The following is a 57,671-nucleotide window of genomic DNA, read 5'->3' on the forward strand; positions in this document are numbered from 1 at the left end:
TTGTGCCATCTTTTTTATTTTTCAGTCAGACAATCACCACTTCGGAGACGTTTAATTGTAGGTCGTGCCAATTAATCTGTCGGTGCGGCCGATTCCGCTTTCCGGCCCCGCTACAAACCAGTACAAGTCATGGGTCATGTGATGATTTTGGCATTGCACTGGCTGCCAAAGATAAAATATTTGAATTCCATCGGAACTGGCCGATAGTTCAATGGTATAATGATTATACTATTTCAAACATTGGGAGTTGGTTACATGTTGTTCCTAGCCATTATGGGCTTGATTGTTTTTCTATTAGCATTATTTTCCGTGATTTACGCACGTCAAACCGGTGGTGGTTGGAAGTTTCTGACAGTCGTAACGGTTCTGAGCGCGGTGGTCACCATCTATGCGGTGATCAAATTGCCATACTGGCCTTATAACCAGTCACATGCCGCAACCACCAGCCAAACTGCTTCGAGTTCGACAAGCAGTTCAAGCACAAGTAAGTCTAAAACGACGAGTTTAAGTTCCTCGCAAGTTGTCTTCAATGAAGGTAGCGCCAAGCGTGAGGCTGCCACGACTAAGTTGAATGAAGAAAACATTCTCAAACAGTTGCAGGAAAACTACAAGTCGATTGGCACCGTTGCCTTCACGAAAGCCACTAAGACATATACGATTACTCCAACTGGTAAAAAATACGTCAAATCGTTAAAAACGATTAAATCGTATCCTGATGAAAACCAGAAGGCCATCACGACGATCACTTCCAATTTCAAGTCCCTATCCAAGTCGCTTAAAAAGAATTTAGCTGCTGGCTATACGATTCAACTTTTGCAACCTGATACGACAGATAAGACCTTGTTGAGTGTCAAAGATGGTGCCATTACCGCCAATAATTTCAAATAACAAAAAGCACTTGTCCTAGTCATCTTGCTAGTAACAAGTGCTTTTTATTAGTCCTCACGATCTAGATACTGACGTTGCTCATCTTTTTGACCAATCAAGACAAACCGATGCGGGTCATTGGCCACATCAATGGTCTGGTCATCCGCGCGCCAAGCTAACTGTCCGTTGAAGAGCTTTTCGTACTCGGACACGTTGACCCGTTGCCGGCATGCTAACCGTTGTGGTAACCCAACATCTAAGCCGGCTTCATAATTTGGTTGCAACTCACCCGTGAAGAATTCGCCTTCAGCCCCGGAGCCATAACTGAACAAGCCTAGGCGGTCACCGGCCCTTAATTTGTCATCGGTCAACAATTGCGATAACAAACTCAAGTACAGTGAGCCGGTGTATAAGTTACCCACCTGTCGATTCAATTGCCGAGCGTGCTCGAAATGGGCGAGCCAACGCTTTTGTTGCGCATCATCCACTAACGGCAAGGCGCTCCGAAGTGCTTTAAGTCCCATCTTTGTATATGGCAAATGAAAGACGAGCGCCGTTAAATCTTCTGGCTGCATCCCCGTTTTCTGCAAGTACCCTTTGAAGACATCTTGAAAATAATCGATATAGATGTTTGATGAGTATTTACCGTCTACCAAGGCAGTTGTATGATACAATGGCCGCCAAAAATCCATGACATCTTCACTCAGCACACATGATTCGGTCCCCAGCGCTAAGACTTGCGGATCAGCACTGACTAACATGGCGACTGCACCGCCGCCCTGAGTGGGTTCACCAGGTGTGTTGAGTCCATAACGCGCAATGTCGCTACCAATAACGAGTGCTTTCTTATCAGGATGAACGCGGACGTGGTCTTGCGCCAATTGCAATCCTGCCGTAGCTGCATAACAAGCTTCCTTCATTTCAATCGTGCGTACCCGGCGATTCAATCCTAAGAGCCGGGCCACATAGATGGCACTGGCCTTTGAGTTATCAATACCCGATTCCGTTCCCACAATCAGCAAGTCAATTGCTTCAATGTCAGCGGCCGTTAACATCGGGGCTGCAGCGTTGGCGGCTAAGGTCACCGTATCCTGACTCGGTGGGATGACCGCCATCCGTGACTGGCCGATTCCAATCAAATATTTGTCAGGTTCTTCCTGACGCGCCGTCGCCAATTCTGCCATATCGACGTATAGATGTGAGGTTGCAAAATGCAACTTGTCAATTCCAACTTTCACGTTCGTTCCTCCAATTTATTCAGACTGAAGCTAGCCTTAATGTGCCCGGCCTAGTGGTCCCAAATAATGAAAATCTGGGTCTTTGCCCACGCGGTAACAACTGAATGCCTGACTAATCTCATTATGAAAGGTTACCACAATTGCCGGTGTTGCCCAAGTGGAGGCCGCCCAGAAGACCGTATCATCAAATTCACGGTTATCATTTGGATAACGATGGTAACCCGTTGTACTGTCCCAAATCGTGCCATGCGTATTGAGCCAATCTTCTGCGAGTCCGGCTTCCACTTGAGCCATCACATCCTGGGTATCGCGAATCAGCCGTGCGAGTTTGTCCCAATCTAGCTGCCACGCATGTACTTCTGGCAACTGATTGCGCGTGCCAAGCGGCGTATGTCCTAAGGCAATCGGTGTTAAGTCCACAAAATCCATGCAACCACCCTTTCAGACCATGTTCATTAACTATCCGAAGATTTCTCAACTATTATATCATGTTGCCATACATTTATGATTGCCCTAGCTTGACCTGAAACGGGTCCCATAAGTTATGCTTGGCATGAAAAGTTGAAGTAACCGTTAATCATTTAGTAAGGAGCGAGCAATCATGGGGTTATTCCGTCGTCAGTATCAAATTCGTCTGCACCAACCCGTTACCGGTTCTGCCAGCACCATCCAGTCATTGCCATCGGTAGCGCATCAAACGCCATTGATGCGCATTCAGCCAAATGACAGGATCATCAGTGCGCCCCTCAATGGCGAGATTGTCGCTCTTTCACCGCGGCATTTGACGATTACTGCATTGAATGGTCAACAGTTTGTCCTCCAAATCGAGACGATTGATTATCATGCCATGGTTGATTGGCAAGTGCGTATCGGGGATTCCGTCTCACCACTGACCATTTTAGGCCTTTTAGAGGGCTCGCTGACGGCGACCTCACTGGTGGTTTCACGCGTACATGCTGTGAGTCAGCTGACCAAAGCGGTGGTCGCAAATAGTTAAAATTTTTGTATGTTTAATTTTTATCATTAGGTGAGAAATCGGGTCATTTTTGTAAACTGTGAGAGGCGGATGAGACCGACATCCGCGGTACTAGATTCATATTCAAACAAAAAGGCCCCACATCGCAATCAAGCGTTGTGAGGCCTTATTTTAGTGTGTTAATGATCGCGCTAACGATCGTTCGATTTGTTACCCAGATCAATCGTCTGAATCAGCTAGTTCCATTATTATTCATTATTACAATTTTTGTCGTTTGAGAACTGATTGCTTTATGATTGAATTCAGGCTATGATATTCATACTGGTTGAAACTATCTGGCCCGTTTACCATTAGCGTGCAAACGTGGCCCACATTTTCAACTGACGACACGGCGTCGCACCTTTTACCCCGTGTGGTCATTGACTAAACTAATAATAATGCAAAGGTCGGATTTAATAATTATGAAAACCATGAGTCTAGTTGTTCCCTGCTACAACGAGGAACCTACGATTGAAATTTTCTACAACACCGTCGAGAAGGTGCTGGCCGACAATCCGGAAGCTTTTAATGACATCACCACGGAATACGTTTTCGTCAACGACGGTTCTTCCGATGATACACTAACCGTTCTTCGGAATTTAAACGCCGCCCATCCTGATACGGTTCATTACGTGTCATTCTCACGAAACTTCGGTAAAGAAGCCGGCTTGTTAGCTGGGTTGCAGCACACGATTGGCGATTACGTCGCAGTCATGGATGTCGACTTACAAGATCCACCGTCGCTCCTACCAAAGATGTTAGCAATGATTGAAACCGGCGATTATGATTGTATCGGTACAATGCGGGAAAACCGCGCGGGCGAACCATTCATCCGTTCCTTCTTGTCTCGGTCCTTCTACTCGGTCGTCAACAAGATCTCAAAAGTCCAAATTATTCCGAACGCCCGTGACTACCGGCTGATGACCCGGCAAATGGTCGATGCCATTTTGGAGCTTCCGGAATACAACCGGTTCTCAAAGGGAATCTTCAACTGGGTCGGCTTTCGAACAACTTATTTAAAGTTCGAAAATCAGCCCCGTTCCGCCGGCGAAACCCACTGGTCAATGTTGCAACTCTTTAGCTATTCAGTAGATGCAATCGTTGACTTCTCCGACGTGCCACTAAAAATTGCAACTCTGACGGGTGGTCTCTTATCCGCCGCTTCAATTATTAGTATCTTTGTCGTTATTATCCGCAAACTCTTGTTTAATAACAGTGTCGGTGGTTGGGCTTCATTAGTCACTATTTTCCTTTTCATCGGCGGAATTCAGTTGTTCTGCTTAGGAATCATCGGCAATTATATCGGTAAGATTTATATCGAGTCGAAGCATCGGCCACATTATATTGTGCAGGAAAAGAAGTAAAACCTGTTTTTGATATAAATTGAATTTAGAAGGAAAGCTGCTGTTCGGGTGATGGCGGCTTTTTTTAGTATTGATGTCAATTATTAGCAGCAGTAGGACACAATAACCAATAATCCTGATTTACAAATATTACTTTTGGAGGAGTTTATCATGATGTTTTGGGCACATTTGTCTGTTTTAACAGTCGTTATAATTGGGATCGGTATCGTATATCTGATAGTTCAAGCGATTAGACACGGCTCAAAAAGAATCCCCATGATTGTCGTCGGGACAGGCGTTTTACTATTCATTGGTTCGTTCGCTGGTTTCTTCTACGCAGCGCCCATGTATGGCGGTATTAATATCGAACGAAGCGATTACAACACAGTAATGCGTGCTGTGAAGGACGGAAAAGCATTATCTAAAATAACTAATGATACTACCGATAAACAGTTGTATGATGGTAGAAAGGCTGGAAACGATTTAAGAAAAATTGTTCAATCCGTTCCTGAAACATACAGTAATCATACTCAACGTCATCTTGCAATTGAAGACCTATCGACCTTTACCGAAAACGAATCGGGGGACTACATTGACCGCCAACAGATTGAAACTCTAGTAAGGCTGTCCTTTGTCGTAATCAGCAAATACGCAACACCAAAAGATGAAGGAACCAAAGGACAACTTAGAGTATTTAAACAGATGATCAAGGATTCGGGTTATTAGAACCTGTTTTGAAACAAAAACCGAGTATTATCTCCCCACCCTCGCGTCAAGAAGCTAGCGATTGCCGACCTGAATAAAACAAGCATTCAATTCAATCCTGCATGTATAAAACGTTGGCCTGTTCTCTCCATTCTCGGTTTAACGTTTTACAAAAAAAATAGAACTCCGACAAATATTGATTTGTCGGAGTTCTATTTTTGCTAGCCAGTCTCTATACTGCTTTAGTAAGGAGAGTACAGGATTTGAACCTGCGCGCCGGTATTAGCCGGTTCGCCGGATTTCGAGTCCGGTGCATTACCACTCTGCCAACTCTCCATGTGGTACTCAATTAGTATAGCATAATTTGAAGTCAGAACAAATATTTATTCAAAAATTATGACAATTATTCTGGAAGACAATCATATATCTGTACTAATTAGTTAGTGGTTGCAATGTGCTGATCAGAAGTTTAATTGCAGATCAAAAGTGAATTATTGATGAGTAGAAGTCTTAAATGTTGGTAGCACTGAATATGGAGACAACGGTCATTTTATTGCAACTAAGGACCCACACATTGCGCAAAATTACCCGTGGTATCATTATCTGAGTCACACATGCTACTTAGTTTGAGCATTTTAGTGGGGCGCTTGGATCAAATTGAATGTGCCCAATCACTTGGATTGGTACCAATATCCGTCAGAAAATGCGAACTATCTAACACTTCAACGTGTTCGTAAATCCAAATCACTAGGAATTTAATCGGTCGATTGCACTTGTCATTAATAATCATATCCTGCTGATATAAATTACCATGCCCCTTGTACCCCATATTTAGTGCCGGATATGTACTTGCATTGTTCTTAATAAGAGAATAACTTTTTTGAAAAGACTAGAAATGGCTAAAAATAATCAAACTGAGAACAAACTCAGAACAGGCTAACGCATTATATATGCATGATTGAAGTGAATACTTCACGCCAGTAAAAACTAACGAGGACAGAAAGTAAGAATCAATTTCGAGCTTTGAATACGAGATTATTAGATATATAATAATCAATATTATAACTACAAAGAAGGTCAGTTTATCATGGTGAAACAATCAGACATCGATAACTTAATATCAGAATTACAAAGTATCTCCTCAAAAGTCGCTGAGTTTAATAATAATGACCAAAACTTATTTCATATCATCTCAATGGACCATATGGAGATAAAGCATAGTAATCTACTAGGATGGTTACTAGATGTTAATGGATCGCATGAATTAAAAGACGCCTTTTTAAAAAATTTAATGCTGCAAATTATTCCTATATATAATAGGGATTGTAATAAAGTTGATACTAAGCCTTTGCCATCCAGCGTTTCCGAAAATAATTGGTTAGATTCTGCGGTATTACGAGAGTATAAAAATATAGATATACTGTTCCAGGACAATACGAATAATCTCAATTTAATCATAGAAAACAAAATTTACTCTTCCGAACACTCTAACCAATTGGAACGTTATGAAAAAATAGTCAATTTTGAATACCCTGATGAAACAAATACTAATATTTTTATTTATCTTACGCTATATGGTGAAGAGGCTCGCTCAAAGAAATGGATAACTCTTACCTACCAGAACGTCATTTCTGCGCTTTATAAAACGATTTATAGTGTTTCAAATTTGAATGCTAAAACCACAATTATTCTCTTTGATTACATTTATCTATTGAAGGAGTTAATCGGAATGGACGACGACGAAAAGCAAAAAATTGCCACTGCAATTTGGAATAAACACAAGGATGCGATTGAATTTATTGAGGACAACCGTTTCAAGCCAGAAAAGGAGATCATGTCAGAGTTTAAAGGGTTGTGCAATACCGAAACAGATGAAGACGGCTTCCTGTTCGATGAAAAATATAGTGACTCTGTTCATATTCGGTTCAAAACTAGTAAGATGAATCGCTTTTTCAGCGAAAATGAGATTGATAATGAAAATAGCCATTGGAATAGCAACCAGAAATATCACTATGAAATTACGGTTGATTTTAAAAAAAACCATATGGTATTTGGTCAATTATCCTTTAAACTAGACAATTGCTCTGAAACAGATCAGAAAAAGATTAACAGTTTAACTAAAGAAAAAGATGGGGATGCTTGGTCAATAAAAAAGTTCCACTTTGACTACATGCAACAGAGATTTGTTAACCACCTTGATGAATATACACCTGAAGAAGTCAAACAGGAATGCAAAAATGTGTTCAATAGCTATTTGTCACAAATAACTATTTTCGAAAGCTCCCTAAGAAATTAAAAACTCCCCGTACCAGTCGATTAAGGCCAGTGCGGGGATTTGTTTTTGTATATCACAATGATGCATTTTAAGGCAACTTTGAAAGACTTCAACATCTGAATTCCAAGTCCAGTGCGAACGCGTAAACATTCTCCTAACTAACAACATAGCCGACTCCCGTTAATCACTCCTTCTGCTCCAGCGCCGCCTTCCCAAACACAAAGAACGACAACACTAAGCCGGCACAGGATAACACGAACAAAATACCGTAGCATAACACATCCCCAACTGTGACTAGCGTCTTAGGAAATCCCGCCACCGATACCCACAGAAAAACTGCACTTAGCCAAAACCAAAATGAGCGATAGAACCGAACTGGTCGACGTAACTTCATGATGCTCTCCCCCTCGTCTCCGTATCAGTTATGATTCAAACTAAAGCTCGCTTGAATAACGCTAATTATAGGCAGGCCTCATGACAACACAAGTGAATTAACGCTATGTTGCTGTATATTGCAGGCGAAAAATACACTGTTGTGTTTGTTAAGTAGCGATAGTTTCTCTCGATGCTGAAAAGTCATGCCGGTGACGGGCGGAACCCGCGACTGAACCGTCTTAATCAATCGACTTACAAACTTCAGACCGAAAATTTCTCGCTTGGTTTCGATCACATCTAACCACTCACCCATCCAAAACACTCGCTTTTGGCAACCGCGCTATGCTATGATGAAAACTATTCAAAAAGGAGGTTCCGTCAATGACACAACTATTAGTGACGACAACGGAAAACATTCCGGGGCACCCCTACGAAGTTTTGGGGGAAGTATTTGGCTTAACCACTCAATCTAAAAACTTGGTGCGTAACATCGGGGCGGGCTTAAAGGGACTCGTTGGTGGCGAAATCAAGGATTACACCAAGATGCTCGAAGAATCACGCGACGTGGCAGTAAATCGGTTGCGCGATAATGCCAGTGCGATGGGCGCTGACGCCGTGGTGATGATGCGCTTTGATACTGGCTCCATTAGCCAGGACATGCAATCGGTCGCCGCGTATGGTACTGCGGTCCGTTTTATTAATACGGACTCAACCGACACAAATGCATAATCTCATTTAAAACGACAGAAACGGCTTGCAGGTTTATTCTTGCAAACCGTTTTTATTATCACATCAATCATTTGCATAATACAATTACTGCTACTTTCCAATTATTAACGTCGGATAAACAAGCACCCAGCACTAACCAGCAGCATGCCTATGCCAGTGACATACGCCGCTGTTGGGCTGACAACATTATCCAGCAGTACTAGGCCAACGCTACCAATTGGCATCGAAATGGTGACCAAAGAATTAATAATGCCGCTCAAACTACCCACGATACTTCCATCAGCAACTTTTAGCAAACTTGCCATCAATTTAGGATTTGCTTGTCCCATGCAAAATCCACCAATCGTCATAATTGCCACTACCAACCAATAATTCTGCCAACTGAGCAAATTGATAAACAAGCCCGCAAACATGATCATAGTTGTTAACATGACACTGCGAAACGACCATTTCTGAAACCAACCTGTATGTAACAAGTTCCCAACAATATTGCCTATCACAGTGGCGGTATTCATCACTAAGACCGCCACTCCAAACGAAAGCGGTAAATAGTCCGCGCGGTGGATCAAGTACAAATTCAACAAGGCGTCTACACTTGCGCCGACCGCATTCAATAACGAGAGGACTCCCCAATAACCCCAACACGTTCATGTGTGTCCCCGATTCCATTACCCGTCGTACTTGTTGGAGCAGTTGGCGAAATGACGGGGTTGCGGCTGCTGCAATTGTCGGCATTTTTAGCGTCCCATAGCCGGACAGTAGCACGATGCCCGCAATCAAGAACGTGAGCGCGTTCAAATATCCAGCGACCTGATAATTCCCCGTCGCAGCCAAGATGCTGACCCCCAGTGCCTGCCCCATCGTCTGCATTAGGACGCCGATACCTTGGTTGATTCCGATGGCTTCCTCTTGTTGCTCAGATGCGACTTTGGCTTGTAGTAACGGCATTCGTAAGCTGCCACTAAACATGCCAAACACGTCTGAACACAAATTAATCACAATAATAATCAGTAGGAGCCCAACCTGTTTACCGGTAATGAGTTGCGCCAATACGAGATATAGGCCTGCCTGAACAAATTTCAATCCCGCTAGCCAGCCTCGTTTATTGGGCTGCGAATCTGCCAAGCGGCCGGTCATGATACTAAAGATTCCGGGCAGGACGGTAGCCACCGAAACGATTGAAACCATCAAACTGGCTTGCGCAAAGGTGCGCGCGTACGTTAATAAAATAATGTTGAATAAACTAGTCCCAATAGTTTCAAACAAATCGGCTGCTGTAAGTGTGACGAACGCGCGGTTACGAGCTAGATTTTTCATAATGCCACTCCCCAATCTAATATTATTTATCGTTTAAATTATTTTAAATGATAAATAAACTTTAATCGTTTGATTTCTATTTGTCAAATGGTTAAGCTAGGATTGAGGTGAAAAACATGCCCAAAAACACACTGGCACAGTTTGCAAAGTTGATGGCAGATCCAAAAGTTTCCGCGATTTTAAAGGCCACGAAATCAGAGGATGGCTTAACAACCAAGCAAATTTCAGCCCAAACTAAAATTCCTAATAACCAGTTGTACTACACCATCAACAAGATGCAGGATGCCGACTTATTAACCATCGTTAATCAGGTTCAAGTCAAAAATCTGACCGAAAACTATTATTCTAGCGCCCACCTTTCCAATGAAACGCCGCGGTTTCAAACGGATCTGGATGCGCTCGACACAGATATGACTAACATTTCTGGCACTTGGACGCATACTCACATCCAGGAGGTTTTACAATGGATTATGCTACTCAACCATGACTTTAGTGAAACTTTCAGAGAAGAGATGGCTGATAAGCAACCTGACGAAGCATCCGTTTTCTTCAGCAACGCGACCTTAAACTTGTCCGCTGCTGGTGAACACCAATTACGGTTAGATATTATTAAATTGCTTGGTAATGCTGAAAAGAATGACCCGGATCCCAACTCCAAGGACAAGCATCAGGCGAAAATATTAATTGAAAAGTGGGAATAGCGTGTGCACTGTACGATTACGTTGTTTTGATCAGTTGGTAAAGTTCACGAAATATCAATAATTCAACTAAGTGCAAACAAAAAGCCCCGGATGACTAATAAATCGTCATCCGGAGCTTTTTACATCTTGGCTTTAAAATTGCATCAAGCTCAACATGTCATAATCTTTAATTTTATCGCGGCCATGCAAGTCTTTCAGTTCAACCAAAAAGGCCGTTCCAACCACATTGCCACCTAATTCTTCAACCATTTGAATCGTGGCAGAAATCGTACCACCCGTAGCCAACAAGTCATCCGTGACCAGCACGTTTTGACCAGGCTTGATTGCATCTTTATGCAGGTACAATGCGGATTGCCCATATTCCAAATCGTAGGTTGCCTTGACCGTTGCGCGTGGCAACTTACCCTTCTTACGGGCTGGCGCAAATCCGACCCCTAGCTCATAAGCGACTGGACAGCCAACAATAAAGCCCCGTGCTTCGGGACCGACGATCATATCAACGTGCTTGTCACGTGCAAACTGAACGATTTGGTCAGTCGCTTCTCGGTAAGCAGCGCCGTCAGCCATCAATGGTGAAATATCCCGAAAGATAATGCCAGGTTCTGGATAATCCGGAATACTAGCCACATACTTTGTTAAATCTAATGCCATTTGTTCTTAACAGCTCCTTCAATTCTTAACCGCAGCCTGGTTCTTCACCCATACTTGGAGCGCTGCGGATTTACTATATAAAAGCGTTTCTTCAGCAACGATTTGCTGCTCGCGTAACTGATAACTAGGGGCGTGATGTAAATCCGCTTTGGACGGATTCGAAACGCCATTCATGACACCATCATTTATTTTAACAAATCCGACCTCAAAAAACACCTGTATCATAAAAATAAGCAAATTTCGCTCAAGGTGTAAATGTTTGGCAACCTGCGTCAATTGATGATGAATGTCGACATCGTGGTGTGCCGCGGTGAACTGGAACAACTTCGCAAACTGCTCACGATTCGGCATCCCGCTCATGTAGACCGAGTCACGCCGATACAAGTACAGCGTCACTTGATCAAGGGCGATCGATGACAAGACCTGCGTCATATCAGGCAATGTATCGGGGCAATCAACGATGAAGACCGCTTGCCCGGCTGTTACTGTAGCGAGGTCAACATCTTCTTCGCCGACCCAGACGGCCTTGGCTTGCGCACCCATGTATTGTTCGACCTGTTTCATAATGCGCCGATGGAAGAATAAGTAAGTTCCCGGTGCCTGGAATAAATGCGCCGATAAATGTTGGGTACGTGCATCAATGACTTGCGTTCCCGTCACAGCAACGTCTTTAATCATAATCTGCGGCTTGGTCTGCCCATTCCACGTATTTTCGCTGAGTGCACCGACTAACGTGACATCCGTGGGACTCGCCTGAATTGCGGGTAAAGCGTCACCCATCGAAAAGCCAATCGCATCCACGGTCGTATCACCATCACCCAGTTGCAGCTTCAAGTGCTGCTGGTCACTCCCAATCGCCCGCGCTTGTGGAATCGTGGTCGGCACTAGTTTGAACAAGGGAGCCGGATTATCAGTGCCAAACGGGGCCAAGGATTGAATGTCCGTCAACGTGTCTAGTGTCGCATCCGCCACTGACAAGGTTCCGTCAATCGCTAACTTGACCTGCGCATTATCCGCTAATTGTTGCTGGATCGCGGCGTCTTCCATGGCAGTCTTCAGCGTTTCCAACTGGTCTGCCATGACCGTCAGCCCGACCGCCATGTGATGACCACCAAAGGCGACCAACGCATCACGAACTGGGTCGATCGCCGCAAACAAATTATAGGCTTCGACACTACGACCACTACCTTTCAAGCGGCCATCCGCGTCTTCATTCAAAACGAGGGTTGGTTTGCCAGTCGTTTCAACGACGTGACTAGCAACGATTCCTAACACACCCTCATGCCAGCCCTTACCGGTAATCACCAGTGTCTGCCGGGCCTGATTCTCAGCTGATTGTGCTTGTTCAATGGCGCTCGCACTGATCGTTTTGACCAACCCTTGCCGTTTTTCATTCAATTGATTGACCTGCTTAGCCAATGCGGTCGCCCGCTCTTCATCTAGCGTGGTCAATAATTCGACGCCGCTCTGTGCAGATTGCAATCGTCCGAGCGCATTCAACCGTGGTGCGATGCCAAATCCGATACTCGTTTCAGTTAACTTGTCAGGTTCTAAACCGGCTTCTTGAATCAAAGCGGCCAACCCGGGGCGCGTCGTCTGTTGTAGCACTTTGAGGCCCAACGTCACGATGGTCCGATTTTCGCCAGTCAGGCTAACCAAATCAGCGACGGTTCCAATCGCAGCGAGGTCCAATAGTTCTTCGGGCACCTCTTCAATCAAGGCCGTGGCCACTTTAAAAGCAACACCGGCACCGGAAAGTCCGCCAAACGGATAATGACCTTCTGGATGACGAGGATGCACGATCGCATAGGCATGCGGCAATTCAGCGGGCAGTTCATGATGATCAGTCACGACGACGTCCACGCCTTGCGCTTGAACCTGATCAATGACCGCGTTGCCAGCGACGCCGTTATCAACCGTCACAAACAGTTGGGTGCCCTTTGCAATCAAACGGTCAAACGCCGCCTGGTTCGGCCCGTAACCGTCTTTAAAGCGGTCCGGAATGTAGTAGTTCACATTGGCGCCAATTTGGTCCAACGTTTCATACATGATGGCCGTGCTGGTCAACCCATCGGCATCGTAATCACCATAGATTGTAATTTGATCACCGGCAATCACCGCTGCTTGAATCCGTTCGACCGCCTTTTCCATATCATGCATCGTCGTCGGGTCCAATAAGGGCTGCTGATCTGCATGTAAAAATGGTTCCGCCGCTTCGGGTGTGTCAATGCCGCGCGTGATCAACAAACGTGCAACTAATGGTGACACCTCCGCAGCCTGCGATAACGCATTGACGGCCGTTTCAGAAACGGCCGTCGTCTCGCGTGATACCCATTTTTTCTTTGCCGCTAACATGGCATCCTTCCTTTCAAAAGCTTACTTGTCGGTTGTCGTGGTTGGTTGTTCTGGCACCGACCGTTTTTGTTTTCCTTTATTATTGAGCCGTAACGTCAATTGTTTATTTTCTGCCGTCAACTTTTCAATCTTTGCTTGAGCTGCTGCAAGTTCTTCGGCATGTGCCGACCGTTCCTTTGATTCATTGACCGTCGCCATCAAAACTGCCGTAACGACGCCCAAAATCAGCGTAATCACAATGACCAGAATTAATGGCCAGTGAACGGCTGTCACCCCAAAATTGATCCGAACTGGTTCCACATTTAAAATGGCAAAGATAATCACGACTAACGCGATCACCAGCGCACTCACTAACCGCCATTGATTTTTCATTCCACTCATCCCCTATTTAAAATTAAATACCGTGCCAGTCAGCCAGTCCCCCAGCTTCGGCGCGACCTGATAACCTAAATTAGCGACCGACATGAGCCACGGCCGATTGAGCTCGCGCTGTCCGCGGCCAATGCGACTGACGATCAATGCCGCAAACTTGACCGGATTAAGCGCTAAACGGTCCATACGTTCGATATAATCCCCATCTGGATCGGCAATTTTGAAAAAGTCGGTTTTGATGGGACCCGGATTGACCGTCAACACGTTCACGTGGTCCGCTTTTAATTCCAATCGCAAAGCATTGTCATACGCGATAATTGCGGCCTTACTAGCAGCGTACACCGCGGACTTGGGCGTCGCAATCTTACCGGCCATCGAAGCCACGTTCACGATTTCTCCGGCGTGTTGCTGAACCATCCGCTTCGCAGCGAGTTGACTCACGTACATCGTCCCCAAGGTATTGACCCGCAACATCCGTTCCATCGTGGCCGCTTCCATATCGACCACATTGGTCATGTCCCCGAAACCAGCCGCATTAATGACCACATCAAGACGACCAAACAAATCATCGATGGTCGCAAAAACTTGGTCGACGGCTGTCACGCGACTGACATCACAGGTGATCGCAATTGCTTGTTGCTGTGACAAGATTCGACATTGGTCAGCCACTTGCGTCAACCGTTCACGACGACGCGCGGCGAGCACGACATTCGCGCCCTGAGCGGCAACCGCCAACGCTAATTGTTCACCGAGACCGCTGGAAGCACCCGTTACTAACACCATTTTACCTGCTAAATCTGCCATATCCGCACCTAACCTTTCTTAGGAAGTGGAATTTCGATCACGTCAAAGTCACGGACCACTTTCGACGCCTTAAAAACTTTCTGGGCTTGATTTTGTAGTTCTTTGCTCAATTTGCCAGTATACCGCGCTGAAATATGCGTCAATAACAATTGTTTGACGCCAGCTTGTTTGGCAACTTGGGCAGCTTGCGTGCTGGTCGAATGGTAGTAATTGTGAGCTAGCTTGCCTTCGTCCTTGCCAAACGTACTTTCATGCACCAATGCGTCCGCATCTTGTGCCAAACTCAGGGCATGTGGTGTTCGCCGCGTGTCGCCCAAAATGGTGACAATGCGTCCTTTTTGCGGCGCCGCGATATAGTCTTGCCCGTTGATCGTCCGTCCATCAGGCAAAGTTACCGTTTGACCGGCTTTCAATTGACCATAAACGGGGCCACTCGGAATATTAAGTGCTTTTAAGCGGTCCGCTTGCAACTCACCCGGATGGTCGGCTTCTTCCACCCGATAACCAAAACAAGCAATTCGGTGGTCTAGTGGTTCGCAGCTGACCTTAAACGTCACGTCTTCAAACACGGTCCCAGCCTTCGTGATTTCGTGAAACTTGAGTGGGTATGACAAATGGGTTCCGGAGACCCGGAGCGCCGTTTGAACAAAGTCCCGGACACCGACTGGGCCGTAAACCGTCAGTGGTTCATCGCCACCTTGAAACGACCGCGAGCTCAATAGTCCCGGCAAGCCAAAGATGTGGTCACCGTGTAAATGGGTAATAAAGATTTTGGCAATTTTACGGGGTTTTAGCGTCGTCCGTAAAATTTGATGTTGGGTGCCTTCACCAACATCGAATAACCAGACTTCATTACGCTCATCCAACAGCCGGAGCGCCGTACTGGTCACATTGCGGAATTTCCCCGGTGAGCCGGCACCGGTACCTAAAAATTCTAATTGCATATTTTTGTTCGTCCTATCTATACAGTCTGCTAACTATTTTACCGAATCTAACGGCAATTAACAATTGTTAGCACTGCAAAGTCTCGGCTGGTCACTGAAGTTAATCGTCACCAACCGCCATTAAAAATGGGTTCAGTTTATTTTAACATGACAGACCAAAATTATCGCACTCGGTTTCGACCTTTCACCTTAAACGGTCGTGATTATTTGGGGTTATCCGTTTACAACCACCTACCTTTTGAGTCGTATTTAGAGAAGCAAACACGCTGTAACGGTCGTTCTGTCATGAATTATGGCTGAAACGTGCCAATTCTTAGGTCAAAAGCTGCCAGCTGAGACCGCTGGAAACAGTGCGAGTTACCGTAAACTTGCCGTCGTGGCGTCGCCCTACGCCGTCTTCCAGGCATTCTGGGCAATAGCCTGAACGTGGTGGGCACAGATTTAAGCCGACAACCCACGGCTTAAATACTGGTCTTTCATGTGACTGCGATATGGATGAAACGTGCGCGAGTCAGACTGGGCCTTGCCCCGAATACCTTCCAGCCGGGATAGTAATCGAAAAGCGAACATGGGCGGACTCAACTTTTGATGGAATATTCGTTGGTTCGCAGTAAACCGTCATTTTGACATCTAACTGTCAGGCTTGTATCAATGCTAGCTAAACTTCCTCCAATGTTTTAAGTCTTCGAACCAGTGCTTCACTGAATTTATCAGAATTTTCTTCAGTCGGTTAAGACAGCAAAGCCCTGACTTCTAGATGAATTCAATGCGATCGTCGAGCTTGAAGACTAGTTACTATTAAAACTGTCCATAATATTTAGATTATTTTTTCAGTAACTCGATGTCACAAGTCATCATTGGTGTTGATTTGAAGTTCGTCTGAAGGACCTGTCTCCTAATACTCAGTAGTCAATTGTACCGAAATAGGCGGCCGTTCATCAGCCATTCGAGCGGCTTCCCAACTGGAGGGGCTGGCTGACAATGCTCAGTAGCCAAATTATTCTTAGCTGGAAGTGTCTTTCTTCCGGCTTAGAATAAGACTCGTATTTGAAATTGCGCAGTGATTTTCTGCGTGAGTTCAAATCGATGTCGGCTTACGTTCCAGCAATTGTCAGCCGGCCCCGGAAGTCGGAATTGGACGCGTACCGGCTGACGAACAGTAAACCAACGAATTGGCACGTTTTAATCCTACTTAGTGCTGAATTTTAATAAGCGCATTGCGTTAGCAGATATTGCGAATTCACCAATACCAATCTGGCAACCATGACCGTTTGCGGCCGAACATGACCAAATGTGACCGTTTTCAAGGTTTCCGTCATCCACAATCACACCGCATCTCAGTCGAGATTGATTAACCCTCGGTGCTATCGTATACTGCTATTGAATGCACAAAACGTGAGGTGATCACCATGCGACTGATCGATTTTAATCTGTCGACCGCCGACTTACAACAAACATTGCCCCTCTATTGGGAAGTCAATCGAAACGAACTCCAGCCAATTCAAAGCGTCAGTCTGGTGCACCAGCAATTAGTCCTAGTAGCGGCTAGTAGTGGTCATCCGCTGACGTTGGACCAGTTCAATATGCGGACTCGCCAAGTCAATGGTCAGGCCCAGCTTTATATTCAGACGGAACCACAGCCACTACGATTATTTGGTTACCGCTTGAGTGAACAACGATTATTATTTGGATGACCGAATTGAGACCAAAAAGACACGACTATAGCCGAATGCTATAATCGTGTCTTTTTTGATGTGAATTAACCAGCTAGAAGCATTGCTCTCCAACCCCTCACAGCTGGCGTATGCCTAGATTATGGCACTGCAGTAATTAGGCATACCACCGAATCCTGATCTCTGCTATGTTAATCCATAAACTGGAATGAGTAGTCGAGAATTTGAATCGTATCGTCGTTCTTAGCACCGGCAGCTCGGAGCGCATCGTCCACGCCCATCCCACGCAGTTGTCGTGCAAACCGCATCAAGCTTTCTTCGTGATCTAAGTTAGTCATCTTGAAGAGTCGTTCGAGCTTTTCACCTGAGAGCACGAACAGACCTGGTTCTGGATTATCAACCGTAAAGTCAGCATCCGTTTCTGTCGTGTAATCGCGGTGCTTAAGATCATCGACACCCTTGATTGGGAATTGTGGCGTCGTGTCTAATAAGTCCGCCGTTTTGGCAAGCAACGCCTTCAACCCCTGTTGTGTGATCGCGGATACCGGATAAATCGCGGGTATTGTTGGCAACGTGTCATCAGTCGCAAGCTTGGCCTTGAAGGTTTCCAAGTTTTCCGCGGCATCTGGCATATCCATCTTAGTGGCGACAACGATTTGTGGCCGTTTGAGTAAGTCCGGATCATAACTCGTCAGCTCATGATTGATTTTGTGATAATCTTCAAACGGGTCATTTTCCTCGACCCCACTCATATCAATCAAATGCAAAATAACGCGAGTCCGTTCGATATGGCGCAGGAACTGAATTCCTAAGCCGACCCCGTTAGCAGCGCCTTCGATCAGTCCTGGCAAGTCCGCCATGACAAAGTCACGTCCATCATCCAAACGAACCATGCCGAGGTTAGGCACCAACGTCGTGAAGTGGTAAGCGGCAATCTTAGGCTTCGCACTCGTTACGACTGAAAGTAACGTGGATTTTCCGACTGATGGGAACCCAACGAGACCAACATCTGCCAATACTTTCAATTCCATTCGAATGGTTAATTCGTCGCCTGGTTCACCATTTTCAGCGATTTCTGGCGCTGGGTTCTTAGCACTGGCAAAATGAATATTGCCCCGACCACCACGGCCACCTTTTGCGACCACTAATTGCTGGTCTTTGTCGACGATATCACCGATCAACTCGCCGGTCTCCGCATCCGTCACCGTGGTTCCGAGTGGAACTTTGATGATGGTGTCCTTGGCAGAACGCCCCGTCATTTGCTTAATCATCCCATTACCACCAGCGGCAGCCTTGAACTTGCGCGTATAACGGAAATCCATCAACGTCCGTAGCCCTTCGTCAGCTTGCAAGATGACGCTACCACCACGGCCGCCGTCACCACCAGCTGGTCCCCCGTTTGGCACAAATTTTTCACGGCGGAAAGCAACCATGCCGTTACCACCGTTACCGGCCTTTACATCTACTTTTACTTGATCAACAAACATGTTCTTTTCTCCCGTTTCTTCTATATTATTATCTACGAAATCTGATCGTGCGAAATTAGATACCTGACCTAGTATACAAATCTTCGGCGGCTTCGTCAAAAGTTCCACGCCTAAAGGTGGCAGTTGACGCCAATTTACGACGAAATGACGGTTTGATGACGGCTTTTGAATTTTTTTGAATTTTTTTGAAGGTTTTTGTTGCATTTTGATGCTTAAACAGGTATATTATTATGCGGAGGGATTTGAAAGTGCTTACAGAAGAACGACAACAGTACATTTTAAATACGATCCGCTTCAAGGGCATTATTAAAATCAAGGACATCTGTTCTGAAACCAATTGTTCGGAATCGACGGCTCGTCGAGATCTGCAACAATTAGAGGAACAGGGCGAATTGCTCCGCGTCCATGGGGGTGCGAAGTATATGAACTCACTCCAAGAGGAACCCGCGATGAATGATAAGGTCTCCCGCAACGTGAACGCGAAGGACCATATCGCGCAGCAAGCAGTCGCCAACATTCAGATTGATGACGTGATTTATTTGGACGCCGGGACATCAACACTGGCGATGATCCACCATTTAAATCCAAGTTATAACCTGCGTGTTGTGACTAACGGGGTCGTCCACGCTTCCGCCTTAGCGGACATGGGCATTCAGACCTACTTGCTTGGTGGCAATTTGAAAGGCACCACCAAAGCCGTGATTGGTCCCGAAGCGGTCAAATCGTTGGAGGAATACCGATTCAACAAAGTTTTCCTTGGAATCAACGGTGTCCACCCAAAGTTCGGGCTCACCACGCCCGACCCTGATGAAGCGGTCGTCAAAAAAACCGCAATCTTGCAAAGTGAAGAAAGCTTTATTTTAGCTGACAACACTAAGTTCGATCACGTCTCGTTTGCGCGCGTCGGTGATTTGTCCAGTGCGACGATCATCACCGACCAGCTGACACCGAGCGTTGCCGAACAGTACCAACCATTAACTACGATTCAGGAGGTTCAATCATGATTTACACCATTACCGTCAATCCATCGATTGACTACGTGGTTCAACTGCCCCACATGGCACTCGGAAGCGTTAATCGCTTAGCGCACACCGCCAAGTTGCCTGGTGGTAAAGGAATCAATGTTTCACAGATTTTAAATGACTTAGACCAGCCTAACAAAGCACTCGGCTTTATCGGTGGCTTTACTGGAACCTTTATCAGTGACGCGCTGAAGGCCAAGGGTCTGGATTGTCATTTTACCCCGATTGCTGATGACACTAGAATCAATGTCAAGATTCACGCTGAAGAAGAAACCGAATTAAACGGTGCTGGTCCTGACATTACTGCCGCTGAAATCGATGCCTTCTATACCGAATTAGCACATTTAACGCCAGATGACGTGGTTGTGATGTCCGGTAGTTTGGCACCGAGCTTACCAGATAGCTTCTACTATGACATTATTCAAAAAGTTGAAGCAGCTGGTGCGAACTTTGTCATTGACACTACTGGGGAAGCCTTGAAGAAGACCTTACCAAGTCACCCACTCGTCGTTAAACCAAATAATCATGAACTCGCTGATTATTACCACACGATGTTTAACAGCCAAGCTGATATTATTGCGGCTGGCCAACGGATGCTGGCGGAAGGCGCGCAACACGTACTGATTTCAATGGCTGGTGATGGTGGTCTCCTGATTACAAAAGATGCGGTCTACTTTAGCCCCGCACCTAAGGGCCACGTGATCAACTCGGTGGGTGCTGGTGATTCAATGATTGGTGGTTTCGTCGGAACGTTTGCCAAGACCCACGATGCGGTCGAAAGTTTCCGTTACGGCCTCGCATGTGGTTCCGCAACGGCCTTCTCAGAAGACATTGCGACCCGGGTCAAAATCGATGAAATTTTACCACTCATTCACATCGAACAACTCGCTAACTAATGAAAGGACTGTTACCTTAACATGGATATCCGCGATTTATTACTAAAAGATGTCATGATCATGGACATGCAAGCCACGACCAAGGATGAAGCCATTGATGAATTAGTTCATAAATATGCCGAACAAGGCGTCATCAATGACGAAGCGCTCTACAAACAAGACATCATCAAACGGGAAGCCGAATCAACGACTGGGATCGGTGATGGGATCGCAATGCCCCACGCCAAAGATAAGGCCGTTAACCGGGCTACCGTGCTCTTTGCCAAAAGTAAAGACGGTGTTGACTTCAACGCGTTGGATGGTCAACCCGTTCACCTCTTCTTTATGATTGCTGCTCCAGAAGGCGCCAACAACACCCACTTGGCTGCACTGGCCGCCCTCTCAAGCTTGCTGATCGACCCTGACTTAGTGGCCAAACTTAAGAATGCACAGTCACCCGAAGAAGTACAACAATTATTCGGTGATGCGCAAGCTGCCAAGGAAGAAAAAGAAGCGAAGGATGCCGCTGCGAAAGCTGAAAAAGAAGCTGCAGCAGCCAGCACCCCTACTGATCAGAAACGGCCATATCTCGTTGGGGTTACCGCTTGTCCAAACGGTATCGCCCACACTTACATGGCTGAAGCCGCATTGATCAAGGCCGGTGAAGCAGCTGGCGTCGACATTAAAATCGAAACGAACGGTTCTGAAGGGGTCAAGCATTTATTGACTGCCGACGAAATCGCGCGGGCCGATGGGGTCGTGATTGCGGCTGATAAGAAAGTTAAGATGGCCCGTTTTGATGGTAAACACTTAGTAAACCGCCCCGTAACGGACGGAATCAACAAAGCTGACCAACTGGTTCAAGAAGCCTTAAGTGGCAAAGCGCCCGTTTATCACGATGCTGATGGCGGCGATGCTGATGATGACGAAGCTGGCAGTGCAAACGGTAGCGTTTGGGGCGAAGTTTACAAAGACTTAATGAACGGGATTTCCCACATGCTGCCATTCGTTGTTGGTGGTGGGATCTTAATGGCCCTCTCCTTCATCATCGAACAGTTTGCTGGTAGCAAGAGTCTGGCCTTCACCTTCTTCAACCAAGCTGGTAACATGGCCTTTGCCTTCATGGTACCCGTCTTAGCCGGTTACATTGCCGAATCGATCGGTGATCGTCCTGCGTTGATGCCTGGGTTCGTTGGTGGTTTCATGGCAACGGTCTACACCGGTGCTTACGGTGGTGTTTACACCGCTTCGATCACCGCTAACGCCAAAAGTCCTGCTGGTTTCTTAGGTGGTTTAGCCGCTGGTTTCTTAGCCGGTTACATTACCGTTTGGATGAAGAAGTGGACTAAGAACATGCCACAATCCTTAGACGGTATGAAGCCAATGTTGATTTTCCCAATTCTCGGATTATTAATCATTGCTGCGCTGATGTTCTTCGTTGTTAACCCAATCTTCTCTGTGATCAATGCCTGGATTACCCACTTCTTGAACTCAATGGGTACTGGAAACGCCGTCCTACTTGGTTTAGTGCTCGGTGGAATGATGTCGATCGATATGGGTGGTCCTTTCAACAAGGCCGCTTACGTCTTCGCAACGGGTGCCTTTACCGCCACCCAAGATGGTAACTTGATGGCCGCTGTTATGGTCGGTGGGATGGTGCCACCATTGGCAACGGCGATTGCAACGGCATTCTGGCCAAAGAAGTTCACGGATGACGAACGTAAAGCTGGGATTTCAAACTGGTTACTTGGGATTTCCTTCATTACTGAAGGTGCCATTCCATTCGCCACTGCTGACCCATTGCACGTCATTGGTTCTAGTGTTGTTGGTGCCGCCATTGCTGGTGGTTTGACGCAACTCTGGGGCGTTGCTGTCCCTGCCCCTCATGGTGGCCTGTGGGTTTCATTGCTCGCCACAAACATCTGGGGTTACATTGGCGCAACCGTTATCGGTGCTGTCATTGCCGGTGTGATTCTCGGAGTTTGGAAGCCTGCTAAAAAAGCTTAATTATGCATAGTTACAAAAAGACGATCGTGATGATCGTCTTTTTTGTTGGTTTCCATAACTTACTCAGCTAACCCTGCAAATAAACGGGTATAATAAATTTAATAGGACTTCTAGAATCGAGACGATTAAGATGAAAATATGGAAACCATTACTCGCCCTGCTGACCATTAGCGGTATCAGCCTGGTGCTCACGGGCTGTCACTCACAGCAAGCTACCACCATCCCCGCCGTCACCCACAAAACTTTAACGGCAATGGTCATTAGTGATGATCACGTGATTGCGCCTAGCCTGCATGATAATGGTAAGGCTTTCAATCAGTATGCGGGCAATGACGCGGGTGCGGATTTAAAGTACAGTGCAACGATATTTAAAGCGTGGATTGCTCAAGCGTTAAAAACGAAGCCCGATGTCGTGCTCATTAGTGGTGACATCACCAATAACGGCGAGCAAGCGAGTCATAAATACGTGGCCAAACAGCTCAGGCGATTGACCAACCACGGCATCCGCGTTTACGTGGTTCCCGGTAATCACGACTTAAATAATCCGATTGCCCGTGGCTTCAAAGGCCAGCATCAATACACCGCTGAGGCAACCAGTCCGACTCAGTTTAAAAAGATTTATCACCAAGCCGGCTACGGTCAAGCCAGTGAACAGGACCCAAATTCGCTGAGCTACTTGGTCAAACCTAGCAAACGGACTTGGTTTCTGATGCTCAACTCCGCTATTTATAAAAGTAATTATCAACAAGGCAACTCGACCGTTGGCGGCGGTTTGACGGATGGCACCCTCCAGTGGATCGCCAAAGTGGGCCGTCAAGCAAAAAAAGCGCACGCGACGCTGATTCCAGTCCTCCATCATAATACGATGGACCATACCGTGATTCATCAAGACTACACGATCGGTTATGCTGAGGATGTGCGCAAAACCTTCACTTCCGCGGGAATCAAGCTCTCACTGACCGGTCATATTCATGCTCAAAATATTAAATCGACCAACGTCAACGGCCATTCACTGACTGATATCGCTAGTGGTGCCTTGATACTTGGCTCACATTACTATGGAACATTAAAAATAAATCAGGACACTGGTACTGCCACTTACCACGCCACGCCGCTGAACGTCAGCGCTTATATTAAACGGCATGATGGCACCAAAGCCATGCGCGCCTATCAGAAGTATGATCATGACGTGCTCTACGCAGCCGGGTACAACGCCGCCCTCAGTCAGCTATACGAGGATCGTGATGAAAGCAATCTGTCGACCACGAAAGTCAATCAGCTGGCACGTGGCATGGCCGCAGCCAACATCGCCCTCTTCCGCGGCACCGCTGTTCAGGATAGTGCCGCAATTCAGGCCTGGCAGAAGATGCCAAAAGACACCAGTCTCCGCGGGTTCGTGCTCGCAACGCGGACGCTGCATGGCAATGTGGATTGGTCTGGTAAAGTTCGATAGGACAGGAAAAGCGACAGCAACTTTGAGGTTGCGGTCGCTTTTTTGTCGGACTGGAAAGCTCGCAGACATGCCCAATCATCCTCTGCTAGCTTCTCATTCGTATCATTCGTTCAATAAACGCCCATAAATAATCACGTTTGAAAAATACACCAAGAAAGATCATCAGAATCATGAAATACCTCAGCCAAAAATTCCAATACGCACTTAACAAGATGAATCCCAGTGTTAGAAAGATCACAGTAATTAACAGTAAGAGCTTAGCGCTGTATGGGACGCTACCAATTTCTTTTCGACAAATTCGATTCATGAAAATATAATGAAAGACTGCATACAACATGTAACAAGCCAACGTTGTATAGCCTGCCGCATAGTACCCAAAAAGTGGTATCAATAACCAATTGAGCACCAGGTTCAACACCGCACCGAAGATACTAGCAACCATAATTAAAGTGGTCCGTTCGTAATAAAATTCAAATTTTGCAAATAAATCAAATGCAAATATGAAAAAGACGCTCATTGCCACTGGTGGAATGATCCAGGTGGCGCTGTAATAGGTGCTCGGTGCAAAGATGGCAACAACTTCCGGTGCAAATGCAATTAAACAGATGTTTACCGTCGCAATTAGTATGAGTGCCCCATATGCGACACCTGCAATCTCTTCAATCCGCTTATCCTTAATTTTTTGGTAGATCCACGGACTCAGTGTTTGTGACAAGGCAACATTAAACAATGTCATAATCTGTGAAATCGAATAAGCCAAGCTATAGATACCTGCACTTTTAGAATCTACCATATTGGCAATCATGATTCGATCGGCACTACTGAGCACAATTTGTGATAAATAATGTGGCACTAAGGGTAGATTAAACAGTAAAGCATGGCGCCAAAACCGTTTTGAGAAAAATCTTTTACCACGCGCCATTTGTATCAAAAACAAACCAGAATAGCCCAGTAGTTCAACCAACGCGAGCCCGACAAAACGTGCGGTAACTTTGTCTTGGGCATGAACAACAAGCAGCACACCCACAATTGGTTTTGCAAATGAAACCAACAGTGTGACCAGTACTAAGGACTTATATTTGACAGCGACTCTTTGCTCACCAGCCCAAAAGTTAAATACCGATGAGGTCCAGACCATCAATAACATTGCTAACATCTGAGTAGTCGTTAACGAGAAAATGGCATTCCAGAACTGATGAAAAATCAGATAGATAATCGTCCAGACCAAGACCAACAAAATTGTCAGCCCCTGCAACGCTGATGAATAATCACTGCGATTTTGATCAAATTTTACCAAACCTTGTGTATAAGCACCGTAACACAGATTCAATGACACAATGATGGTCACGATCGTTAGCCAGGAAGATAACACGTTAAATTGACCATATTCTGAAGCAGACAGCAACCGTGTGAAGATGGGGGTTGCAATGATGGAAATCCCTTTCTCTAAGAAGGCACAGATCAGAAACCAAATTGAAGCCTTAATTTGAACAGGAAAAGATCGATATTTATTTTTGATACTGACTAACATAACTTCTCCTCTCTCATTAGACTGCTGCGTTATGACCTTCTCTGATCGGCTAACTGACCTGCCACTGGCGCCTTGACCGGATTTTCGGCGAGAATGCTGCAATTCGTCCGGACAGCCGCCCCTTCTAATCGTCGTGACTAATCACAATCATTCGAATGTGATGTGGCATTCCAATCGAACCAACTAATATTGTGCGAACAAACAAGTTTCAATCTGCTGCTCACAAAACTAACACCGCGTATGCTCGCAGCTACGTTTCACCGTACGCGCTCACTTGCAAACCAAATGACCCTGAAGCTGAGATAATTGATGACAAACTGAAAATTGTTTTTAGTCGTAAACATCGCTTTGATAATTCGATAACAAGCATGGCCAATTTTCTTGTTTCTCAACGCGTACATTGCCAATTCAAAATGATACTGGCCACGATTGAACTTTTGGCGCATCGGCTCATCATTTATTTTGGCGAATAAATCATAGTCGTCAGATTTAAAGGTGTCGTGGCCGGTACGTTTTCGTTGCGCATATAATTTCTGAATATATCGCGACACAATGTAGGTCTTCCAAGCATTGCTCGTCATGCTATTGTCACGCAAGCGATACTTCAAAACTTGCGCATTGATCGACCCAATTTTCAAACCACTGGCGAGCATCCGCAGCCAGAGATCGTAGTCTTCTGCAGTTGGTAACAGTCGATATCCACCAACCTGTTCAATAGCTGACTTGCGCATCAACACAGTCGGGTGAATAATGGTCGACCCATACGGCAACAATTTCGCAATCAGTCGTTCATCTTCCGGGATTACGGACTTCCCGCCAGTCACAATGCCATTTTCATCCATGTAAGCAATGTTTCCGGAGACCAAATCAAGGTGCCGTCGTTTGAGCTCGTCCAACTCCAGCTCTAGTCTCCTCGGTTCTGAAATGTCATCTGCGTCCATGCGAGCAATCAGTTCATTACTGGCTAACTCGATTGCCTTATTGAGACTCGCCGCTAAACCGATATTTTCTCGGTTCAACACTAGCTTAATGATATCCGTCTGGTGATCGTAATCCTGCAGTAATGCTTTCAAATCACTTTGATTGGGATCGTCGAGTACAATGATGAACTCAGTTGGTAAATAGGTTTGTCTCAAAATAGAACTAATCGCTTGCTGGACCTGTTCAGGCCGCTCGTTGTAAACGCTCATAACTACGCTGCTTTCCATGTTCTCTCCTCATTCTGTGGTTCGGTTGAAAATAAGTAACACATAAATATAATTGATGTCAAAACAACACCGCTCCGAGCGACTTCACCCTTATAGTTCGCAATTATCAGGACGACAAAAAATGCTAGAAACAGCATGGACCCGCGAACTTTGACCTCTGCTTTTTGATGACAAGTGATTAAGTGGGCAATAATCGTGCTATAAAGAATGCCCATGTAAACTAGGCCACCCATAAACAGGTCGTTGATATAACCAATATCAGAAGTGCCAAACCAAATATTGCTGGTATTTCCACCATAAACGCGCACACCGTATCCAAATAGCCAGGACCACAGGCCGGTCGGAAATAGCAAAAACGAGTCGGTCAATTGTTCATAATTTCCTTGCTTATTGCCCTCAAATACAAGTGCCAATGTATCCTCGAAGCCGCTAACGATCCAAGTATAGGTGTCTGGCTGGATAGCTTGTAAAAAAGACAGTCCTAACATGACAAATCCGATACTCGTGGCAACTAACACACTGCCTTGTACGAATCCTTGAAAGCTAGCTGCCATTCGCTTTGCTAACATCAAGGCAAAACCAAACACTAACGTCACCAAACCAGTACGGCCATTCAGCACAATAATGAACACACAAAATGGGAGAAACCAATAATATTTTTTATTAACATTTATGCCCAAATAAATCGCCATCAAGCCGATGATACTGTGATAGATGGGAGTAAAGAAAGTATAATCACTGCTAATCCCATATAAGCGTTCACCGTAAACAAACTGATTTTCAATGATACCTGCTGCCGTTCTCGCTAAAATCGCTGCTCTCAATCCTGAACTAACTAGCATGATCAACGCAAAGAAGCATTGGATCACAACTAGCCACAGCAACCAACCCAGAACTTGCTCGGCACTCATCTGGAAATATTTTCGCAACACTTCCAATCATAACACCAGAGCAATAACGTTGATGATAATTGCCGTATTTTGGATAATGCGGGGATCATTGTCAACTAGTAACGCTCTAAACGCAAAATACACCATTGATAATGAAACACCAATCACAAAAATTTTCAGTCGATTCAGCGTCAGTCCGATTTCTTTAGGCGATAGGACCAGTACGCAACTCACCATTATTCCAAGCGTCACAATCATTGGAAGATAAGTGTTAGCCCAAAAGTTTGGTTGATAAATTAAATAAAATCCGACCAGAAATAGTAGCGGTTTCCAACACTTATTTTTCGCTTGACTACCGACTTCGATCATCGCTCAGAACCTCTTGATAAACTCGCTGGATTTGGTCGATAAACCGGGTTTTGTCATAATAATGTAAATCAGCATCCGCTAGTCTTAATTTGTTTTCACAATAGAATTCAGCATCTGAAAAAAGACGGGCTAAGAATTCAATGAGTGCGTCTTCTTGCATATAGATAAAGCCATTCACCTTCACGGCAGTCTGCGAGATACCACCTACAGGAGGTGCAATCGGAATCGCCCCCAGCAGCGCCGCCTCGACCATCGTCAGGCCAAACCCATCTGATTTTGAAGTCGATAGCACGACCTTGGCAGCCGCCATGTATTGATACGGATTGCTCTGGAAACCTAATAACTTAATTTGTGGCGTCGCCTGGATTAAGTGGCTAATTCGTTCCTTAAGAACGCCATCGCCGATAATGCCAATTGTCAATTCAGGATTGGTCACTAGCAATTGTTGTGCAATTTCCACGAATTTTTCCGGGTCTTTTACTTCTGCTAAACGACCAACAAATAATAAATCAAACGTCTGTGCAGGTTTTGGGCTTGCCATCTTGACGATTCGAGCCATATCAATTCCATTTGGGACAATGGTGACATTTGATAATTGATGCTGGTACCGATAGGATTCTTTCGCATAATCCGAAACATAGAGCACTTGCGCACTTTTTCGCCCAACGTACTTGAAAGCAATACTCTTCCAGTTGCGACCCGTTTGCCACCGTGGTGCTTGGTGGATGTGGGTCACGATTGGGATGTGGTGAAACAGCAGATTAACTAGGAAGCTGGCTTTGAAATCATGAGCATGAATAATGTCAGGGTCAATCGCCTTCATGGTCCGCACAAACTCAAAAATTCGCTTTGGATTAAAAGTTCGATAGGCAATCTCTGCATCCGTCAGGCATTCTTGAATCGACCCAGCTGGCGAAAAGTACGTGAAGTCATAAGCCGATTTTAAATTTTCACTGATATTAATGGCAACTTGTTCAGCACCACCTAGTTTGGAAGAAAATAAGACATGAACTACTTTAGTCATCACAAGGTCCCTTCATTTAAGCCAAGCATTGCAAATAGCAAGCTTGAGTTTGTTCTAACATCGCCTGTTCAGTATACTGATGCTCATAAATTCGATACGAATTACGTTTTAGCTGCGCCATTTGATTTGATCGGTAGAGTAAAATGATTTTTTCAGCAATTTGCTTAGGATCATTATTGACTAAAAAGCCATTTTCATGGATTAATTCGTCAATACCACCAACGTGAGAAGCAATTATTGGTAGGCGCTGTGCCAACGCTTCTACCAAACTGATGGGAAGTGCCTCGTAATCTGAGATTAAGACGGCAACATCGGACTGACGATAATATTGCTGAACATTATCCACGACACCCCGAAATTGCACCTTCGAACTCACATTCAAACGCACTGCTAAATTTTTGCATTCTTGAAGCAGCGGCCCGTCGCCCAGTAGGTTACAGACAATTGGGACTTCTTCGGGTAGCTCCGACAACGCCCGAATTAGGATATCTTGTCGCTTGGGCGCATCAAAACGTGCCGCCATGGATAACACAAACGTTTCTCGACGTTCAGGCTTTAGCGGCGTGTCCAACGCCGTAACGCCATTATGAATCACACACCCCGGACGTCTCTTAGTAATCACACCGTTTTGCACCCCCAGCTCATAATCAAACTGAGAGACGCAGATGTAATAGGTCGTTAAATGCCGCAATAGCTTCTCAATACTTTTCATTAACAGTTGCCGCTTCTTCCCGACCCCCGGTGTGAACCCCCATCCATGGACTGTGAATATGACGTTAAATCCCAACCCGGCTGTCGCTAACCGCCCAATCATTCCGGCCTTTGAGGAATGTAGATGGACAACATCCGGACGCTTACTTCGCAGTAACGTTCTTAAGGCATGAATGGCACTTAAATCGCGCATGGGCGCAATTTGACGTACTAAGCTGGAAATTGGCACAACGTCCACCGATGGAAAATCGGCACCGATTCTCGTACTTAGCCAACCCGTCTTGCCACAAACTAGGGTTACAGTATTGCCCAGTCGCACCTGTTGTTGGATCAAGCTATATAGATGGGCTTGCGCACCGCCCCAGGTGGCCTGCGTGATGACATAAACAATCTTCATCTATCGTGCACCATCCCCAGTGAAAATCACCTTGACTGTCCCCAGCAACATCCGAATATCAAACCAGACTGAGAAGTGCTCAATATAGTAATTGTCCAACTGGCACTTTTCTCCTGGCGTAATATCATAGCCCCCATTGATTTGGGCATAGCCCGTAATGCCTGGAATAATGCGCAATCGCTTAGGAAAATCAGGGTGCTGCTGGCTAAACTTTTCCGTTAATACCGGTCGTTCCGGGCGCGGGCCAACTAAGCTCATGTCGCCCTTTAAAACATGCCAAAACTGCGGTAATTCATCAATGCGGGTCTTGCGCATGAAACGGCCAATCGGTGTGATCCGCGGATCGTTTTTCCGGGCCCAGACCGCACCCGTTTTTGCTTCCGCATCAAGATACATCGATCGAAGCTTGATCAGTTCAAAGCTCGTGCCCATCCAGCCGATGCGTTCCTGCTTGTAGAAGATCGGGCCATCCGACGTGAGTTTGATAATAATCGCGAACAATAAAATAATTGGTGCACTCAACACGGTTCCCACTAAGCCAACACTCAAATCAAAACAACGCTTTAACCCTAGTCGCCAGCCCGTTATCGGATCACCAATCTGGGTCATAAATTTGTATTGGAATTCGTCATCCGCAGCTGCCTCATTCACTTCGACTTCATGCATCCGCCCGTTCCCCTTCCCAATATTTAGTCAATCCTTTTCTTAACGGCCACTCAGTCGAATAGTTCAGCCGCGCCAACTTGCCAATGCTTGCCACGGAATGTGCGACTTCTCCACCGCGTTGCTCCGCTTGCTTGATTTCCAATGACTGGCCCGCAATCTCCTGATACATCTTAATAATGCCGTTCAAACTCGTTTCAGAACCGTTGGCGATATTGATGACCTCGTGTTGGATCTGCTTTTCCGTAATTAGCCAAAGTGCCTGGATGACGTCTTGAATATAGACAAAGTCACGGGTCTGGCTACCATCGCCAAATAAGGTAAATGGTCGTTGATATTTCAAGCAATCCGTTAAAATTGATAAGACACCTGAATATGGTGAACTCGGATTTTGGCGTGGTCCATACACGTTGAAGAACCGGACACAGACGGTCGGTAAGTCGTATAACTCACCGTATGCCAGCACAAACCGTTCCGTCGCATATTTATCAATCGCGTATGGTGAAACTGGTGCGACCCGGGAATCCTCACGTTTAGGTAACTCAGGCAAATTGCCATAGACAGCCGCCGATGAGGTAAACAGAAATTGTTTGATTGGCAATTGAATCTTGCGAATGTATTCTAATAAATTAAATACGGCCGTATGATTGACGGCATGCGTTTCTGCTGGTCGTTCAATTGAATCCGCAACACTTGCGATAGCGGCCAAGAAATAAATGTAATCTGGTCGTTCGTCTGCAAGTAGCTGTTGCATAAATTCATCATTACAAACATCAGCGACATAAATCGTGACGTCCTCCCAATGCTTGATGTTGCTGATGGCTCCCATCGATAAATCATCAACGACCACTACGTCAAAGCCAGCTTCTACCAAATGATCGACCAAGTGCGACCCAATGAAGCCCGCGCCCCCCGTTACTAATGCTTTCATGATTAATTACCCCTCTCAAAATAGCCAAAATTTTCGTTGTCGACGCGGCTGCACGATTGCAGTCGCCATGACTGTTTCCCCGTTCAATAAGTGCCGTGCGTTTGCTTCAAACCGTTCTACATAACTTTCATCCAAATGTGCGAGTGCTTGATAGCCCGCTCGCAATCTGAAGCTTCGCTGAGGCATCAGATGCGCATCCGTGGCAATCACTTGTACCAATCCGCATTTAATTAATTCCAGCGTTGTACATTTAATCTGATAACCGAAATCCCCCACTAAACTGCCCGCCGTTGCTTGTGCTAAACACCCCTGCTGTACTAAGTCATAAAGTCGCTCAGGGTGCGCAATCATTTCCGTATTGCGTTCCGGATGTGCGATTATCGGAACCGTCCCTCGTTGCAATAATTCGAACACGACTTGGGACAAATAATTGGGAACGTGCTCATGTGGCAGTTCCAACAACACATAACGCTGACCCGCATCAATCCCCAACAGCTGCTGCGGACTGGTCACTAAATCATCACTCAGATGAATCTCTTGACCGGCAAACACCGTTAACGGCACTTGTTGTCGCTCGAGTTCAGCTTGCAAAGTTGCAACTGCGGCAGTGACCACCGGACCTGGATTCTGATAATGCCGATCCAAATGGTGCGGCGTAGCAAGCACGTAACGAATACCATCGGCCACCGCCTGACGCGCCATCGTGACCGATTGCGCCAATGTCTGTGGCCCGTCATCCAGCCCCGGCAACAAATGGCAATGCAGATCAACGTAATCAGTTCGCATCGTTGCCATAATAGCCATACCCATATCCGTGAGTTTTGACGTCGACGTCATTTAACACCGCCCCTAACAGTTGTGTATGAGCTTTCTTCAATGCCCCGACCGCTTGACGGACTGCCGTCTTTTCCACCCCGTTTTGGCGAACGACTAGCATCGTGCCGTCGACCTGCCCAGCTAAAATCCGAGCATCCGTCACGGGCAGTACCGGTGGTGCATCCACGATCACCAGGTCTAACTTACGAGTCGCGACTGTCAAAAACTCAGTCATCTTGTCACTCGCTAGTAATTCAGCCGGATTAGGCGGTTTGGGGCCACTAGGCATCACGAACAAATGCGCTAGTGCGGGATGAATGGCATCATTGACATCCTCAAGTTGTCCACTCAACCATGAACTTAGCCCGCGTTGATTTGGCACCCCAAAGGTCTGATGGACGGTCGGTCGCCGCAAATCCGCATCAACCAATAAGACCTGTAACCCTTTTTTGGCATATTCGACCGCCAAGTTACCGGCCACCGTAGACTTGCCTTCCCCCTGAATGGCCGATGTAACCATCAATGTTTTCAATGGTTTTCCGACCATCGCGTAATTCAAATTGGTCCGAATCGTTTTAATCTGTTCCGTTACAACTGACATCGGTGCCGTGATCGTCGTCAATTGCACGCCCGTCGTCGCGGCGGTGGTTTTTCGCTTTAATCGCTTTAATTGCATCTTAGTCCCCCATGTCTAAACGCGGTTGATGGCAGGTTTAGCCGCAGTCTGTGGTCGCTGCTTGGCGGCTAAGTTATCTGCCTTCGTGGCCACTACCGGCTGATGATTGACTAATCCTAAACTCGTTAGTTGTAAGTCATCAGTTAAAAATTCCAAGGTCTGTACCCGTCGATTCGTCAGGATTCGAACACTGGAATAGACCAGGCCCAGCAGCAGTCCCATCACCAATCCCAGCAGAATATTAATCATTTTCTTCGGTGAAACCGGTGCATCAGGCGTCTCAGCCGGCGCAACGATCGTCACATTATTCACCTTGATAATCTGTTTGACCTGCGATTTAAACGTCGTGGCAATTTGATTGGCAATTACCGCACTGGCCGACGCGTTATGATCACGGACGACGATTGAAAACACCTGTGAATTAGCCGTACTCGTGACACTCACCGCTTGCTTAAGCGTATTGACTGACCGGCGCAGTCCATGCTCATCCATTAAATCTTGACGAGCCGGCTTTAAGACGACCGAATTAGTGATCAACTCTTTATAGGTGGTGATCATCTGCACATCGGCTTGTTGGCCCGTTAAATCGGTTCCCGCACTGCTGTGTTTGCGATTGACCAGAATTTGGACATTCGCTTGATACTGCGGTTTTACGACCCACAGCGTTACGACAGTCGCAATCAGGCCACCTAGCAATGTCAAACTCAACAAAACTTTCCAATAGTGCCGGACAAGTTTGACCATAAAATCAAACGTTATTATTTGCTCCATTTAACACGCTCCAATATCTCTTAATTGACTTTTACTTTAGGAATGTCATTCATTGTAGAAAACTAATTGCAAACAACGCAATAGTTTTCAACTTTTTTCATTAAACTCATATAAATGCAAGCGAATATTCGAAAATCACCAGTTTTAAATTGACATATTAGTCACTAGTGTTATATTTATTGATAGTTACTACTCAAAATAATATAAAATGTATAATAATTTTGCTTTCCTCCTGCTAGTATTCACTTACAAACATTTCGATTAAATATCAGCCAACGTCCCTAACCAATTCATTTTTCAACTAATTAAGCTATGGACTAATGCATCATGCACAGGTCCTTCACTATCACAAAAAAAAGACCACCGAGTCAGTCCAAAAACTGATTGGTGGTCCCTTTTAGCGCCTAAGTGGCTCCTTTTTGATAATGTTTTGGTGTCACGCCGCCACCGGCCAATGAAAACTTGACCGTCTGTGCGACATTTTTGGCAATGCCTAACGCTTGAATATCCTCAACGGAGGCAGCCGCAATCTTGCTCATTGAGCCAAACTTCCGCAATAGCTTATTGCGTGTCTTGGGCCCAACGCCCGGAATTTCGTCCAGCCGTGAACTCAACGAATGCTTGGTGTGGACCTGCCGATGGAACGTAATGGCAAAACGGTGCACCTCATCTTGGATGCGTTGTAACAAATAAAAGCCTTGGCTCTTCGGATCAAGATGTAAATGTTGATCCCCAGCTGACGCTAACAAGTCCGCCGTCTTATGATGTTCGTTCTTGACCATCGCAGCAACGGGCGTATCCAGGCCTAACTCGTTTTCTAAGACGTCCTTAGCCGCTTCCAGCTGAATCTCACCGCCATCCATTAAAATCAAATCAGGCAGTGCTGCATGCTCTTTTAGCAGCCGAGTATAACGCCGCCGAATCACTTCACGAGTTGACGCCGCTTCATCAGCATGGTCGACCGTCCGCAACTTGTATTTTCGATACAACTTTTTATTAGGCTGACCATCCGTAAAGACGACCATCGCTGAGACCAAATCAGCCCCCTGGATATGCGAGTGGTCAAACGCTTCAATCTTATGACCGGCTGGGATTCCTAGCGCGTCTGTGATTTCTTTCATCGCACCGGTGGTCTTGCGTTCATCCAATTCCAACAAGCGGAACTTCTCTTCTAAGACGATGCGCGCGTTTTTGTGCGCCATATCTAACAAATCTTTTTTCTGGCCTCGTTGCGGCGTGCGCACGGGAATCCCTAAGATATCACTCAACACTTGTTTGTCCAACCCACTCGGCACTAGGACTTCGCGTGGCAGCACGTTATTCTTGCGATTATAAAATTGCAAAATAAAACTGGTCATTTCCTCGGGTGCCGTCGACACCACTGGGAATAGCCGCTTCTCACGTTTCATCAGGCGCGCTTGCCGAATAAAGAAGACTTGAATCGAGAGCCAACCTTTGTCCAAGTAAAAGTTAAACAAGTCCCGCGGTGTATTATCGTTCGAGATGATTTTCTGCTTCTCGACCGTCATTTCAATATAGTTCAGCTGATCGCGCAATTCTGCCGCTCGTTCAAATTCCAATTCTGCGGAAGCTTTCGTCATCCGTTTCGTCAGTTGCTTCTTGACCGTCTCAACGTGACCATTCAAGAATGACTTAATCCGCTTAATTTGTGCGTCATATTCCGACGTTGGTACCGTCTTGAAGCAGGCCCCCAAACACTGACCCATATGGTAGTACAGGCACGGCCGATTTTGAAAGCCATGACAGCGTCGGAGCGGATACACTTTTTGAATGAAATTGACCGTTTCTTGCGCCGCATAGACGTTGGGATACGGCCCAAAATAATAGCCACCATCTTTACGAACATCACTGACGATCAAAATCTGCGGATCGCGCTCGTTCGTGATTTTGATATACGGGTAGCCCGTGCCCTTTTTTAACTTAATATTAAAGTACGGCTGGTGTTTTTGAATCAGTGTAATTTCAAGCAGAAAGGCTTCCTTGTCCGTCGAAGTCACGATGAATTCAAAATCCGCAATTTCCGAGACCAACCGCGCCGTCTTACCAGTATGGCTACTCTTGAAGTAGGAACGCACCCGATTCTTCAAATTTTTAGCCTTACCCACATAAATGATCTGGCTATTTAAGTTTTTCATCAGATAGCAACCAGGTAAATCTGGTAATAAGGCTAATTTATGTTCAATATGCGCGGATGCCATGTGACACCTTCCCTTCGTTTAGATTAGCATTATTAGTATACCGCCTGCTAGCATGGGGCTCAACCAAACAGCCCGCAAATATGATTTTAATTATGGTAACCAGATACCTAGCCGTCTCACCGGATCAACCGCCAAGCATGAGACCAATCTGACGCCAGTTCGTGTTCTAAACTTAAATTAATCAGATTACCAACAACCGTTGACAGATAATCTTCAATCAACCAAATTTTGAGCCATCCACGCAGCTTGCAATACCGCACAACTACCGGCCACACAATACTTGACGTCATTTACTCAAGCATGCTCCCCGCCGCACTTTACCCCCTAAAAAAAGCGGCAACCGAGAGCATCCCGGTTGCCGCTACTAACTTACATTAAAATTTTAGAGAGAAAATCTTGAGCCCGTTCCGTTTGTGGATTGGCAAAAAATTCATCAGGCGTATTATTTTCCTGAATATAGCCGTCAGCCATGAACCAGATCCGGTCAGCCACTGACTTTGCAAAGCCCATTTCGTGCGTCACGACCACCATCGTCATGCCGTCTTTGGCTAGTTCTTGCATTACATTCAGCACTTCGCCGACCATTTCGGGGTCAAGCGCTGACGTTGGTTCGTCAAACAGCATCACCTCGGGGTTCATTGCCAACGCCCGCGCAATCGCGACCCGTTGTGCTTGACCCCCAGATAAACTGCTTGGAAAGGCATCCGCGTGGTCATCCAGTCCAACTCGTTGCAGCAATTCATGAGCCGTTTTAGTTGCAGCGGCATCATCCACGTGCTTGACCTTCATGGGTGCCAGTTTAATGTTTTCCAACACCGTCATATTTGGGAACAAGTTAAAGCCTTGGAACACCATTCCCATTTTTTCCCGCAAAGCGTTAACGCTCTTGGTATCCAGAGTGGTTAAGTCTTGGCCTTCAAAGGCAACTTGGCCGCTAGTGGGCGTTTCTAGTAGGTTTAAGCACCGTAAAAAGGTACTCTTCCCACCACCAGAAGGGCCAATCACAACGATCACCTGGCCTGGTTCAACTTTTTCGGTAATATCCTTCAACACGTCGTTTTCACCGAAGCTCTTCGCAAGGTCTTTAACTTCAATTACTGGTTTAGTCATGTTGCATTCTCCTTTCGAAGTAGTTCAAAATCCGTGAGGCGGTAAAGGTCAAGATGAAGTAGAGCACCATGATGACCACGATTGGTGCAACGCCCCGGTAGGTATCAGAACGAACAATGTTGCTTTGATAGATCAATTCAGTAACCCCAATAATTGAGACGATCGAACTATCCTTGATCAAGGTAATAAATTCGTTACCAAGCGATGGCCAAATATTCTTCAACGCTTGTGGCAGGACGACGTAGCGCATCGTTTCACCGTTAGACATCCCAAGACTCCGTGCAGCTTCGGTCTGACCGACATCCACTGAGTTGATCCCACCACGAATATATTCAGCGACGTACGCACCGGAGTTCAAGGAAATCGCAATAATCCCAGAAGTCAAGGCTGGCAGATTGACGAATAGTCCGAGACCAAAGTAAACGAACATCACTTGGACCATCATTGGCGTCCCACGAATAAATTCAACGTAGGCCGTCGCTAACCACCGAATGGCCGTCTTGAGCGGATTGCCCTTTGCCATCCGAGCTAAGGCGAGTAAAATCCCGATGATAAAACCGAAGAAGACTGAGCAAACCGTGATGATTAAGGTATATTCAATCCCAGTCGCAAAGGCTTTCCAGTAGTGGCCCATCGAGGTATTGACCGTGTTGGTCTTTAAATACTTGCCGGCAGCTGGTAAATATTGCTTCTTAACTAAATTTTGCTTCTTGATCCAATCAACCGTCTTATTAACCTTGTTAACTAAGCTAGTCGACCCTTTCCGAAACGCGATTGCGGAACTGGTGGCACTGGAACTCATGTTGAAGCCACTTGGAATGGCCACTAAATTCTTGTTGTTTGCCACATAAGCTTCAGCAGATGGCTTTTCCATGGCAACCCCGTCAACTTTATGGCTTTGGAGGGCTAAGATCAAATCAGATTGAGAGGTCATCCCTTTAGCTTTGGCAGTGGTCTGCTTCTTAACGGCGTTGTATTGCGTCGTCCCAGTTTGGGCACCCAGTGTCCCATTCTTGAAAGAATCTTTGTTCTTGTACTTGCCCTTATCAGTCTTGTTGATGACAATATCATAACCACCCTGATAGTAGACATGCGTGAAGTCAACGTTCTTCCGCCGTGAAGGGGTTGGGTTCATCCCAGAAATAATCATATCGATTTTCCCAGTCTGGAGTGCGACTAGTAACGAGTCAAATGACATCGATTTGATCTTCAGCTTGACGCCCAAGTCCTTGGCAACTTGCTTCCCAATCTGAACATCCATCCCGACAATCTTGCTCTTGCCATTGACTGTCGCCTGAAATTCATATGGCGGATAGTCTGGTGACGTCCCCATCACTAGGACACCCTTTTTTTGAATTTGTTCTAATGAATTATCGGCCGCTTGAGCATGTTGGGTCTGTCCGATTGGGACCACCGTCATGATCAGGGCCACAATAATGGCTAAAAATAACCCAAATCTTTTTTTCATAGGTATTCTCCTCGTTTTGTAATTTACAAGAATAAAGTATAACCGCATATGATTATTTATGCAAGTATTTTTGAAAATTTCTTTATTTTATGCATAAAAAGGCCATTTATACACGTTTTAGCCCCGTTAAAATGCATAAACGACGAATAACTGACAAATGGTCGGAAATTTGCTATGATAGGCGGTAATCGAAAGGAATGATTTTATGGGTTTAAAAGTACAACGTCAAGATAACCTTGATAAACTATTTGACAAGTTTGCCATTGGGCCTGACGATAAGGATAAACTCACCACGAAGGCCGTTCAGGATACAATCGACGAACATGCCAAACGAAAACAATCAAAGGCAACTGACAAAAAGGATGCCGACAAATAATGGCACGACAAAAAAGCGATGGACGCCTGTCCATCGCTTTTTTGTTTGCATCATCATCACTTTAGCAAATTTTAGTACCGATCGTTTGCATCTTTTCACGCCGTTCCGCTTCGGTTTCTGGTGAAACATTACGCCAATCAACAACGGCCAAGGCACCGTCTAACATCCCACTGTCGTCTTTCAATGCCAGCGCATTGTGCCAACGAGAAATATTCAACCCATTACCGAGATAGGCTTCATCGGCTGGCGCAACGTGCATCACGTAGCCCGCATTATTTTCGAGCGGTGTGGTGTAATCTGGATCAGCATCCTTAAGAATGACTAATTGAAATTTATTACCAATGGCACAGCTGCCACCTAGACTGGAATATTTATTTGAACCGTCATCAGTTGTTAGAATAACTTGACTCCCTGCTGGGATCTTATCAGCTAAATAGGCTTGAGCATCGTCTTTGATATTGATTTTCATGTTAAGCATCCTTTCCTGAAAAAACAATTAAGTTGTGCACAACTCTTTTTACAATTATTAATTTAACGCATTTCCACGGTAATTGCAATTAATAGACTCTCAAAATTCAAAAATAGTCGTTGCGGATAACCTGCATTTGTAGATTATCGACAGCGACTATTCTTGCTATTAGCCTAACATATTAGGTTAACGGCACTATTTTGATTGTAATTTACTTATTTAACCGGCTTACCACTAGGATACTTGTCGTTTAATTTTTGAATGTTTTGCTGAGCAACTTCTTCAAATGGAATATCAGCCCATTCAGCAACTTGTGATAAGTACCATAACACGTCGCCCATTTGCTTGGTTAGTTGGTCCTTACTCAAGGATTCACCGTGAAACGTATATTTTTTGACGAGATCCACAACTTGGCCGGTCTCAGAAGCCAAGCCCAATGATAAATTCGTCAAAACCTGTTCATTCCCATACAGCGTCCGGTTTGCCAACGCTTGATAGTCATTAAATTCCAAGTTAGTTGCCTCCTACAGTATGTGCTTCAATCCATTGCCAGACCGCGTCTTTGCCTTCTTTAGTCTTCGCTGAAAAGGCAATAAAATCATCTTCCGGTTGAAAATTGAGCGTTTTTTTAATTAAACTCTCTTGCTTGTTCCACTTGCCACGTGGAATTTTATCGCTTTTGGTGGCAACCACCAATAATGGCATCTCATAGTAACGCATCCACTCATACATGGCCACGTCATCCTTGGTTGGCGCATGCCGAGCATCAACCAAAATAACCACGCCACGAAGCGTATCACGGGTCGTCAAATAGGTCTCAATCATTTGGCCCCATTTTTCACGTTCCTTCTTAGACACCTTTGCATAGCCGTAACCAGGAACATCGACAAAATAGAGCTGATCCTCAACCTTATAAAAATTCAACGTCTGTGTTTTACCAGGTTGACTAGACGTCCGCGCATAGCTATTGCGATTGATCAATACATTAATTAGAGAGGACTTCCCAACATTTGATCGTCCAGCTAGGCCGATTTCGGGGAAACCCGTGGTGGGATATTGACTAGGCGCCACCGCGCTCATGACAAGTTCAACGTTATGCACTTCCATCGAATTAACTCCTTCTGCAACTCGTTATTGCACCCATTTTACCATAAATACGATTATCAGCAGACTGCTACGCTCACATCGCCGAAAACAGCACTCAGGACCGCCGATGAAGACTCACCGCGGTCCTGAGCGTTACTTATTAGCGTTGTGGCTCTCAAACACGTCTAGGACGCTTTTTGGTCTGCCAATACTAATTCTGGTTCTGCATGATCAGCAACCGTTTCGCGGGTAATGATCACTTTCTTAACATCTTCACGACTAGGAATATCGTACATAATATCCCGCATCTTATCTTCAATAATCGAACGAAGGCCACGTGCACCCGTATTACGAGCCAGGGCCTCTTGTGCAATTGCTCGGAGCGCATCATCATTGAAGTCCAGTTCAGCACCATCAAGCGCGATCAAGCGTTGGTACTGCTTAACTAGTGCGTTCTTCGGTTCCGTCAAGATACGAACTAAGTCATCTTCCGTCAACCGTTCAAGCGCCGTTAAAATTGGCAACCGGCCGATAAATTCAGGAATCAACCCAAATTGTAATAAGTCTTCAGGGACAACTTGTTGCATCAAGCTCTTAGAATCATCCAAGACGGCATTCTTACCATCAGTGTCAGTACCAAAGCCAATCGTCTTATCGCCTAAACGCCGCTTAACGATATCTTCGATACCATCAAACGCGCCCCCGACGATAAAGAGAATATTGGTGGTGTCGATTTGAATAAATTCTTGTTGTGGATGCTTACGACCACCCTGCGGCGGCACATTGGCAATCGTGCCTTCCAAAATCTTCAGCAACGCTTGTTGAACCCCTTCACCGGAAACGTCCCGAGTGATGGAAACATTTTCGCTCTTCTTGGCAATCTTATCGATTTCATCGATATAGATAATACCTTTTTCCGCGCGTTCAACGTCGTAGTCAGCATTTTGCAATAGCTTCAGTAAAATGTTTTCGACGTCTTCACCAACATAGCCGGCTTCCGTCAAGGTCGTGGCATCTGCAATTGCAAATGGTACGTCCAAGATACGGGCTAAGCTTTGGGCCAAGAAGGTCTTCCCAGAACCAGTCGGACCAACCAAACTAATATTACTCTTTTGTAATTCAGGACCATCCTCGGTCTCTTCATCATCACTATCTGCCATGGCTTTCACACGCTTGTAATGATTGTAAACCGCAACGGAAAGTGTCCGCTTCGCTTCATTCTGACCGATCACATATTGGTCCAACTCGTCAACGATTTGTTTTGGCGTTGGAATATCTGTTAATTCATGGGTTTGTTCTTCACTAAACTCTTCATCGATAATTTCTTTACATAAATCGATACATTCATTACAGATATAAACGCCGGGGCCAGCCACGATCTTTTTAACTTGATCTTGTGATTTGCCACAAAACGAGCAGTTCACAGGGCCGTTTGTCTCGGTATTTTCAAACATTCATTCTCACCTCATCGATGTATTTACATGGATTAATCATAACAGAAAAGCCAAGCTAAAACCAGCTTAGGCACTGTCTTCTACGCCCACTACTATAACATGGACGAACCTATTCTCGAAATTATTTGTTCAAGATTGCCTTTCCTACTGCCTAACCGTCACATATGGGATCCAGTTACCATCACTCAACTAGGTGCATTGGGATTTAACCATGCTATGTAAAAAGGCCCTGGAAGCAAAATCTTCCAAGGCCTTCAGACTGATTGCGTTCAACGGAGATTAGTCCTTGTCGCTATCGTCTTTCTTGTCATCTTTTTTGTCGTCTGCTTTGGCATTTTGCTTTGCAGAATCAGCAATCAAGTCAACAGCTTGGCGAATGGCGATGTCATGTGACAACATGTCATCAGTTAATGCGCCACGAACTGCGCTTTCTTCCATGTTGTATTGACTAGCTAAGTCCTTAACTTCGGCAGCAATTTCATCTTGAGATGGTTTGATGTTTTCAGCTTCAACGACGGCTTCTAAGACCAAGTTAGTCTTAACCCGACGTTCTGCGTCAGCAGCAAATTGCTTGTGCAAGTCGTCTTCAGTCGTACCAGTCAACTTGTAGTAAGTCTTAGGATCGATACCTTGTTGTTGCATGTTTGCTAAATATTGATCCATTTGACGATGAATGTCGTCTTCCTTCATTGCATCAGGAATGGCTTCGATTTCAGCATTGTCAACAGCTTGGTTCAAAGCTTCGTCTTCAATGGCATCATGAGCAGCAGATTCTTTTTGTTCCTTAAGTTCATCCTTGATCTTAGCCTTTAATTCTTCAAGTGTGTCAACGTCATCGTCAACATCCTTGGCAAATTCATCGTCTAATTCAGGAAGTTCCTTAGTCTTAACTTCGTGAACCGTTACCTTGAAGGTCGCTTCTTTGTCTTGCAAGTCTTCAGCTTGGTAATCCTTAGGGAAGGTTACCTTAACTTCAGTTTCGTCACCGGCCTTAACACCAACTAATTGGTCTTCGAAGCCAGGGATGAATGAGTTAGAACCTAATTCAAGTGAATAGTTTTCTGATTCGCCACCTTCAAATGGTTCGCCATCAACGAAACCTTTGAAGTCAATAACGACAGTATCACCCTTAGCAGCTGGTTGGTCTTCTTTCAAGACTAATTCAGCTTGCTTTTCGCGACGTGATTCTAATTCAGCGTCAACGTCCTTAGCGTAAACCCGCGTGTTTTGACGCGTTACACTAAGTTCCTTGTATTGACCAAGCTTAACTTCTGGCTTAACCGTAACAACGGCTTTCAGAACCCAAGGCTTGCCCTTTTCCATGCTGTCAACATCGATTTGAGGTTGGTCAACTGGTTCAATTTCAGTATCTTTGATTGCTTCTTCATATGCCTCTGGGAGCACGATATTTAAAGCATCTTGATAAAGTGCTTCTTCACCGTACATTTGGTTGAAGATTTGACGTGGAACCTTACCCTTACGGAAACCAGGAACGTTTAAGTTCTTTTTAGTCCGTTGGAAGGCTTTGTCAATACCTTCTTTAATTTTGTCAGCACCAATTTCGAATGTTAATTCGCCTTGGTTGCCTTCTTTCTTTTCCCACTTTGCAGCCATTGTATTCCCTCCGAAACATTATAATTTCTACAATTCAAGTCAATTGCATACTTGTTAAGTTTAACCTATCGTTGCCGTAAAGTAAACCGAATTGGTTAAAAAAGCGCGTAAGCACGCCCGTTATTATTGATTTCCTTAAAAAAAGCGACTCGGAAGAAGACTTCCAAGTCGCTTAAATCAATCAATGAAAATCAGTTAGAGATTAGTCATCAATTTCTGAAACAACACCGGCACCGACAGTATGACCACCTTCACGAACCGTGAACTTGGTACCCTTTTCGATGGCAGCTGGTTGAATCAATTCAACAGTGAACGTTACGTTGTCACCAGGCATAACCATTTCAACACCGTCTGGCAATTCAATAACACCAGTGATATCAGTGGTGTGGAAGTAGAATTGTGGACGATAGTTTGAGAAGAATGGCGTATGACGGCCACCTTCTTCTTTGCTCAAGATATAAACTTCACCCTTGAACTTCTTGTGGGTTTGGATCGAACCTGGCTTAGCCAAAACTTGGCCACGAACAACTTGTTCACGGTTAACACCACGTAATAACGCACCAACGTTGTCACCGGCTTCACCTAAGTCAAGCGTCTTACGGAACATTTCAAGACCCGTAACAGTTGACTTAAGAACGTCTTCGTGTAAACCAACGATTTCAACTTCATCGCCGACTTTAACAGTCCCACGATCGATACGACCAGAAGCAACAGTCCCACGACCAGTGATTGAGAAGACGTCTTCAACAGGCATCAAGAAAGGCTTTTCAGTATCACGAACTGGGGTTGGGATGTATTCATCAACAACATCCATTAAGTGCATGATAACCTTTTCTTGTTCTGGGTCGCCTTCAAGTGCTTTAAGCGCTGAACCACGGACAACAGGAATATCGTCACCAGGGAAATCGTATTCTGAAAGTAATTCACGTACTTCCATTTCAACCAAGTCAACTAATTCGTCATCGTCAACAAGATCAGTCTTGTTTAAGAAAACAACGATATAGTCAACACCAACTTGGCGAGCCAAGAGGATGTGTTCACGCGTTTGTGGCATAGGACCATCAGTTGCGGCAACAACTAAGATCGCACCGTCCATTTGAGCGGCACCAGTGATCATGTTCTTAACGTAGTCAGCATGTCCTGGGGCATCGATATGGGCGTAGTGACGCTTTTCAGTTTCGTATTCAACGTGGGCGGTGTTGATAGTAATACCACGTTCACGTTCTTCCGGAGCAGCATCGATAGAAGCAAAGTCTTGTTCTTTAGCCAAGCCCTTTTCTGCTAATACCTTAGTGATTGCAGCGGTCAAAGTAGTCTTCCCATGGTCAACGTGGCCAATAGTACCAATGTTTACATGGGGTTTTGTTCTTTCATAATGTTCTTTTGCCATTAATGAAACCTCCTGTGATTTTCGCAAGAATAATGCCAAGACAAAAGAGTCTCAACAATTCTTTAGTTAGTATTATACTACATCCTAGTGAAAAGGCCAAATTACGCACCCATCACTGAGAATCCTTAAATATTATATATAGCCTAATCTGATTTGTAAACAGATATTATTCAAAAAATTGAATTTTTGTTAGTTAATTCTTATTAAGCATGATTATTGTTGTAAATCAAGACTAAATTGCTGAATTTTCTGCTGAATTTTCATCATTTTTTCTTGTTCTTCCGATAAGTTGGTCGTCTCCTGACCAGTTTGCTGTGCAATTAAGACGGCCACCCAGTCCGCTGGATCAGTAATTGCCAATTCTGGACGCGGATATAAGTACATTAACTGCAATTGTAAAAGTTCTCGTAAATTTTCATATAAAAAGACATCCTGGTCAGCAAGCTGAATTTTAAGCAGCTGTTTCGTCGCTAAGCTGATTTCATCGGCGCCCACTTCAGTCAACTCGGCCGGGCAAAGTGTCAGTTGACGATCATCCAGTAACCATTGCATCTGCACCGGTGTGGTCACCTGCAGTTCATGTAAGGTATAGAGTACCTCTGAACGTGTCAAAGGATGCAAAAACGGATCCACCAGTAAAAATTTGGCCGCAGTCAAATAACGTTGCATGGTCAGATGACGTGCCGCCTGTAAATCGGCTACCTGTGCCTGAACCGGCTGATCAGACAAGTGATAAAAATGTCGCATCGTGGTTGTCAATGTGGACTGCAAATGTGCCTCAGCGTCATTTTCAGCGGCTGAGAGCGTGGTTAATGCAGCCTGAGTCCAATCACTCTTGCCGCGTGCAACAATCACGATTCGCGCTGAGATAAACTCATGATTGGCAATTAGCGCGCGTAAGTACACGGATGCCCCCTCATCGGAAGCCAGATATTGGCTTTCGAATTCACTCGCGTAATTGCGCGCGGTGACATACTGCTGGTCGGCAACCAACGCTCGCACTAGCTGAAAATTATTGGCAGCCGATTGTTCATCTTGATAAATTTGTTCCCATAAATTAGCTGCTTGATTCCAGTCTTTTTCGGCCACTGCTTGTTCAGCAGCCGTTTGACGCTCTGCTGGGGTCATCTGAACATGCTCCTCTCTTAAAAAAATCCGCAAATAAATCAAAATAAAAGTCTAAAGTAAAAAGTCGGAAATCTCTTCCGACTTTTTACGCTGATTAAGCTTCCGGTTGGCGTTCAGCCGGCTTGTTTGATTTTGACTTTTTGCTTCGACGGTGGTGCTGATTGACTTCCATGATCACTGGTAAAATAACCGGGTGACGTTTTGTCTGGTCCCACAAGTAGTGGTTCAACTTTTCGCGAACCGCTTGTTTCAAGTGACCCCAATCAAATTCCTTGTTATCAAGATTTTCTTGGACCGTCGTCCGTACCAATTCGGCACTTTCCTGCATCAAATCTTTGCTAGTCTTGACGTAGACGAAGCCCCGTGAGGTAATCTTAGGTGTTGAAATAATCTTTTTCTTCTTACGATCAATTGTGACCACTGCCACAAAGATACCATCTTCGGATAAGATTTTCCGATCACGTAACACGATATTACCAATGTCACCGACGCCAATACCATCAATCATGGTGTCTCCAACTTCAATCGAGCCAGCTAAATGCATGGTGTCACCATCATAACGTAATTGGTCACCCTTGGCAGCAATTAAGACGTGGTCATCAGGAATTCCGACTTCACGCGCAAAACTTGCGTGCGCATCTAGCAGCCGATATTCACCCTGAATTGGAATAAAGTATTGTGGCTTCATCATGTTGATCATCAATTGCAAGTCACGCTTAGCAGCATGGCCCGATGAGTTCATTTCATCCGCAATTGCTTTGACGTCTGCGTCAGCGCGATAAATCATATCACGAGTTTTGGCAACGACTGTTTCCATTGAATGGGAAGGTGTCGTCGTAATGAAGACCAGGTCACCCTTTTCAATGTTGACCTTACCCTCTTGCTTGTTTGCCATCCACTGTAAAGCTTTGATGGGTTCACCCATGCGGCCAGTCTGCAAGATAACGACCTGTTCAGGCTTCAACTTGTCGATGGCCTTTAACGGCACAACGACATCTTCAGGCATGTGCAGCTTGCCTAAGTCAATGGCCGTCTTGACGATGCTTTCAACATCACCAGGCATTAAGGCTACTTTACGGTCGGACTTAGCTGCCGCATCAAGCACTTGTTGAATCCGTAAGATATTTGAAGCGACCGATGCCACAATGATTCGACCAGGATGATATTTGAAGGTTTCCAAGACGTAGGCCGCAATCTCACGCTCACTCACGGGTTGTTCGTAGTTTTCAGCGTTGGCTGAATCACTGAGTAATGCCAAGACACCCTTTGAACCGATTTCGGCTAAGCGCGCAAAGTCGGTTTGGTAGTCACCGGCAGCCGTTGGATCAAACTTAAAGTCACCTGTGTAGACAATTTCACCGGCACTCGTTTGTAGTACGATTCCCATGGAGTCTGGAATTGAATGGGTCGTCCGGAAAAATGAGACGGTGACCGTACCAAAGTCAATTTCCGTCTTCTCATTAACAACGTGAAAATCGTTAAACTTCTTAGCTTGTGGGTCCTTCTGCAACTGAATTTTAGCCAATTCAATGGTTAGTTCTGAACCGAAAACTGGCACGTTAAATTCATTTAAAAAGTATGGTAAAGCACCGATTGCATCCGCATGGCCGTGCGTTAAGAACACACCAACGATTCGATCAGCATTCTCCCGCAAATAACTGAAATCTGGAATAACGATATCGATTCCGAGCAATTCATTTTCCGGGTATTTCAGCCCACAGTCCAAGATATAGATATCGCCATCGACTTCGACAGCATACATGTTTTTGCCGTTTTCACGGACCCCACCAAAGGGGGTAATTTGAATTTTTGAACTCAATTATTTCACCTTGATTCTTCTATATATTTAATGTTTTAAATAACTGAGTTGTTTGCTCAGCACTTAATGGTAAGATTGGTAGCCGTGGATCGCCAACTGGCTGGCCTAAATGGTTCAGTGCAGCCTTAACTGGTGACGGCGATGGTGCGCTAAACAACGCACTCATCTTTGGTGTCAAGTCACGTTGATACTTCGCAGCTGTCGCAATATCCCCCTGTTCGATGGCAGTAAACATTGCGGTCATTTCGTCACCGTAAATATGACTGGCCACGGAAATCACACCGGCACCACCAATTTCCTTAGCTGCTAGGCTTTGAGAATCTTCACCAGTGTAGACTAGAAAATCAGCTGGTGCGTTTTCAACGATTGCGCCAAATTCTTCCATTGATGCACACTGCTTGATCCCGATGATATTTGGGTTTTGAGCCAACGTTAACACGGTTGAAACTTCCATCTTAACAATCACGCGGCCAGGAATATTGTAAATAATCACTGGCAAGCCTCCCTGTTCAGCAACGGCCGTAAAGTGTGCAATCATTCCAGCTTGGTCAGGTTTATTATAGTAAGGAACCACTACTAATGCGGCATCGATACCGTCAATTTGGCTGACCTTCTTGGTGAAGGCAATCGTCGCAGCAGTACTGTTAGAACCAGTTCCGGCCACGATCGGCACCCGGCCGGCCACGATTTTAGCAGCTTTTTTAAGTAAGGTTAACTTCTCATCTTCAGTCAAGGTTGGGGCTTCACCAGTGGTACCACCTACTAGGATACCCTGCGTCCCATGCGCCAATAAATGTTCAATCAAGCTTGCCAACCGCTTTTCGTCTAGTTGTTGGTGATCATCGAAGGGGGTCACCATTGCGGTAATCAAGTCAACGTTTGCAAAGTTCATGATCTAAAAACTCCTCTATTAAAATTTACAAGTACCCAATGTACCTGTTCCGATTAAGTAACTCTTTTCAGTTTACCACATTTTAAAGTAAAGCAATAGTTAGACCATTCGATTGAGGCTCAGCGCCCCTGCTGTTGACGAAAATATAACCCCCAAAGTCCCAATGCAATGACTTGCAAGCTGGCTGTCACGAGAAAAATTGGCTGATAACCCCACTGATTAGCAACTAGCACGGCGAGCCCAGGGCCAACCACATTACCACACGCCTGTGCCGACTGATTGAGACTAAACACCCGGCCGAACGCAACTTGGGGCACCCGTTCGACCGTCATCACTTGCAAGGCTGGCAGTAATGCCGCATCCGCAATCCCTAAAATCAATCGTAAGATTATCAATTGACCAACTTGCTGTACCAGACTCGTCAGAATTAGATCGCTGATAGCAAGCCCGAGAAAGATGAGGAGACATCGCCCCGCACCAAGCCGGTCAATCAATCGACCAATTCGGCCGGCCATTAAAATCGTCGCCACCCCGGGTGCAGCCGCGACGAGCCCCGTCAACAGGACAATCGTGTGCGACGACGCTTGTGGCGCTAACTGCATTACAAACAAACTCAAAATGGGCGTTACCGCATTCGTGGTCGCCTGAACAACTAAGAGTGAGGTTAAGAGCGCCATGATAAACACCCCACCAATTTGCTTCAAGATCGGTCGTAGTGGTGCCAAAGCCTGCCGACTAACGGGTGTCACGTCTTCCTGAACGCCCCACAACGTCATGACAAAAACCATCGCCATCAAGCCACTCGTAACGATAAAGGCCCCGCGGTAACCAACCGTATTCGCAAGCACACTCCCGAGCAGCGGCCCCATCAGTGTGCCACTAATACTTCCCGTCACTAACTTGCTCAGCCACTGTCCCCGACGCTCCGCTGGTGCTGTTAATGAAATCAGTGCGTTGGCATTATTAATATATCCCGAAAAAGCACCCTGCGCCGCACGCAAGATAAGCAGAATCGTCACGTTGGGTGCTAAACCGACGCCCAAAATCGTCAACGTCATCATGCCAGAAGCACGCAAACACATTAATTTACGGCCCTTCTGATCAGCCAGTCGACCCCATAACGGTGCCACAAGTGCTTTACAAGCATACGTGACTGCGAACGCGGCTGCACCAAGTAAATTTAACTGCGTTGTGGAATAATGTCCCAGCGTTTGAATATAAAGCACAATAAACGGCAAGGTCATCGCGTTGCCTAAATCTGTAATCAGACTACCAAACCATAGAATCCTAAAATTGCGGGTCAATGTTGTCGTCGCTTGCATAAAATCTCCTCAATCATCCGTTTTATTAGGTTTCAGTATAGCGAACGGTTGTTTGAGTTTGATAAAGTTTATGTATCGTTTTTGTAATGGCACAAAAAAAGAACCACCCGAAGGCAGCTCTTCTAAATTCAATATTAACGACGAAGACCAAGACTTTGGATTAAGTCACGGTAACGGTTAACGTCTTCTTTACGAAGGTAAGCTAACAAGTTACGACGATGACCGATTTTCTTCATCAACCCACGTTGTGAATGAAAATCCTTCTTGTGAACACGTAAATGTTCGTTTAATTCGTTGATGTCTTCTGTTAAAACTGCAACTTGGACTTCAACTGAACCAGTATCGCCTTCGTGACGGGCATACTTGTTAATAAGTTCCGTCTTCTTTTCGCGTGAAATTGCCATGTGTTTCAACCACCTTTCCAATAATTGCCCTAAACTGAGTAAATCGTTGGTGGTGCGCGATAAACTAAGTAAAGGGTTGCTGAACACTTGATATAGTCTAGCAAACTCCCCATTAAAATGCAAGTCCAGTGACAAGCAAAGTTCAACGTCAAGTGGTCAAACTGTTCGTAACCCTGCAGATCAACAACGTATAAATCAGCATGGTAGCCGAATACACCGTCTGAGACTGTCCGGCATTCAATCCGCGGCTGCTAGCCTTTTTCATCCTGATTGACCTGCCCTAACTCGTGGTTGAAACGTGTATCAAGATAAATTACTTTACACATAACGGTTGCAATCAAGCCGGGGCTTATGTATAATAGCATTTGTTGAAAAAATGATGGAGGTGAATCTGATGCCAATTATCAAATCCGCTATTGAACGCGTGAAAACAAACAATAAAGCAAACGCCCGTAACACCGCCCAAATGAGTGCGATGCGGACTGCTGTTAAGAAATTTGAAGCTGCTAAGACTGCCGGTGCCGACAATGTCGACGAACTTTACGTCGCAGCTGCTAGCGCTGTTGACAAGGCTGCTTCTAAAGGTCTTATCAAGCGCAACAAAGCTGCCCGTGACAAGTCACGGATGGCCGCACGTTACGCAAAATAAGCTAATTTAACGCCTGAGCCTTGCGATGGCGTTTTTTTATACGAAAAATTAATGAACGACCTCAAAAACATCTGAACCGTGGGCCTCCTTGCCCTGGTTCAGATGTTTTTTAGATTAACCGTAATTTAGATGGTGACGTGTTCATTATTGACCCTAATAAGCCCCCGACCGTGCCCGCGTTGCTGTTCGCCGCTCGTTCACGAACTGCACCATGAATAATTCAAACAGCAATTCGGGATCACGTTGCGTCGTTTTCATTTGTTCTTCAGTTTGCAGTAATCCTAAGTAAGCGGCGCGTAAAGCTGCTTGATCAAAATGGCGCACCGTTTGCATCGCTAACTTGACGCGGTACGGGTGGACTTTTAACGTGCTGGCCAAACTGCCCTGGCTGTAACCCGCCTGCGCCATGATCTTAACTTGTAGCAATAATCGAAATTGGCCTAACAGAATCGCATTGATCTTTAAGGGGGCTTCTTGAGCCGCAACCAATTCGTGGTACAGCTCTACTGCTGGCTGCGTGCGATAACGTAAGACGTCATTAACGAGGTCAAACACATTTTGCGTCAACGATTTAGTCACTAACGCTTGCACTGCCGCCAAATCAATCTGCTGAGACTGAGCGGCGTAAATCATTAACTTCGGTAGTTGACCCATAATCAGTCCTAACTGCCCATCCGTTCGATTGACCAATTCTTGCAACGCATCCGCATCGATACGAATCTTCTTCTCATCTAAAGCTGCCTGGACGTAGCGCTGGGTCTCCGCCTCTGACACCTGATTGATTTCAATCATCGTTGCTTGTTTTTTGAGCGTCTTAACGAGCTTTTTACGCGCATCTAACTTCTCGTAAGGGGCCATTAACACCAAAATCGTGCTTGGCTCCGGTTGTTCGAAATAGTGCTGTAACGAGTCCAAATCGTGATCGACCTTGGTCTTTTTATTTTCACCCGTCAAAAAATACGGATGGTTGATAAAGACCAGCCGGCGCTCACCAAAAAACGGCGCTGACATCGCATCATCGAGTGCGACTGCGACCGGTGTGGTCTCCATATCATAACTGCCGACGTTCATCGTTTGTTCTTCAGTCGGAATTTGCTGCGTCAACGCCTGTTTGAGTTGATCCGCTAAATAGTCGACGGTTCCTAAAATCACATAAATCGGTGCAAGTTCACCGCTGCGAATCATTTTTAACGCTTGCTGTGCGTTGATTGCGATTACCTTCCTTCAAAAATGTTTGCCACTGTCCCTGCCGATGATTAAAAAATCGATAAGTAATCATGCCTTGCAGGGCCGTGGAATACGTTTCAATGCGTAAATTGGCTAAAGTCGTCAGTGTTTCTTGATTGGGATGACCGTACCGATTATGGCGGCCAACCGAAAGAATCCCTTGTCGCACCCCGAGCTGTTGCAACGCTTCAGGGTCCGACGCCGTTTTACTGCCGTGATGTCCTAATTTTAACACATCCACCCGTAATTGCGGATAGCGGGCAGCGATTGCCCGTTCTCCAGCTCGGTCCAGGTCACCCGTAAACATAAAACGGCGCTGTCCAAAGACACCCGTGAGCACCAACGAATCTTCATTTTCAGCCCGGCCTGGTCGAAACGGATGAACGGCTGTCAATCCGTCCGCAAACGTCTGGCCGGCCAGTGCTTCCATCACAATTGGTGGCTGTTTCGCCGGCTGCAATAATTTTTGAAACTTATCTAAATGTGCCATTCCGGCTGGTACCACGACTCGTTTAACTGGCATCAAGCGTAGTAATTCACCCAGATCACCGATATGATCAACGTCTTTATGCGACAAATATACCGTGTCCAAATGCGTAATTCCAAGTCGATGCAAATAATTAACGGTAATGGTCTCGACCCGAGCCTTAGGTGTCAAGCCATCATCTTGCCAGTGGGGCTTGGGAAAATGCAGCCGACCACCGGTATCGATCAGACTCACTTGCCGGTTAAACGGCTGCCGAATCAGGATTGAATCACCCTGCCCGACGTCGATGAACTGCACGGCGCCATGCAACGGGAATCGCATGCTGAGGATAAAACACCCGTATGCCAGCACTAACAATCTCCGGTACCGGCGCGTCGGCGTCCGCAACAGCCACAAACTCAGCAAACTGAGTCCCCACGCCCAGATGGCATTCGGCTGACCCAACACGAGTAATCCTGGCCAGTGACTGACCCAGTCCAGCCACGTTTGAAAGTTGACTAACAGCCATTCACAACTGCTAGCGATTCCCAGAACCTGGGTGCCAAAAATCGCCCCAATCATGGTTACAGGAAATAACAACCAGCTAAAGAGTGGCGCAACGATTAAATTGACCGCTAACGACATCGCATGCCACTGAGCAGTCGCGACTAACAACACTGGCAAGCTGATCACTTGAATCCACACCGCCAATTTCCAAGATGGCATGCTCGGCATCAAAATCAATAGTAGGGCCAAACCGTAACTCAGTTGGCCCCCTAATTGACTCAAGACTAATGGATTATGGATCAATCCAATCATCAACGCTAGACTCCAACCGCTCAACGCACCACTCGTTCGGTGCGTCACGAGCTCCCAAACAATTGGCAAGGCTGCGGTAATGACAGCGCGTTGTAGACTATCGGCGCCACCACCCAAGATTAGATAAGCCGGCAACAATCCTAATAGCCAATAGTCCGTCGCTTGCCTGCTTAAATGCAGCCGGATCAGTCCCCATTTTAAGAAGCTAATCAGTAAGATCACGTGCATCCCAGAGAGACTGAAAAGGTGCAGTAAGCCTAATTGTTGGACTGCCCCCATCGTCGTTTGAAAATCAGCTGGCCGCAATCCAACCAACAAAGAACTCGCATAACAGGCCAACATCGGTGGTAATTGCTGACAACGTTGTGCAAAAGCCCAACGCCACTGATGTAAGCGGTCAACAATTCCCAACCACCCGGTACGCGGCGCTGCTTGAATCTGGAACACCTGCGTGAGCGTCAGTTGTTGGGCAATCCCCTGACTGCGATAATACATGGGAGCATCAAATTGACCGGGATTGGTCGGTGGATCGATTGAGGCCAGCGTTCCCTGAGCACGCCAACTCGTTCGCCTGGTTACCCGCTGTAACCACTGCTTATCATGCGCGGATTTTAACTGGCCTTTGACTAACACGCGTCCAACCGAACCGTTAGCCACCAGTTGGTACTGACCATCCCGAATCGAAATCGCATCTGGTTGGACGGTTAACTCAGCCTGCATTGACTGACTCGGCAGCGCCGCTAAATGTTCAAAACGGTGATTTTGCCAGCTAAACCAACCGGCAAAGCCCACCACACATACCAACGTTACCATCAGTGTATGCCGCTCGCGCAAACACCAGACCCGAAAGAGCCAAAGTCCGAGCAACACTGCGGCAATCGGTTGTTGGCTTACTAACCAACTACTAAGTAGACCGCAACTAATTGCGGCGAAAAATAACGGGCGCACTTAGTCACGATTAAGTAAAATCTGGTTAAGATTCAATTTGTCTAAGTCCGATTGGTCGAACTTGACCTGTTGAAGTGCCACGTGTTTCCGTTCAATCAGTGACATGGCATAATCGTCGTTGTGATAATTACGTAAATAATGAATTTTGGTGATACCAGCTTGCAGCAGCATCTTGGTGCATTGCAAGCACGGAAAATCCGTGACGTAGATTTCAGCACCATCCGTTGCGGCGCCAAACTTCGCACATTGCAGAATAGCGTTCATTTCCGCATGAATCGTCCGCACACAGTGACCATCAACTAAATAGCAGCCCTCATCGATACAGTGCACATCGCCCGAAACTGAGCCGTTGTAACCACCCGCGATAATCCGCTTATCCCGGACGATGGTTGCACCGACCGATAGGCGTTCACAGGTACTCCGGCTAGACAGGAGCACCGCTTGCATCATAAAATATTGATCCCATGGAATTCGTTGATCTTTCATCATCTTATGCCTCGCTTTCAATGACAGTAGTATAACAAATTGTCCGCTTCGAAACTAGACAGTCAGTTGGTCTTTATATTTTGCGACCGTCTTCTCCCCAAAACCACTTACATTTTTCAAATCATCGACAGATTTAAAATTACCATGCTGTTGCCGATAAGCAATAATCTTTTCGGCCTTTTTCTGACCGACCCCACTCAGCTTTTGAAACGCCGCAACATCGGCCGTATTCAAATTGACCTTCTCACTCGAACCTGCACTAGTGCTTGCTGGTGAGCCGCCCCCAGCAGTGGTCGTCGCAGGTGTCGGACTCGGTGTTGCCGTTGCAATTGCGGGCAACTGTTCACCCTTAGCTGGCACGTAGACCACTTGTTGATCCGTCACCTTTGCCGCCAAATTGACCTGTTGTTGGTCCGCTTGGGGTTGCATCCCCTGTGCGAGTTGAATCACGTCGGCCACCCGCATACTGCTGGTGACCTGATAAAGCCCGGGTTTGTTAACCGCACCTTTCACGTCGACAAAGCCGGGCGCTGAGCTGGTCGTCGCGGGATTGACTGCCGCTCCTGATGCGCCTGTAGCTACCGAAGACGCACCAGCGGCTCTCCCGTGACTACTCTGGCTGCCACTCATCATTGTCGGATCAGCCCCACTAGCGCCCGCAGTCGGATCAAACACATTGGTCGCAACGGCGGCCTCTGGTTGACGATGCTGACTCAGCACTAAACCAGTTAGTAGAATCAGAACCGCGGCGCTCACAATCGCAAGAACGCGCCAGTGATTTTTTGCAAATTGAATCCAAGTTGTCATTAACGCTCACCCCTTCAACGAATAATTACGTCAAACGAGGCGTGAATCCACGAAAAAAGTTTGGGTTTCACCCCAAACTTTTCAGTAACTAATTCAATTATTTTGAATGTGTTTGTAAGTAATGTACTGCCTGCTTGAACGACGTGACTGGCACAACTTTCATGTTGAGCGCATACTTTTTCGCGGTGGCTTTCGCCAATTGATAATTGGTCTTGCCCTGCTCTTCAACGGCTAAGAGCGCTTTGGTCGGTTTGACGTATGGTGCAAAGAAAATTGTCGCACCCGCGCGTTTGGCCGCAATCACTTTTTTATCGATGCCGCCGATTTCACCGACCTGACCATTTTGATCGATCGTACCAGTCCCAGCGATTTTTTGACCATGCCGTAAATTCTGATTGGTTAATTGCTGATAAATCTGCAAACTAAACATCAGGCCTGCGGATGGACCACCAATTTGGCCAGGATCGACTTTGACCGGAATCTTGGTGGTGACCTTGACATTATCGGTCAGCGTAATCCCGATTCCGGCCCGGTGCGTACTCAGCTTAACCAAGGGTGCTGTCGCCTGTTTGGTCTTGCCATTGCGGCGATAGCTAATCGTCACACGATGACCAACGCCCTGCTTACTAATATAGCGTTGATAGGCGCTCGCCGTATTGAAATGGTGACCATCGACCTTGGTGATCGTATCACCGACCTTCAACTGGTGCTTAAACTTCGAATTCGACTGAATATCTAACACATAAATGCCTTGATAGGTCGTTCGATAGCTCCGGTGTGCCGCTGAATAGGCTGTGGCAATTGCTTCATTGATTGCACTACGCATGTAGAACTTCTGAACTCGGTTATAAGTCGCATCGTCTTGACCACCCGTCATGTCTTCGGCACTAACGACGTCATAGTGTGGATTCAACTGTGCATACAGCCACAAAGCCGGTGTTGCCGGGGCTTCTGCGACCGACGTCAACATGAATTTACCACGCCGTTTATCAGGATGGTGCTTGACCGTCACAAATGATTTTAAATTGTCCGCGCTCCCGGGACCCTCGATGTAATATGGCAGTGGCAGTAAGAAAAACACCAGTAGTACCACCACAATTAAAACGAGGCCCCAGTACCGTTTCCATAATCGTTGTGCCGTCTTCATTGATCACTCTTCCCTAAACGTTGCTGCAACTTCTGAGCGACCGCCGTTGGGACGTATTTAGAAACATCCGCCCCCATCTTAGCCACTTCCTTGATTAAACTCGAGGAAAAATAAGCGTACGGTGGGCGGGCAATCAAGCAAATCGTTTCAATCGAATCATTCAACGACTTGTTCAT

The 57,671-nt window shown here is 45.9% G+C and carries 56 protein-coding genes and 1 tRNA gene (1 of these 57 running past the window's edge); 14 read left to right on the plus strand and 43 right to left on the minus strand.

Annotated elements, in window-relative coordinates; genetic code table 11:
* Window positions 1–255 precede the first annotated feature (255 nt).
* The gene (locus tag KGF70_RS00005; RefSeq protein ID WP_216767957.1) at window positions 256–888 is read left to right on the plus strand and encodes a hypothetical protein; all 633 of its coding nucleotides are present in this window, start codon (window positions 256–258) and stop codon (window positions 886–888) included.
* Between the two features lie 47 nt (window positions 889–935).
* On the opposite strand, the gene KGF70_RS00010 is transcribed toward KGF70_RS00005, so the two are convergent.
* Window positions 936–2,105 carry a hydroxymethylglutaryl-CoA synthase gene (locus KGF70_RS00010; protein WP_216767958.1) on the minus strand — a complete coding sequence of 390 codons (1,170 nt, stop codon included), beginning with the start codon at window positions 2,103–2,105 and terminating at the stop codon, window positions 936–938.
* Window positions 2,106–2,141: 36 nt separating this feature from the next.
* Entirely contained in the window at window positions 2,142–2,534 is a 393-nt protein-coding gene (locus KGF70_RS00015; RefSeq protein ID WP_216767959.1) for a hypothetical protein, read from the minus strand.
* A gap of 172 nt (window positions 2,535–2,706) precedes the next feature.
* Here KGF70_RS00015 and KGF70_RS00020 point away from each other — a divergent pair, with 172 nt between their 5' ends.
* The 3 genes from KGF70_RS00020 (at window position 2,707) to KGF70_RS00030 (ending at window position 5,189) form a co-directional block, all read left to right on the plus strand.
* The gene (locus tag KGF70_RS00020) at window positions 2,707–3,102 is read left to right on the plus strand and encodes a hypothetical protein (RefSeq protein WP_216767960.1); all 396 of its coding nucleotides are present in this window, start codon (window positions 2,707–2,709) and stop codon (window positions 3,100–3,102) included.
* Window positions 3,103–3,542: 440 nt separating this feature from the next.
* Window positions 3,543–4,484, plus strand: a complete 942-nt coding sequence (locus tag KGF70_RS00025) for a glycosyltransferase family 2 protein (RefSeq protein WP_101873368.1) — start codon at window positions 3,543–3,545, stop codon at window positions 4,482–4,484.
* Between the two features lie 150 nt (window positions 4,485–4,634).
* A complete protein-coding gene (locus KGF70_RS00030) occupies window positions 4,635–5,189 on the plus strand; it encodes a hypothetical protein (RefSeq protein WP_216767961.1) in 555 nt (184 codons plus the stop codon).
* A 227-nt stretch (window positions 5,190–5,416) separates the two neighbouring features.
* On the opposite strand, the gene KGF70_RS00035 is transcribed toward KGF70_RS00030, so the two are convergent.
* Window positions 5,417–5,504 (minus strand) — tRNA-Ser (locus KGF70_RS00035).
* Between the two features lie 751 nt (window positions 5,505–6,255).
* Here KGF70_RS00035 and KGF70_RS00040 point away from each other — a divergent pair.
* Window positions 6,256–7,464, plus strand: a complete 1,209-nt coding sequence (locus KGF70_RS00040) for a PD-(D/E)XK nuclease family protein (protein ID WP_216767962.1) — start codon at window positions 6,256–6,258, stop codon at window positions 7,462–7,464.
* A gap of 163 nt (window positions 7,465–7,627) precedes the next feature.
* Here KGF70_RS00040 and KGF70_RS00045 read toward each other — a convergent pair whose 3' ends face one another.
* Window positions 7,628–7,837, minus strand: a complete 210-nt coding sequence (locus tag KGF70_RS00045; RefSeq protein ID WP_088771141.1) for a hypothetical protein — start codon at window positions 7,835–7,837, stop codon at window positions 7,628–7,630.
* A gap of 362 nt (window positions 7,838–8,199) precedes the next feature.
* Between KGF70_RS00045 and KGF70_RS00050 the strand changes: the two genes are divergently transcribed.
* Window positions 8,200–8,547, plus strand: coding sequence for a heavy metal-binding domain-containing protein (locus tag KGF70_RS00050; protein WP_021337964.1), 348 nt, complete (start codon window positions 8,200–8,202; stop codon window positions 8,545–8,547).
* Window positions 8,548–8,651: 104 nt separating this feature from the next.
* On the opposite strand, the gene KGF70_RS17125 is transcribed toward KGF70_RS00050, so the two are convergent.
* Both KGF70_RS17125 and KGF70_RS00055 read right to left on the minus strand, forming a co-directional pair.
* Window positions 8,652–8,876, minus strand: coding sequence for a hypothetical protein (locus KGF70_RS17125; protein ID WP_253954734.1), 225 nt, complete (start codon window positions 8,874–8,876; stop codon window positions 8,652–8,654).
* Entirely contained in the window at window positions 8,857–9,864 is a 1,008-nt protein-coding gene (locus KGF70_RS00055; RefSeq protein WP_253954735.1) for an MFS transporter, read from the minus strand. The genes KGF70_RS17125 and KGF70_RS00055 overlap by 20 nt, the downstream gene beginning before the upstream one ends.
* 116 nt (window positions 9,865–9,980) lie before the next feature.
* Between KGF70_RS00055 and KGF70_RS00060 the strand changes: the two genes are divergently transcribed.
* A complete protein-coding gene (locus tag KGF70_RS00060; protein WP_050338470.1) occupies window positions 9,981–10,565 on the plus strand; it encodes a helix-turn-helix domain-containing protein in 585 nt (194 codons plus the stop codon).
* Between the two features lie 132 nt (window positions 10,566–10,697).
* On the opposite strand, the gene KGF70_RS00065 is transcribed toward KGF70_RS00060, so the two are convergent.
* Genes KGF70_RS00065 through rnz form a run of 5 tightly spaced genes read right to left on the minus strand, consistent with a single transcriptional unit; the run spans window position 10,698 to window position 15,691 of the window.
* A complete protein-coding gene (locus tag KGF70_RS00065) occupies window positions 10,698–11,216 on the minus strand; it encodes an adenine phosphoribosyltransferase (protein ID WP_003638988.1) in 519 nt (172 codons plus the stop codon).
* An 18-nt stretch (window positions 11,217–11,234) separates the two neighbouring features.
* On the minus strand, window positions 11,235–13,571 hold the full coding sequence (gene recJ / locus KGF70_RS00070; protein WP_216767963.1) for a single-stranded-DNA-specific exonuclease RecJ: 2,337 nt from the start codon (window positions 13,569–13,571) through the stop codon (window positions 11,235–11,237).
* Window positions 13,572–13,592: 21 nt separating this feature from the next.
* On the minus strand, window positions 13,593–13,943 hold the full coding sequence (locus KGF70_RS00075) for a lipopolysaccharide assembly LapA domain-containing protein (RefSeq protein WP_050338468.1): 351 nt from the start codon (window positions 13,941–13,943) through the stop codon (window positions 13,593–13,595).
* A 12-nt stretch (window positions 13,944–13,955) separates the two neighbouring features.
* Window positions 13,956–14,747, minus strand: coding sequence for an SDR family oxidoreductase (locus KGF70_RS00080; RefSeq protein ID WP_216767964.1), 792 nt, complete (start codon window positions 14,745–14,747; stop codon window positions 13,956–13,958).
* Window positions 14,748–14,755: 8 nt separating this feature from the next.
* On the minus strand, window positions 14,756–15,691 hold the full coding sequence (gene rnz, locus KGF70_RS00085) for a ribonuclease Z (protein ID WP_216767965.1): 936 nt from the start codon (window positions 15,689–15,691) through the stop codon (window positions 14,756–14,758).
* Between the two features lie 1,409 nt (window positions 15,692–17,100).
* Between rnz and KGF70_RS00090 the strand changes: the two genes are divergently transcribed.
* A complete protein-coding gene (locus tag KGF70_RS00090; protein ID WP_216767966.1) occupies window positions 17,101–17,385 on the plus strand; it encodes a hypothetical protein in 285 nt (94 codons plus the stop codon).
* Between the two features lie 170 nt (window positions 17,386–17,555).
* On the opposite strand, the gene obgE is transcribed toward KGF70_RS00090, so the two are convergent.
* Window positions 17,556–18,851, minus strand: a complete 1,296-nt coding sequence (obgE, locus tag KGF70_RS00095) for a GTPase ObgE (protein WP_216767967.1) — start codon at window positions 18,849–18,851, stop codon at window positions 17,556–17,558.
* Window positions 18,852–19,099: 248 nt separating this feature from the next.
* On the opposite strand from obgE, the gene KGF70_RS00100 reads away from it, so the two are divergent.
* From KGF70_RS00100 to KGF70_RS00115, 4 genes are all read left to right on the plus strand, one after another.
* Entirely contained in the window at window positions 19,100–19,855 is a 756-nt protein-coding gene (locus KGF70_RS00100) for a DeoR/GlpR family DNA-binding transcription regulator (protein ID WP_003638995.1), read from the plus strand.
* Window positions 19,852–20,769 carry a 1-phosphofructokinase gene (gene pfkB / locus KGF70_RS00105; RefSeq protein ID WP_216767968.1) on the plus strand — a complete coding sequence of 306 codons (918 nt, stop codon included), beginning with the start codon at window positions 19,852–19,854 and terminating at the stop codon, window positions 20,767–20,769. The genes KGF70_RS00100 and pfkB overlap by 4 nt, the downstream gene beginning before the upstream one ends.
* Window positions 20,770–20,790: 21 nt before the next feature.
* Window positions 20,791–22,755: a fructose-specific PTS transporter subunit EIIC gene (locus KGF70_RS00110; protein WP_216767969.1), complete on the plus strand. Its 1,965-nt coding sequence runs from the start codon at window positions 20,791–20,793 to the stop codon at window positions 22,753–22,755.
* Window positions 22,756–22,885: 130 nt separating this feature from the next.
* A complete protein-coding gene (locus KGF70_RS00115; protein WP_216767970.1) occupies window positions 22,886–24,208 on the plus strand; it encodes a metallophosphoesterase in 1,323 nt (440 codons plus the stop codon).
* Window positions 24,209–24,293: 85 nt separating this feature from the next.
* Here the strand turns inward: KGF70_RS00115 and KGF70_RS00120 are convergent, their stop codons facing one another.
* From KGF70_RS00120 to KGF70_RS00180, 14 genes are all read right to left on the minus strand, one after another.
* Entirely contained in the window at window positions 24,294–25,739 is a 1,446-nt protein-coding gene (locus tag KGF70_RS00120; protein ID WP_216767971.1) for a lipopolysaccharide biosynthesis protein, read from the minus strand.
* Between the two features lie 257 nt (window positions 25,740–25,996).
* The gene (locus tag KGF70_RS00125; protein ID WP_216767972.1) at window positions 25,997–26,947 is read right to left on the minus strand and encodes a glycosyltransferase; all 951 of its coding nucleotides are present in this window, start codon (window positions 26,945–26,947) and stop codon (window positions 25,997–25,999) included.
* Entirely contained in the window at window positions 26,932–27,771 is an 840-nt protein-coding gene (locus KGF70_RS00130; protein ID WP_253955590.1) for a hypothetical protein, read from the minus strand. The genes KGF70_RS00125 and KGF70_RS00130 overlap by 16 nt, the downstream gene beginning before the upstream one ends.
* 114 nt (window positions 27,772–27,885) lie before the next feature.
* The gene (locus tag KGF70_RS17130; RefSeq protein ID WP_253954737.1) at window positions 27,886–28,206 is read right to left on the minus strand and encodes a hypothetical protein; all 321 of its coding nucleotides are present in this window, start codon (window positions 28,204–28,206) and stop codon (window positions 27,886–27,888) included.
* Window positions 28,190–29,230 (minus strand): glycosyltransferase, encoded by a 1,041-nt coding sequence (locus KGF70_RS00135; RefSeq protein WP_216767973.1) that lies wholly within the window; start codon window positions 29,228–29,230, stop codon window positions 28,190–28,192. The genes KGF70_RS17130 and KGF70_RS00135 overlap by 17 nt, the downstream gene beginning before the upstream one ends.
* Window positions 29,231–29,246: 16 nt before the next feature.
* Entirely contained in the window at window positions 29,247–30,338 is a 1,092-nt protein-coding gene (locus tag KGF70_RS00140) for a glycosyltransferase family 4 protein (protein WP_216767974.1), read from the minus strand.
* Complete coding sequence (locus KGF70_RS00145; RefSeq protein ID WP_216767975.1) at window positions 30,339–31,004, minus strand: sugar transferase; 666 nt, start codon at window positions 31,002–31,004, stop codon at window positions 30,339–30,341.
* The gene (locus KGF70_RS00150; RefSeq protein ID WP_216778900.1) at window positions 30,997–31,932 is read right to left on the minus strand and encodes an NAD-dependent epimerase/dehydratase family protein; all 936 of its coding nucleotides are present in this window, start codon (window positions 31,930–31,932) and stop codon (window positions 30,997–30,999) included. The genes KGF70_RS00145 and KGF70_RS00150 overlap by 8 nt, the downstream gene beginning before the upstream one ends.
* A 15-nt stretch (window positions 31,933–31,947) precedes the next feature.
* Complete coding sequence (locus KGF70_RS00155; protein ID WP_253954738.1) at window positions 31,948–32,727, minus strand: tyrosine-protein phosphatase; 780 nt, start codon at window positions 32,725–32,727, stop codon at window positions 31,948–31,950.
* Window positions 32,708–33,424, minus strand: a complete 717-nt coding sequence (locus KGF70_RS00160) for a CpsD/CapB family tyrosine-protein kinase (protein ID WP_216767977.1) — start codon at window positions 33,422–33,424, stop codon at window positions 32,708–32,710. The genes KGF70_RS00155 and KGF70_RS00160 overlap by 20 nt, the downstream gene beginning before the upstream one ends.
* A 15-nt stretch (window positions 33,425–33,439) precedes the next feature.
* Window positions 33,440–34,195 carry a YveK family protein gene (locus tag KGF70_RS00165; RefSeq protein WP_216767978.1) on the minus strand — a complete coding sequence of 252 codons (756 nt, stop codon included), beginning with the start codon at window positions 34,193–34,195 and terminating at the stop codon, window positions 33,440–33,442.
* A 404-nt stretch (window positions 34,196–34,599) separates the two neighbouring features.
* Window positions 34,600–36,414 (minus strand): excinuclease ABC subunit UvrC, encoded by a 1,815-nt coding sequence (uvrC, locus tag KGF70_RS00170; protein ID WP_050338451.1) that lies wholly within the window; start codon window positions 36,412–36,414, stop codon window positions 34,600–34,602.
* A gap of 369 nt (window positions 36,415–36,783) precedes the next feature.
* Entirely contained in the window at window positions 36,784–37,524 is a 741-nt protein-coding gene (locus tag KGF70_RS00175) for an amino acid ABC transporter ATP-binding protein (RefSeq protein WP_088771120.1), read from the minus strand.
* Window positions 37,517–38,992, minus strand: a complete 1,476-nt coding sequence (locus tag KGF70_RS00180) for an ABC transporter substrate-binding protein/permease (RefSeq protein WP_216767979.1) — start codon at window positions 38,990–38,992, stop codon at window positions 37,517–37,519. Before KGF70_RS00180 ends, KGF70_RS00175 begins: the two co-directional genes overlap by 8 nt.
* 205 nt (window positions 38,993–39,197) lie before the next feature.
* Here KGF70_RS00180 and KGF70_RS00185 point away from each other — a divergent pair, with 205 nt between their 5' ends.
* Window positions 39,198–39,368 carry an SPJ_0845 family protein gene (locus tag KGF70_RS00185; RefSeq protein WP_082230224.1) on the plus strand — a complete coding sequence of 57 codons (171 nt, stop codon included), beginning with the start codon at window positions 39,198–39,200 and terminating at the stop codon, window positions 39,366–39,368.
* A 61-nt stretch (window positions 39,369–39,429) separates the two neighbouring features.
* Here KGF70_RS00185 and KGF70_RS00190 read toward each other — a convergent pair whose 3' ends face one another.
* The 11 genes from KGF70_RS00190 to rpsO all read right to left on the minus strand — a co-directional run bounded on the left by KGF70_RS00190 (window position 39,430) and on the right by rpsO (window position 50,946).
* The gene (locus tag KGF70_RS00190; protein WP_216767980.1) at window positions 39,430–39,837 is read right to left on the minus strand and encodes an iron-sulfur cluster biosynthesis family protein; all 408 of its coding nucleotides are present in this window, start codon (window positions 39,835–39,837) and stop codon (window positions 39,430–39,432) included.
* 215 nt (window positions 39,838–40,052) lie between these two features.
* Window positions 40,053–40,349, minus strand: a complete 297-nt coding sequence (locus tag KGF70_RS00195) for a nucleoside triphosphate pyrophosphohydrolase family protein (RefSeq protein ID WP_003639013.1) — start codon at window positions 40,347–40,349, stop codon at window positions 40,053–40,055.
* A 1-nt stretch (window position 40,350) separates the two neighbouring features.
* The gene (gene yihA, locus KGF70_RS00200) at window positions 40,351–40,944 is read right to left on the minus strand and encodes a ribosome biogenesis GTP-binding protein YihA/YsxC (protein ID WP_050338447.1); all 594 of its coding nucleotides are present in this window, start codon (window positions 40,942–40,944) and stop codon (window positions 40,351–40,353) included.
* Between the two features lie 164 nt (window positions 40,945–41,108).
* Entirely contained in the window at window positions 41,109–42,377 is a 1,269-nt protein-coding gene (gene clpX / locus KGF70_RS00205; RefSeq protein ID WP_216786379.1) for an ATP-dependent Clp protease ATP-binding subunit ClpX, read from the minus strand.
* Between the two features lie 279 nt (window positions 42,378–42,656).
* Window positions 42,657–43,991, minus strand: coding sequence for a trigger factor (tig, locus tag KGF70_RS00210; protein ID WP_003639016.1), 1,335 nt, complete (start codon window positions 43,989–43,991; stop codon window positions 42,657–42,659).
* A 202-nt stretch (window positions 43,992–44,193) separates the two neighbouring features.
* Window positions 44,194–45,381: an elongation factor Tu gene (gene tuf / locus KGF70_RS00215; RefSeq protein ID WP_050338445.1), complete on the minus strand. Its 1,188-nt coding sequence runs from the start codon at window positions 45,379–45,381 to the stop codon at window positions 44,194–44,196.
* A gap of 213 nt (window positions 45,382–45,594) precedes the next feature.
* On the minus strand, window positions 45,595–46,509 hold the full coding sequence (locus KGF70_RS00220) for a hypothetical protein (RefSeq protein WP_216767981.1): 915 nt from the start codon (window positions 46,507–46,509) through the stop codon (window positions 45,595–45,597).
* Window positions 46,510–46,603: 94 nt separating this feature from the next.
* Window positions 46,604–48,328 (minus strand): ribonuclease J, encoded by a 1,725-nt coding sequence (locus tag KGF70_RS00225; protein ID WP_216767982.1) that lies wholly within the window; start codon window positions 48,326–48,328, stop codon window positions 46,604–46,606.
* Window positions 48,329–48,347: 19 nt separating this feature from the next.
* Window positions 48,348–49,220 (minus strand): 4-hydroxy-tetrahydrodipicolinate synthase, encoded by an 873-nt coding sequence (gene dapA, locus KGF70_RS00230; RefSeq protein ID WP_216767983.1) that lies wholly within the window; start codon window positions 49,218–49,220, stop codon window positions 48,348–48,350.
* A 119-nt stretch (window positions 49,221–49,339) separates the two neighbouring features.
* Window positions 49,340–50,542, minus strand: a complete 1,203-nt coding sequence (locus KGF70_RS00235; protein ID WP_216767984.1) for an MFS transporter — start codon at window positions 50,540–50,542, stop codon at window positions 49,340–49,342.
* Window positions 50,543–50,676: 134 nt separating this feature from the next.
* Window positions 50,677–50,946, minus strand: a complete 270-nt coding sequence (gene rpsO, locus KGF70_RS00240) for a 30S ribosomal protein S15 (RefSeq protein ID WP_003639022.1) — start codon at window positions 50,944–50,946, stop codon at window positions 50,677–50,679.
* Window positions 50,947–51,340: 394 nt separating this feature from the next.
* On the opposite strand from rpsO, the gene rpsT reads away from it, so the two are divergent.
* The gene (rpsT, locus tag KGF70_RS00245; protein ID WP_003639023.1) at window positions 51,341–51,595 is read left to right on the plus strand and encodes a 30S ribosomal protein S20; all 255 of its coding nucleotides are present in this window, start codon (window positions 51,341–51,343) and stop codon (window positions 51,593–51,595) included.
* Between the two features lie 153 nt (window positions 51,596–51,748).
* On the opposite strand, the gene holA is transcribed toward rpsT, so the two are convergent.
* The 6 genes from holA to coaD form a co-directional block, all read right to left on the minus strand.
* On the minus strand, window positions 51,749–52,780 hold the full coding sequence (gene holA / locus KGF70_RS00250) for a DNA polymerase III subunit delta (RefSeq protein ID WP_216767985.1): 1,032 nt from the start codon (window positions 52,778–52,780) through the stop codon (window positions 51,749–51,751).
* A complete protein-coding gene (locus KGF70_RS00255; RefSeq protein ID WP_216786380.1) occupies window positions 52,764–55,055 on the minus strand; it encodes a DNA internalization-related competence protein ComEC/Rec2 in 2,292 nt (763 codons plus the stop codon). Before KGF70_RS00255 ends, holA begins: the two co-directional genes overlap by 17 nt.
* The gene (locus KGF70_RS00260) at window positions 55,056–55,544 is read right to left on the minus strand and encodes a ComE operon protein 2 (RefSeq protein WP_050338439.1); all 489 of its coding nucleotides are present in this window, start codon (window positions 55,542–55,544) and stop codon (window positions 55,056–55,058) included. It abuts the gene before it with no gap.
* Window positions 55,545–55,595: 51 nt separating this feature from the next.
* Window positions 55,596–56,348 (minus strand): helix-hairpin-helix domain-containing protein, encoded by a 753-nt coding sequence (locus KGF70_RS00265; RefSeq protein WP_088771114.1) that lies wholly within the window; start codon window positions 56,346–56,348, stop codon window positions 55,596–55,598.
* A gap of 97 nt (window positions 56,349–56,445) precedes the next feature.
* Window positions 56,446–57,495: a SepM family pheromone-processing serine protease gene (locus KGF70_RS00270; RefSeq protein ID WP_216767987.1), complete on the minus strand. Its 1,050-nt coding sequence runs from the start codon at window positions 57,493–57,495 to the stop codon at window positions 56,446–56,448.
* Window positions 57,492–57,671, minus strand: partial view of a pantetheine-phosphate adenylyltransferase gene (gene coaD, locus KGF70_RS00275; protein ID WP_101873309.1) — the end only. The gene runs 309 nt beyond the window's last position; 180 of the gene's 489 nt are visible here — the last part of the coding sequence; its start codon lies beyond the right edge, outside the window — the gene reads right to left on this strand; it ends in the stop codon at window positions 57,492–57,494. The genes KGF70_RS00270 and coaD overlap by 4 nt, the downstream gene beginning before the upstream one ends.

Origin of the sequence: Lactiplantibacillus sp. 7.2.4, from assembly GCF_018991185.1 — a bacterium.
In the GTDB taxonomy this organism is placed as follows: domain Bacteria; phylum Bacillota; class Bacilli; order Lactobacillales; family Lactobacillaceae; genus Lactiplantibacillus; species Lactiplantibacillus pentosus.

Excerpts from the sequence above, each read along its gene's own strand:
- KGF70_RS00135 (WP_216767973.1), bottom strand. The coding sequence starts at position 29,230 with ATGACTAAAGTAGTTCATGTCTTATTTTCTTCCAAACTAGGTGGTGCT.
- KGF70_RS00065 (WP_003638988.1), bottom strand. The coding sequence starts at position 11,216 with ATGGCATTAGATTTAACAAAGTATGTGGCTAGTATTCCGGATTATCCA.
- yihA (WP_050338447.1), bottom strand. The coding sequence starts at position 40,944 with ATGGAAGTGCATAACGTTGAACTTGTCATGAGCGCGGTGGCGCCTAGT.
- KGF70_RS00185 (WP_082230224.1), top strand. The coding sequence starts at position 39,198 with ATGGGTTTAAAAGTACAACGTCAAGATAACCTTGATAAACTATTTGAC.
- KGF70_RS00220 (WP_216767981.1), bottom strand. The coding sequence starts at position 46,509 with ATGACCCCAGCAGAGCGTCAAACGGCTGCTGAACAAGCAGTGGCCGAA.
- KGF70_RS00180 (WP_216767979.1), bottom strand. The coding sequence starts at position 38,992 with ATGAAAAAAAGATTTGGGTTATTTTTAGCCATTATTGTGGCCCTGATC.
- KGF70_RS00160 (WP_216767977.1), bottom strand. The coding sequence starts at position 33,424 with ATGCAATTAAAGCGATTAAAGCGAAAAACCACCGCCGCGACGACGGGC.
- KGF70_RS00080 (WP_216767964.1), bottom strand. The coding sequence starts at position 14,747 with ATGGCAGATTTAGCAGGTAAAATGGTGTTAGTAACGGGTGCTTCCAGC.
- KGF70_RS00005 (WP_216767957.1), top strand. The coding sequence starts at position 256 with ATGTTGTTCCTAGCCATTATGGGCTTGATTGTTTTTCTATTAGCATTA.
- KGF70_RS17130 (WP_253954737.1), bottom strand. The coding sequence starts at position 28,206 with ATGATCGAAGTCGGTAGTCAAGCGAAAAATAAGTGTTGGAAACCGCTA.
- KGF70_RS00270 (WP_216767987.1), bottom strand. The coding sequence starts at position 57,495 with ATGAAGACGGCACAACGATTATGGAAACGGTACTGGGGCCTCGTTTTA.
- KGF70_RS00030 (WP_216767961.1), top strand. The coding sequence starts at position 4,635 with ATGATGTTTTGGGCACATTTGTCTGTTTTAACAGTCGTTATAATTGGG.
- rpsO (WP_003639022.1), bottom strand. The coding sequence starts at position 50,946 with ATGGCAATTTCACGCGAAAAGAAGACGGAACTTATTAACAAGTATGCC.
- tuf (WP_050338445.1), bottom strand. The coding sequence starts at position 45,381 with ATGGCAAAAGAACATTATGAAAGAACAAAACCCCATGTAAACATTGGT.
- KGF70_RS00265 (WP_088771114.1), bottom strand. The coding sequence starts at position 56,348 with ATGACAACTTGGATTCAATTTGCAAAAAATCACTGGCGCGTTCTTGCG.
- rnz (WP_216767965.1), bottom strand. The coding sequence starts at position 15,691 with ATGCAATTAGAATTTTTAGGTACCGGTGCCGGCTCACCGGGGAAATTC.
- KGF70_RS00045 (WP_088771141.1), bottom strand. The coding sequence starts at position 7,837 with ATGAAGTTACGTCGACCAGTTCGGTTCTATCGCTCATTTTGGTTTTGG.
- KGF70_RS00260 (WP_050338439.1), bottom strand. The coding sequence starts at position 55,544 with ATGATGAAAGATCAACGAATTCCATGGGATCAATATTTTATGATGCAA.
- KGF70_RS00040 (WP_216767962.1), top strand. The coding sequence starts at position 6,256 with ATGGTGAAACAATCAGACATCGATAACTTAATATCAGAATTACAAAGT.
- pfkB (WP_216767968.1), top strand. The coding sequence starts at position 19,852 with ATGATTTACACCATTACCGTCAATCCATCGATTGACTACGTGGTTCAA.
- KGF70_RS00110 (WP_216767969.1), top strand. The coding sequence starts at position 20,791 with ATGGATATCCGCGATTTATTACTAAAAGATGTCATGATCATGGACATG.
- obgE (WP_216767967.1), bottom strand. The coding sequence starts at position 18,851 with ATGTTTGTTGATCAAGTAAAAGTAGATGTAAAGGCCGGTAACGGTGGT.
- KGF70_RS00190 (WP_216767980.1), bottom strand. The coding sequence starts at position 39,837 with ATGAAAATCAATATCAAAGACGATGCTCAAGCCTATTTAGCTGATAAG.
- KGF70_RS17125 (WP_253954734.1), bottom strand. The coding sequence starts at position 8,876 with ATGGGACAAGCAAATCCTAAATTGATGGCAAGTTTGCTAAAAGTTGCT.
- KGF70_RS00235 (WP_216767984.1), bottom strand. The coding sequence starts at position 50,542 with ATGCAAGCGACGACAACATTGACCCGCAATTTTAGGATTCTATGGTTT.
- KGF70_RS00150 (WP_216778900.1), bottom strand. The coding sequence starts at position 31,932 with ATGAAAGCATTAGTAACGGGGGGCGCGGGCTTCATTGGGTCGCACTTG.
- recJ (WP_216767963.1), bottom strand. The coding sequence starts at position 13,571 with ATGTTAGCGGCAAAGAAAAAATGGGTATCACGCGAGACGACGGCCGTT.
- KGF70_RS00125 (WP_216767972.1), bottom strand. The coding sequence starts at position 26,947 with ATGGAAAGCAGCGTAGTTATGAGCGTTTACAACGAGCGGCCTGAACAG.
- KGF70_RS00055 (WP_253954735.1), bottom strand. The coding sequence starts at position 9,864 with ATGAAAAATCTAGCTCGTAACCGCGCGTTCGTCACACTTACAGCAGCC.
- KGF70_RS00115 (WP_216767970.1), top strand. The coding sequence starts at position 22,886 with ATGAAAATATGGAAACCATTACTCGCCCTGCTGACCATTAGCGGTATC.
- KGF70_RS00140 (WP_216767974.1), bottom strand. The coding sequence starts at position 30,338 with ATGAAGATTGTTTATGTCATCACGCAGGCCACCTGGGGCGGTGCGCAA.
- KGF70_RS00015 (WP_216767959.1), bottom strand. The coding sequence starts at position 2,534 with ATGGATTTTGTGGACTTAACACCGATTGCCTTAGGACATACGCCGCTT.
- KGF70_RS00145 (WP_216767975.1), bottom strand. The coding sequence starts at position 31,004 with ATGCATGAAGTCGAAGTGAATGAGGCAGCTGCGGATGACGAATTCCAA.
- uvrC (WP_050338451.1), bottom strand. The coding sequence starts at position 36,414 with ATGGCATCCGCGCATATTGAACATAAATTAGCCTTATTACCAGATTTA.
- KGF70_RS00050 (WP_021337964.1), top strand. The coding sequence starts at position 8,200 with ATGACACAACTATTAGTGACGACAACGGAAAACATTCCGGGGCACCCC.
- KGF70_RS00075 (WP_050338468.1), bottom strand. The coding sequence starts at position 13,943 with ATGAAAAATCAATGGCGGTTAGTGAGTGCGCTGGTGATCGCGTTAGTC.
- KGF70_RS00025 (WP_101873368.1), top strand. The coding sequence starts at position 3,543 with ATGAAAACCATGAGTCTAGTTGTTCCCTGCTACAACGAGGAACCTACG.
- rpsT (WP_003639023.1), top strand. The coding sequence starts at position 51,341 with ATGCCAATTATCAAATCCGCTATTGAACGCGTGAAAACAAACAATAAA.
- KGF70_RS00120 (WP_216767971.1), bottom strand. The coding sequence starts at position 25,739 with ATGTTAGTCAGTATCAAAAATAAATATCGATCTTTTCCTGTTCAAATT.
- dapA (WP_216767983.1), bottom strand. The coding sequence starts at position 49,220 with ATGAACTTTGCAAACGTTGACTTGATTACCGCAATGGTGACCCCCTTC.
- KGF70_RS00020 (WP_216767960.1), top strand. The coding sequence starts at position 2,707 with ATGGGGTTATTCCGTCGTCAGTATCAAATTCGTCTGCACCAACCCGTT.
- KGF70_RS00090 (WP_216767966.1), top strand. The coding sequence starts at position 17,101 with ATGCGACTGATCGATTTTAATCTGTCGACCGCCGACTTACAACAAACA.
- KGF70_RS00155 (WP_253954738.1), bottom strand. The coding sequence starts at position 32,727 with ATGGCAACGATGCGAACTGATTACGTTGATCTGCATTGCCATTTGTTG.
- KGF70_RS00165 (WP_216767978.1), bottom strand. The coding sequence starts at position 34,195 with ATGGAGCAAATAATAACGTTTGATTTTATGGTCAAACTTGTCCGGCAC.
- tig (WP_003639016.1), bottom strand. The coding sequence starts at position 43,991 with ATGGCTGCAAAGTGGGAAAAGAAAGAAGGCAACCAAGGCGAATTAACA.
- KGF70_RS00175 (WP_088771120.1), bottom strand. The coding sequence starts at position 37,524 with ATGACTAAACCAGTAATTGAAGTTAAAGACCTTGCGAAGAGCTTCGGT.
- KGF70_RS00060 (WP_050338470.1), top strand. The coding sequence starts at position 9,981 with ATGCCCAAAAACACACTGGCACAGTTTGCAAAGTTGATGGCAGATCCA.
- clpX (WP_216786379.1), bottom strand. The coding sequence starts at position 42,377 with ATGTTTGAAAATACCGAGACAAACGGCCCTGTGAACTGCTCGTTTTGT.
- holA (WP_216767985.1), bottom strand. The coding sequence starts at position 52,780 with ATGATTCGCAGCGGTGAACTTGCACCGATTTATGTGATTTTAGGAACC.